Below are 56,757 nucleotides of genomic sequence, written 5' to 3' on the forward strand. Positions count from 1 at the left end.
CTGGGCGATGTACTGATCGGGGCGCGCCTTCACCACCTCACGGAAAGCTGCAATCTCTTCCTGCGTGGCAGCCGGACCGACCAGCATGCCGTAGCCGCCTGCCCCGTGCGTCTCCTTGACCACCAGTTCGCCCATGTGGTCCAGGACGTATTGCAGGTCATCCGGCCGGCGGCACATGTACGTCGGCACGTTATTCAGGATCGGCTCCTCGCCCAGGTAGAAGCGGATCATGTCCGGCACATACGGGTAGATCGACTTGTCGTCTGCCACACCGGTGCCGATGGCATTGCAGATCGTCACGTTGCCCGCGCGATAGACCGACAGCAGCCCCGCCGCGCCGAGCGAAGAATCCGGCCGGAAGACGAGCGGATCGAGGAAGTCATCGTCCACACGGCGGTAAATCACATCGATGCGCTGCGGGCCCTGCGTCGTGCGCATGTAGAGATGATCGTCCTGCACGAAGAGGTCGTGCCCCTCCACGAGTTCAACGCCCATCTGCTGAGCGAGGAACGCATGTTCGAAATACGCGGAGTTGTACATGCCGGGCGTGAGCACCACCACGGTCGGGTCGGCAATGTTCTGGGGCGAGACGCTGCGCAGCATGTCGAGCAGCATGTCGGGGTAATGCGCGACCGGCGCCACACGATTGCGTGCGAACAACTCCGGAAACAACCGCATCATCATCTTGCGGTTTTCCAGCATGTACGACACACCGGAAGGCACGCGCAGGTTGTCTTCCAGCACGTAGAACTCGCCCTCGCCGGCGCGCACGATGTCGATGCCGGCCACGTGCGCGTAGATGTCGCGCGGCACGTTGACGCCCAGCATGTCCGGGCGGTATTGCGCGTTGTTGTAGATCTGGTCGGGCGGGATGACGCCCGCGCGCAGGATGTTCTGCTCGTGGTAAATGTCGTGCAGGAAGCGGTTCAGCGCATCAACGCGCTGCCGCAGGCCGCGCTCGAGCGTGGCCCATTCGCTTGCGGGAAAGATGCGCGGAATGATGTCGAACGGGATCGTGCGTTCGGTGCCGCTGTTCGATTCGTCCTTGTCGCCGTACACAGCAAAGGTGATACCGACGCGGCGGAAGATCAGGTCTGCCTCGGCGCGCTTGTTCTGCAGCGTCGTTGCGGATTGCGCGCCCAACCATTCGGCGAAACGTCCGTAGTGGCTGCGAACCTCGCCCTGCTGGACGAGCGCTGCCGGGGCCGGTTCGGCGGCATGGGGGTTGCGGTCCCCGTCATGCCAGCTGAGCATTTCATCGTAGAACCGGACTGCCATGCTTTTCTCCCCTGACGGCGCCGCGCGATGTACGCGGCACGCGGTTTTTATAGCACAGCGGTTTTGCCCCCCACAATGGGGCCAACCCGTTGTGCCACCAAGTTTTCATGGCTGGGCGTCGAAGGCACCGGTGGCCGTTGCCAGGGGGTCCACTTCCTGTGCGGAAGACCAGTACCGCGGCCGCATTTTGCGCGCGGTCTGGATGTCCAGCACATCACCGTCGGTCTGAATGACGACGGCACCGGTCTTGTCCGTGCGCAACCCGTCGATGTCGCGCGCTACGTAGCGCTGCCAAACCTGCGGATGCGGATGTCCGTACCGATTGCGGTAGCCGACCTGGAAAACCGCCACCTGCGGGGAAACCGCGTCCAAGAACGCGCCGCTCGAGCTTGTCTTGCTGCCGTGATGAGGCACAAGCAAGATGTCTGCCATCAGTCGCTCAGGCTTTTCCGCAGCGATGAGCGCGCTTTCCTGGGCGGCTTCGATATCGCCGGTCAGCAAGGCGGCGTGGCGGCCATTGGCGATACGCAGCACACAACTGCGGGCGTTGCTGGACACGCGCTCGCTTTCAGCCGGCAAACGCCGCGGGTGCAGCACCTCAAAGACAACGCCGTCCCACGTCCATGCTTGCCCAGCCAAACAATCGGCAAAACCGATGTTGTTGGCATCAGCCGTGCCGCGCAGGGCGTGCCCCGGAGGCAAAGACGCCAACATGGTGCGCACCGGCACCGCGCCGATCACCGTTTCGGTGCCACCGGCGTGGTCGTTGTCTTCGTGGCTGACGACAAGCGTGTCGAGCGCTTCCACGCCATGTGCTCGCAGATAGGGAGCGATGACGCGGGCGGCGGCATCCGCATGGTCTCCGTAGCGCGGGCCGGTGTCGAACAGCAGGCGATGGTTGGCCGTTTCGACCAAGGCCGCAGCGCCCTGGCCGATGTCGAGCGCCACGAGCCGAAATTCGCCGGGCGATGGCAGTGGCTCGCGCGCAAGGACCAACGGCAAGAGGAGCAAGGCACCCTGCGCACGCCACGCCCATGCACGCGGGCCACCCGGCATCAGCAAGAGTGCCACCGCAACCATCGACAGCAACACTGCCCAGATGGGCCCGACCGGCGCAACCCACACAGACCAGCGCGGCGTCGCCAGCCATTCAAGCCAAACGACCAGCCACCGGAAGCTCGCTTCGGCCAACGCCAGCACTGGCTGCGCCAGCGGGTCCGGGAGGGCCGCGCCGATCAGCGCCAGCGGTGTCGTCACGAAACTCACCGCGGGAATTGCCAGCCCATTTGCCGCAGCAGAGACGACCGACGTCTGCTGGAACAACAGCAAGGTCAAAGGCAACAGCCCGAATGTGACCGCGAACTGAATCCGCGTACCGCCGGCGAGCGCACGGCGCGTGGCTCCAACCCAGCCTGCGTTTTCACTGCGATGGCCATCGAGCGCCATCTGCGCCGCGATGAAGATGATCGCCACCGCGCCGAACGACAGCCAGAACCCCGCCGACATGACCGCCCACGGGTCCACCACCGCCACCGCGGCCGCCGCCCAGCACAGCGAGAGGCTGGCCGGCACATTCCGATCGGTAAGCCGGGCGATGGCTACGGTGGAAAGCATCAGCAGCGTGCGCTGCGCCGGCACGCCCATCCCGGCGAGCAGGCAGTAGGCGAACGCCGCCAGCATGGCCGCGATGGCGCCTGCGCGCGGGGCCGGCATGCGCAGCGGCAATGGCGTACGCACCCAGCGCACCAGCCAGAACGAGCGACGCCACAGCGCCATCCACAACGCTGCAAACAGCCCGGCGATCATCGTGATGTGCAGCCCTGAAATGCTGACGAGGTGGCTGATGCCGGTGCGGCGGAACAGGTCCCAGTCGTCGGGGGCGATGCCGCTCTGGTCGCCCACCACCAGGGCGACAATGACAGCCGCGTAGCGCCCATTGGGCAGGGCATCGAGGATGTGGCGCCGCACGCTGGCACGCCAGCGCTCCACGCCAATTCCAAAACCGGTGCCCGCCTCGCCTAGCGCGATGTTCTGCGCGCGCTTGCCTGTACGCACATAGCCGACGGCCCGGATGTTGTCGGCCAGCATCGCGTATTCGCCGTCAAAGCCGCCGGGGTTGGTCAGGCTGTGCGGGCGCTTTAGGCGCAGCGTCAATTGCCAGCGTTGGCCGGGCTGCAGATCGGGGATGCCGGCGCGTCGGTCCGGCTTTGCATCTTCCTCGCCCACGTTGCCCCACGTGCGTGTGCCATACCAGGACAGGCGCACGCGGGGTGGCACGGCATCACCCGCATTGCTGGATTCGATGTGGAAGAGAAAACGGGTGGCGTCATCGCCGAGCTGCGGCAACTCGGCCACCACGCCGGTCGCGATGATGTCCTTGCCTTCCCACGCAGGGCTGAGCGCCACGGCCATGCGCTGCTGCGCGCGCCAATCACTCCAGCCAAAGCCTGCCGCAACGGCGGCGGCGACCAGCAACACGTGAAACAGCGTTAGCCGACGCCGCGAGACCGCCGCCAGCAATAGACAGAGCACCAGCACGCCAAGCGGTAGCCACACCGGCGCCAGCGTCCCCTGCATCTGCAATGCCACGCAGCCGGCGACAAAGCCGATCAACCGCAGACGCATGTGCGAGCGTCAGGCTGTCAGGAGCGCTGCCAGACGAGGAATGGCGTCGATACTGTTGCGGCGAGCCTGCTCGGCCAGCGCTTCGATCGAGATGTCGCGCAGTTGCGCCATCGCGCCGGCAATGCGCGCGACTTCCGAGGGCGCATTGCGCACACCACCCTGTTCGCCGAACTGGTCGTCGGCGAGCCAGGCGGGCGCGAGGTCGGGTGCGTCGGTTTCGAGCACGATCGACTCGATCGGCATGTCCTGCGCCAGCCGACGCACACGATTGGCGCGCGAAAAGGTAAAGACGCCGCCAAACCCCAGCTTGAAGCCGGAATCGACAAAGCGATGCGCCTGTTCAGGGCTGCCGTTGAACGCATGCGCAATGCCGCGTACGCCCGCTTTGCCGGCGGCGCTGCACACCTGATCCTGCGACTTGCGCACGTGCATCAGGACGGGCAGGTCGAATTCGCGTGCAATACGCAACTGCGCACGGAACACGGCGGTCTGACCCTCAACGTCGTAGTCGGGGATGAAGAAATCGAGGCCGATCTCGCCGATGGCCACGAAGCGCGGGTCGTCCATGGACGCGGCGACCTGGCGGCGCAGTTCGAGCAGGTCATCGTCGCTGGCCTGCGCAGCGTAGATCGGATGGATGCCCAGCGCATAACTGCACCCGGCATGCCGATGGGCCAACGCGCGCACCGTATCGAAGTTCCAGCGCGCGACTGCCGGCACGACGATGTGATCGACGCCCGCCGCGCGCGACTGCGCGACGACCGCATCACGGTCGGCATCAAAGTCGCTGGCGTCGAGGTGGCAATGGGTGTCGATCCACATGGTCAGTTCTGCGTTGGGAAAAGCGGCAACCTACCGGAAAGCGCGGACTTCTGGAATCCGCCTTTTCCGATCATGCTGCCGGGCTTAGCGCTCCTGGTGCAGATGGCCGTCGCGCAGGCGGAAGATGCGGTCGCAACGGCCGGCCAGCTCGATATCGTGCGTGACGATGACAAAGCTCGTGCCCAGCGTGCGCGTGAGTTCCAGCATCAGGTCAAACACTTCACCGGCGGTGTGATCGTCGAGATTGCCGGTGGGCTCGTCAGCCAGCACGCAAGCCGGAGACCCGACCAGCGCGCGCGCAATTGCCACGCGCTGGCGCTCGCCGCCGGACAGCTCGCCCGGACGGTGAGCCGTGCGTGGGCCCAGACCCACGCGTTCGAGCATCGCCTGGGCGGTGTGGCGCGCTTGCGCTTCTTCCACGCCCCGGATGCGCAGCGGCATCGCGACGTTGTCCAGCGCCGTGAATTCGGGCAGCAGATGGTGGAACTGATAGACGAAGCCGAGCGCCTGGTTGCGCAGCATATTGCGCTCGCGCTCCTTCATGGCCGTGAACGGCTTGCCGAGCAGCGAGACGCGACCCGACGTCGGCTCATCCAGCCCACCCAGCACATGCAGCAGCGTACTTTTGCCCGAGCCCGACGCGCCGACGATGGCGACCTTCTCGCCCACGCCAATGCGGATGTCCACACCCTTGAGCACATCGACGTTCAGGCCGCCCTGGCGGAACGACTTGGACAGCCCTTCCGCTTGCACCACCACACCCTGCGGCGCCGCGGCCGGCGCTTCCATGGAAGTCATGACGGCCTCACTCATAGCGCAGTGCCTCCGCCGGATTCACGCGCGACGCGTGCCAGCTCGGATACAGCGTCGCCACCGACGCGAGGATGAAAGAGATGATGCCAATGGTCGCAATGTCGTTCACGCGGGGGTCCGAGGGCAGTTCGCTGATGAAATAGATGTCACGCGGCAGGAATTGCACGTGGAAGAGACGCTCGATGAACGGCACGATCACGTCGATGTTGTAAGCGATGAGCGTGCCGAAGCCGACGCCCAGCAACGTGCCGATAAACCCGATCGCCACGCCCTGCACGATGAAGATCTTCATGATCGAGGCCGGTTGTGCGCCCATGGTTCGCAGGATGGCGATGTCGGCCTGCTTGTCCGTCACCGTCATCACCAGTGTGGACACGAGGTTGAACGCGGCCACGGCGATGATCAGCGTGAGGATGATGAACATCATCTTCTTCTCGGTCTTCACGGCGGCAAACCAGTTGCGGTTCTGGCGTGACCAGTCGCGGATGTACAGCTCGCCGGACAACGTGCGCGACAGGGCTTCGGCCACCTGCGGGGCGCGGTCCATGTCGACCAGCTTCAGACGCACGCCGGTCGGGCCATCGAGGCGGAACAGGCGTTCAGCGTCGTCCATGTTGACCAGCGCCAGCGAGCTGTCGAACTCGTAGTGGCCCGATTCGAAGATGCCCGTCACGGTGAACTGCTTCAGCCGCGGCAACACGCCCGCCGGGGTGATGGTGCCCTGCGGCGCCACCAGCGTGACCTTGTCCCCTTGATGCACGCCCAGGCCATTGGCGAGCTGGCTGCCCAGGGCGATGCCGAATTCGCCGGGTTTCAGATCATCGATCGTGCCTGATTTGAAATCCTTGGCGATGTCCGACACCTTCGGCTCGTCCGCCGGCGACACCCCGCGCAGCAGCACGCCGCGCACCGCCTCGTCGCGCGTGATCATGGCCTGCGCGCCCACGTAGGGCGCCGCGCCGATGACTTCCTTGTTCTGCATCGCCTCATTGGCGGTACGCTGCCAGTCCGGCAGGCTGTTCGGCGCCATCACTTCGATATGGGCCAGAACCGACAGCATGCGGTCCCGCACTTCCTTCTGGAAGCCGTTCATGACCGAGAGCACGATGATCAGCGCCGCCACCCCCAGCGCAATGCCGAGCATGGAGATGAGCGAAATGAAAGAGATGAAGCTGTTGCGGCTGGCGCGCTTGCTTGCGCGTGTATACCGCCAGCCAATCTGCCATTCGTATGGAAGTTTCAAAGGGGGTTCCCCGTGGGTGTGATTTGTCCGGCTCACTGGCCGACGAGCCGGAAGTTTACAATCTCGGAGCCATGATTCCTGAACTCACCCTGATTGTCCCGTTTTGCGCGCCCGCTGCCGAGGTGGCCGACGACGCTTACCGTCAATTGACCTTGCCGGGCCTGGAAAGGTTGCTCGCGCGTGCGCGCGAGGCCGAGCGCGAGCGCCACGACGACGCCTACCTGCCCACGCTGCCGCACGAGCGCTGGCTGGCCAAGCACGCCGGGCTGCCCATTTCTCCGCTGCCGTCCGCGCCCTACATGCGCCTGGCAGACGGCGGCACCGCCGACACGCGCACCTGGGCCTGCCTGCAGCCGGTCCACATCCACGCCGCTCGGGACCATCTGGTGATGCTCGACCCGGCCCAGCTCCGCCTGGAAGCCGCCGACGCCGACGCCCTGCGCGCCGCCATCGCTCCCCTGGTCGACGAGATGGGGATCACGCTCGATGCCACGCACGCCGCGCGCTGGTACGTCGCCGATTCGCCCTTTGGCGACCTCATTGCCGCCGCGCCGCAGCGCGCCACTGGGCACAACATCGACATCTGGATGCACAAGGGCGAGCAGGAGCGCGCCTGGCGCAAGTTCCAGAACGAGATCCAAATGACGTGGTACGACCACCCCGTCAACCAGGCGCGCGAGGCGCGTGGTCTGCTGCCGGTCAATTCGGTCTGGCTGTTCGGCCAGGGCGCGCTGGTCGATGCCCGCCCGATTGCCGAGCGCATGATCGGCGCTGATGCGTTCTTCGCGGGCCTGTGCCACGCCGGCCACGCCACCGAGCTGTGCGCCGAAACGCTGGCCGCCGTGCCGTTCGACGACACAAGCGCCGCTGCGCTGCTGGGCGACGCCGGCAAGCCGTATCTCAGCGCCGACTGGTACGACTGGATCGAGACCCTGCGCGCCTACGACCGCGACTGGCTTACCCCGGCCGCCGAAGCGCTGGCTGACGGCCGCATCGACGCCGTCTCACTCGTGCTGACCGGCGACTCGCACTACGCCCATTACCGCGTCACCCGCCGCGAACTCGCCAATGGCCCGTTCGGCTGGCTGCGCCGCTTCAGTCGCCCGCGCACCCTGCGCGACGCGCTGTCCCCGCTTTCCATGGCCGCCTGAGCCTGATCCTGCATGACCCGCATCGCTGTCCGCCCGCATTCCGCCGACGCCGCCACCACGCTGGCGGGCCACGGCATCCATCCTGTCCTGGCGCGCATCCTCGCTGCCCGGGGCGTTGCCCGGCCCGATGAACTGTCGACCGAACTGACCGACCTGCTGCCCCCCGCGCAACTCAAGGGCATTGACGAAGCAGCGCGCTACCTGGCCGACGCCATCGACGCCAACAAGCGCCTGCTGATCATTGCCGACTACGACTGCGACGGGGCCACCGCCTGCGCCGTAGGCGTACGCGGCTTGCGCATGCTGGGTGCGCAGGTCGGCTACATCGTCCCGAACCGCTTCGAGTACGGCTACGGCCTGTCGCCCGAAATCGTCGCACTGGCCGCACGCGAGAAGCCGGACGTGCTGGTCACCGTCGACAACGGCATCGCAGATGTGGCGGGCGTTGCTGCCGCCAACGCGCTGGGTATCGACGTGGTCGTGACGGACCACCACATGCCCGGGGCGCAGTTGCCCGAGGCGCGCGTGATCGTCAATCCGAACCAGCCGGGCTGCGGCTTCCCGAGCAAGAATCTGGCGGGCGTTGGCGTGATGTTCTACGTGCTGCTGGCCCTGCGGGCGGAATTGCGCAAGCGCGGTGTGTTCACGCCGCAAGATCAGCCGCGCCTTGACGCGCTGCTCGATCTGGTGGCACTCGGCACCGTGGCCGACGTGGTCAAACTCGACGCCAACAACCGTCTGCTGGTCGCGCAGGGCCTCAAGCGCATGCGCGCGGGGCGGATGTGCCCGGGCATCGCCGCGCTGTTCCGCGTGGCCGGCCGCGAGGCGAGGCGCGCGTCGACGTTCGATCTGGGCTTCGGCCTCGGCCCGCGCCTGAACGCCGCCGGGCGCCTTGCCGACATGTCACTCGGCATCGAATGCCTGCTCACCGACGACTACGACCGCGCCATGGCCATCGCCGCCGAACTCGACGGCATGAACCGCGAGCGCCGCGAGATCGAAGCCGGCATGCAGCAGGAAGCGCTCGCCATCCTCGACAGCATGAACGCCATCGATGGCGCCGGCCGCCACACCCTCGCGGTCTACAACGAGACGTGGCACCAGGGTGTGATCGGCATTGTCGCGTCGCGCATCAAGGACAAGTTCCACCGCCCGGTGTTCACCTTCGCGCCCGGCGACGACGGCGTCATCAAGGGGTCGGGCCGTTCGATTCCCGGCTTCCACCTGCGTGATGCGCTGGACGCCGTCCACAAGCGCAGCCCGGGTCTGATCGTGAAATTCGGCGGCCACGCCATGGCGGCGGGGCTTACGCTGCGCGAGGACGGTTTCGATGCATTCGCCAACACCTTCGAGGCCGTCGGCCGCGAATGGCTGACCGAGGCCCTGCTCTCGCGCGTGCTCGAAACCGACGGCGAAGCGGACCCGGAATGCTTCACGCCGCAGTTCGTCGAGCTGCTCGAAACCCAGGTCTGGGGCCAAGGCTTTCCGGCGCCAAGCTTCTGCGGCGAGTTCGACGTGCTATCGCAGGCGGTGCTGAAAGACAAGCACCTGAAGCTCAAGCTCGGCCGCGGCAAGCAGCATTTCGACGCGATCTGGTTCAACCACGCAGAGCCGCTCGGCGCCTCGGCGTACGTGGCCTACCGGCTCGACAACAACACGTTCAATGGCATCACGCGCGTGCAGATGGTGATCGAGCACGCGCAATAGCGGATTGGACAAACCTTGCGCCAACGCATAAATACATGCCAAAACTGTCTGACGGCGCGAAGATGACGCAGCAATCGGGCACGGCCGGTGCGTTACAATGCGAGATTGCCGGTATGGAAACGCCCAAGCATCCAGGACCGCGCGCCCCACGAATTCCTAGCATCAACTTCCAAGCGAAATGACTCACGTCGTTACCGAAAGCTGTGTCCGCTGCAAGTACACCGACTGCGTGGACGTCTGCCCCGTCGACTGCTTCCGCGAAGGCCCGAACTTCCTGACCATTGATCCGGATGAGTGCATCGACTGCGCCGTCTGCGTGGCCGAGTGCCCGGTCAACGCTATCTACGCCGAAGAAGACGTGCCTGCCGATCAGCAGAAATGGATCGCCATCAATGCAGAGCTGGCGCAAGCCGGCTGGCCGTCCATCACCAAGACCAAGCAACCCTTGCCCGACGCCGACGACTGGAAGGACGTGAAGGACAAGGAACAGTATCTCGACCGCGGCTGAACTCGCTCAAGCCAACCTGCCCGCACACTTTTTGTAGAGCATCGCGAAAAAAGGTGTTGACGGGTAGAACGGAAACTAGCTAGAATTCATTTCTTCGCTGTTGCAGCGATTCCCCGATAGCTCAGTCGGTAGAGCGCCGGACTGTTAATCCGTAGGTCCCTGGTTCGAGCCCAGGTCGGGGAGCCAAAATAACAAAACGCCTCGCTTCGTGCGGGGCGTTTTCATTTGTGGCATCGGTGCGTGTATTGTTTGCACCGATCGTCATGCCCGGATGGTGAAATTGGTAGACACCGCGGACTTAAAATCCGCTGCGCCCTAATCGGCGCGTGCCGGTTCGATCCCGGCTCCGGGCACCAATCCCCTCGTCGCTTCCTTCCCTCCTCCGCACCAGCGTGTTACGTCGCGCTGCAGCCGTGCGTGTTCGGCGCGTCTTCATATTCGTCGTGACGGCGCACCCATGACATCGGGCCGTTTTCATTGCGGCCAAGCGGCGCGCGATCGAGCAGCAGCAGCGTGCCAACCATGTCCTCCAAGCCGCGCGCATACGTCGAGTACGCGTGGAAGACATTGCGCGCCTCGTCTTGATAAAAGGCGCTCATTCCAGGCAGTTCGTCGTGAGCCTCTTCGCGTGGCGTAGCCGTGTAGTTGTAGTCGACCGTCCCGCTTGCGAGTTCGTCCTGCGAGAAACTCACGCGATAGTCGTGATTGAACGTCGAGCCGAACGACGACACCCACGGGAATCGCCAGCCCATGCGCTTTTTGTAGGTGGCGATCTTGTCCATCGGCGCGCGGGACACCGCGACGAACGTCACGTCGTGGTGGTTCAAATGCGGGAGCATTCCGCCAATATGGTCGGACAGGAAGGAGCACCCCGGACAGCACGCATCCCAGTCTGGGCCGAGCATGAAGTGATAGACCATCAGTTGGCTGCGGCCGTCGAACAGGTCGAGCAGCGTCTTCTTGCCCTCCGGCGACTCGAACACGTATGCCGCATCGACCTTGACCCACGGCAGCGCTTGGCGCTCGGCGTTGATGGCGTCGCGCAGATGGATGGCCTCTTTCTCGCGCGCCAGCAACGCTCGGCGCTGGATAAGCCATTCGTCTCTTGAAACGACGGGGTGCGCTTGCATGATTGCCCCTTGTCTAAGACTCAGGACTTCATACTAGGCGGCCGCACTCGAATGAAAAGCCGCGGCGCACAAGTCCCCAACCGGATGCGACTTGCCCGCCATGGAAGAGAATCAGCCGCCTCTGCGCATGTCATTTCAGGTGCCGGATCAGCCCATCAGCAACCGCACGCCCACATTGATGAGCGCGCCGCCGCCCACCAGACCTACCCACAGCACAGCGGCACACAGCAGCGGTCGCACACCGGACTTCAGCAGCATCGGCACATGCGTTTGCGTGCCGATGGCAAACATCGCGCAGGCCAGCATGGCGGTGTCGATGGCGTCGATGGGGGCATGCCATGCAGCGGGGATCGCACCAGCGGAATTCAGCAGCGTCACGATCAGCAAGCCCACCGCAAACCAGGGCATCGCCTTCCAGGCATGGCCGGCGGCCTTGCGAAGTGCGCTCTCGGAAGACGCCGAAGCGGAAGCCGGCGCTTCAGCAGGCGTCGTGCACGCCAGCACCACCAGCAGCGGAGACAGCGCCAGCACGCGCACCATCTTGCTGACCACGGCCGCGTTGGTGGCGTCGTCGCCCAACGGACGCGCAGCGGCAATCACCTGCGCGACCTCGTGGATCGTCGAACCGATGTAGACGCCAAAGTGCTCAGGCGTGACGGCCGCACCAGCATGCGCAACCAGCGCGTACAGCCACGGATACAGAAAGATGCCGACCGTGCCGAACAGGACCACGCTGGCGATCGCTACGGCCGTCTCACGCGATGACGCCTTCACCGCCGGCGCGACGGCCAGCACGGCCGCGGCCCCGCAGACCGCACTGCCCGCCGCCACCAGCACGGATTGCGAACGCGTGAGGCGAAACCAGCGCGTGCCGATCCACGTACCGGCCAGCATCGTCGCGGCCAATACCACCAGGGGAATCACCACGCCTGACGTACCCAGATCCTGGATCTGCGCCAGCGTCAGCCGAGCGCCGTAGAGAATCACGCCGGCCCGCAGCAGCGTATGTCGCGCAAACTGGATCGCGCCTGGCGTCAGCCAGCGCTGGTGACCAGGGACATGCCCCACGGCCATGCCGAGCAGGATGGCGAGCGTCAATGCGCTCAGGCCCAGATGCTCCGCCCACGGCATGGCACCGAGCGCTACGGCCACGCCCGCGCAGCCGAACAACACCGTCACGCTGGCAAGCGTCCGCCCATCGAACCCCGCCGCCATGCTCGAGGGTGCCAGCTGTTTCTGCGCAGTCGTCATCACATCCGCCTTCTTTATTCGATATGCGCATAACGATATGCGGATCGTGATAACCTGTAAAACAGGTAATTTTAGTAATTCCAACCACTTTTATGGATAACAAAGCGCCCCGCGTCACCTTGCGGCAATGGGCCGTCTTCGCCGCCATCGCGCAAAGCGAGACGACCACCGCTGCCGGCGAAGCTCTTGGCCTGTCGCAATCCGCTGTCAGCGCGGCGCTGGCCGAGCTGGAGTCCACGCTCGGACATCCGCTGTTTGACCGGCATGCGCGGCGCCTGCATCTGAATGCGCTGGGCCGGCAACTTCTGCCGCAAGCACAGGCGCTGCTCGATCACGCCGATGCGCTGGAACACGCGACCGCCCAGCCGAACGTGCGCCTGAAGCTCGCGGCCAGCAGCACGATCGGCAACTATGTGCTGCCAGCCCTGCTGGCGGGCTTCCGGCACGAGATCGCGCCGGACAGCCAGCTCGACGTGCTGATCGGCAACACGCAGGACGTGGTCGATGCCGTGCAGCGTTTCGAGGTCGACATCGGCTTGATTGAAGGCACGTGCCGCGGCGAAGCATTAGAGATCGAAACGTGGATCGACGATGAGATGGTGATCGTTGCCGCGCCGGGGCATCCGCTCACGCAAGGAACGGGACCCGTCTCGCATGCGGCGCTGCGCGAAGCGGGCTGGCTGATGCGTGAACCCGGCTCCGGCACGCGCGAACTAGTCGACAGCCGCATCGCTTCGGTGGTCGGGCCGCTGCATGTGGCGCTCGAACTCGGGCACTCCGAAGCTATCCAGCGCACGGTGGCTGCCGGCTACGGCATTAGCTGCCTGTCGCGCCACGTGGTGGCCGACGCGCTGCGTGACGGCCGCCTGGTGGAAGTCGACAGCGGCCTGCCGCGCATTGCCCGGCCGCTGCTGATCGTGCGCCATCGCGACAAGCACCCCACGCACGGGCTCACGCAATTCATCGACGTGCTACGCAGTCACAGCGTCGATTCGAAAAAAATTCGCGCAGGGGACTAGCGCGATCCAAAAAAGATTGATATATTCTCGTTTCTTCGCGGGGCGTTAGCTCAGTTGGTAGAGCAGCGGACTCTTAATCCGTAGGTCGAGTGTTCGAGTCACTCACGCCCCACCAGTATTTAAAAGGCCCGACAGGCAACTGTCGGGCCTTTTTCATTTCTGCAATCTCGCGCGGGCACGGGCACGTTCATCCCAACCGGGTTTCAAAGACCTGCGAAACGTTTGAGCAGCCGGCCAGCAGCAAGCACAAGAATGCGGAGCGCCTCATAACTGCTTGCAGGTGTAACTGAGGTGCAGCGATGCGCGCGCGTCGACGCCAGGATACGGCCGGCGGCGTGCTGTACGTGGCCCGATCGGCCTGGGCTGCCTTGTTGGCCGCGGCTTGAGCAGCGACCGACAAGGCGGAGCTGTTCGGCACCGCCAAAGGCCGGCGCCGGCCTTGCATTTCAGGCCATTGCCTCGATGCGCAGTTGCATGCGCATGTGCAACGTCTCGCCAGGCGCCAAAGCGCGCAGGCCAGTACCTTCCCATCCTTGTGCCGCCAGGTTGATGGCGTCGGCCACATGTGAAATGGGCTCCAGGCAGAAATACGGCTGCCCGTGCGGCGCGTGGAGGATGAAGTGGTCGAGCGGGTCATCGGCGCTCAGCGTGAGCTCGCCGCCCGCGCGGGACACCACCGCACGTTGCTGCCATTCGCTGTAGTAGACGCTGAGCGCGGCATCGGGTAATGCACGGGCGTGACGAAAATCTTCCCGCGGCGTGATCGGCTCGCGGCGGACGGCAACTTCACCGGCGTCGGTCGGCCACATCGTCGCAGCATCGAACTGCACGCGCGTATCGGCCGTGCGTGCGAAGTATGGATGGAAGCCGCCACCGGCCGGCATACTGCTGTCGCCATCGTTGCGCAGCGTCATGACGGCATCCAGCCCGGATTCAGTCAGCACCAGCGTTTGCGTTGCGGTGAAAGGCCAGGGCCAGCTGTCTGCCTCGGGCACATAGCGCAAGCCGAGTTCGATCGACGACGCTGTCATCCGCTCCACCGTCCAAGCACGCGCATGCGCCAGTCCGTGCATGGCGTGGGCCTGGCCGGGATGCGGCGCGAGACGGATCTCGCGGCCGCCCCATTCAAAGCGCCCATCGCGGATGCGGTTGGAGAACGGCAGTAGCGGATAGCAGCCGGCCTTGGGCCATGCCAGCCCCTCGAAGCCGTCGCGCAAGGACTCGGCCGACATCGGCGCCAACCAATCGACATGCCGGCCGCCCTCGCCGGCCCAAGCCAGCGAGGCAATGCGTCCACCTGCCGCCGGGGCGACGTCCATCGTCAACGCGCCGGCGCGCAGCGTGTGCACCTGGCCAGGCGCAAGCCAAGTCTTGCTGTGCATCAGAACGAATGCCGAATGCCGACCATGCCCACGAACTGGCTGCGTCCGTTCGACGGCGTGCCGTTCTGCGAGTCGCCTACCGACGCCACCGCATCCACAATGGACGTGCTCGTCCCCGAAGCGCGCAGCGTCTGGCCGTTGGCGCGCTGATACGCCTGGATCGCATAGAACGCGGTGCGCTTGGACAGCGAATACAGCTGCTCCATCGAGAACTGGTTGTACTTGGCCGGCGAGCTGATCCCGTTGCGTGCCTTCTCAGCCGTGTAGCTGTAGCCGAAGGCGAGCCGCAATGCGGGCGTCAGATCGTACGTGGCAATCGCGCCCACCGTATTGAACGTGGCCGATTGCGTGAACAGCGACAGCGCGCCCGGCTTGTACTGAACATTCGAGTAGTTCAGGCCAACCATCAACTTGCCGAACGTATAACGCGCGGCCGTGGCGATGAGCTGCGCGGAGTCTGCCGTGGCATAGCCGGCGTTGACCGGCGAGTTGTTGGCGAACGTCCCGACGTTGCTGAAGTTGCCGGCCGTCGTGCCAGTCGACACGTTCTTCAGGCGCGTATAGCCGACGCCCCACGAGAAGGCCTGGAAGTCGTATCGCAGCCCGGTGCTCACGCTGCTGCCGTTCGAAATGCTGCCGGCCTGCTCGCCAAAGCCGTATTGCACGCCCGCTTGCAGACCGCCCAGCACCGGCGTGGTGTAGGTGACGGAGTTGTTGAAGCGCAGCGTGGTATCCAATGCATCGACATCGCCCGGGTGCGCGCCAGTGGCACCCGTGAGCACGTTGGTCGGGCCCAGCGATGCCACGTACTGGAAGTACGGCGTGTACGCACGGCCCAGCGTGACCTGGCCATAGTTCGTGTTGCTCAGGCCGACGTAGGCCTGGCGGTTAAAGATGACCCCGGCTTGGGACTGTTGCCCCGTTGCGGCGTTGAGACCGCTCTCCAGCCGGAACAGCGCCGTGTTGCCGCCGCCCAGGTCTTCCGTGCCGTACAGGCCAAACTTGCTGGCCAGCAAGGCGCCCGAGTTGATGTAAGTGTTGGAATGGCCGCCCTGGTTGCTCGAATAGGCAAAGGCGTTATCGACCACGCCATACAGCGTGACCGACGTTTGTGCTGCAGCCTGCATCGAAGCGCCTGCGCAGAGCAGCGCAACCGATGCGTAGACCGGGCGGATCGAAACGGCACGTTTGGCTCGTGTGGTTTTCATCGTTGTGATCTCGGAAATCTCCTACACCAAGGGAACACTGCGCATTACCGTGCCTCTGCGGACCCGATCGTGATGCGCAGCGGAAATGCGGCACTAGGCCGGCAATTGCAACGTCAGGCGGCGCCAGCCACCCGCAACAACGGTGTCCAGCACGCGGGCATGCGGCGTCTGTACTGGCCGCGCATCGCCGGCGGGCAAGTGAATCTCCACCGTGTCGGCCGGCGTCGGCATCTTGCCTTCGCGCGAGACGTGCAGCGTGATCGCCTGCGCATCCGACACTGCGCGCACGCTCCATCGGCCCTGCTCGCCGCGGCGCCACGCTTCGGTTTCGCCGTCGTCTTCAACGCAGCCGCCAGCGGATTCGCCAACGCCTTGCATGGGCACGACGAGGAAGCCGCGTTGATCGGCGCGCCGGTCGAAATGCTGCTCCGCCACGTTCAGCGCGATCACCCCGCCTTCGCGAATCAGCATGACGGGTTGGTCCCACGGCGAAGGCAGCGTGATGGTCTGTCCGCCCTCGAACGCCTCGCCGCTCCAGTACGACACCCAGCGCGCGCCGGTCGGCAGGTAGACAGAGCGATGGGTCTGCCCTTCGTCCACCGTCGGCGCCACGAGCAGCGACGCGCCGAGCATCATGTCATCGCACTCGGCGTAGCAGCGGCGGTCGTTCGGGAACTCGGCAAACGTCGGCCGCAGTACCGGGTCATAGGCCTGCGTGGATTGCCATAACAGTTCATACAGATACGGAATCAGCCGGTAGCGCAGCTTGATCAGCGAGGCAATTTGCGAGGTGACCTGCGGATACATCCATGGTTCGTTGACGGTCTTGTCATCGTTCCACGAGTGGATGGAGAAGCGCGGCATGAACACGCCAAACGCCACCCAGCGCACCAGCAATTCCGGCGAAGGCGCCGGGCCCGCAAACCCGCCGATATCGTGCCCGATGTTCGAGACGCCCGACAGCGCTAGCCCCAGGCCCATCTTCAGGTTGTAGCGCAGCGTTTCCCACGAGGTGTAGTTGTCTCCGGACCACGTCTGCACATAGCGCTGCATGCCGACACCACCGGAGCGCGACACCAGGAACGGCCGACGCTGCGGCGCAAATTCGAGCTGCGCTTCGCGCGAGGCGCGCATCATCAGCATGGTGTGCAGCACCTTGGCTTCACGGATGGGCGCCTTCTTGCCAAACCCGTGCGCGAACGCGTCGGGCGTCCAGACTTCGAACTCGTTGTTGTCGTTCCAGGTCGACGCCATGCCGTACTCGAGCAGCGCGCTCTTGACGTTGGCTTTCCACCAACCCAGCGTTTTCGGGTTGGTGAAGTCGAGATACGCGCCAACCTCGTCCCAGAATTGCACCCAGGCCGGCTCGCCGCTTGCGTCGCAAATCAGCAGGCCGGCTTCCCGGGCTTCTTCGAACTTCGGGTGATCGCGAAGCAGGCACGGCTTGATGTTCGGGCACAGGCGAATGCCCGCGTCCAGATAGCTCTGGACGAAGCCGCGCACATCGGGGAACTTGTCGGTGTTCCAGTTGAAGACGTAGCGCTTCGGCCCGATCGACGTATAGCCCGACGACAGATGGAACGAATCGCACAGGATGTCGTGCTCACGGCATCCCTTGATGAACTCGGCCATCTGTTCCTGCGCGTTGGGCGCGTCGGTGTACGTCATGGTCGAGCCGGAATAACCGAGGCCCCATTTCGGCATCCAGGCGGGGCGGCCGGTCATCCACGTAAAGCGGCGCGTGGCGTCGAGCGGCGTGTCGGGCGAGGCGATGAAGTAGTAGTCGAGATCGCCATGCGGCGCGACAAAGTACCGATAGTGACCGTGGTAGTTGTCCAGCTCGCGGCCCATGTCGAAGCTGCAATCTGACAGCGTGTCGTAGAACAACCCGAAGCCGGTGCGGTTTTCCGGTTGCCACGTCACGTAGAACGGGATGTGCTTGTACAGCGGATCGGTCGTGCGCGCGCTGTAGCCCATCGCATCGATGTTGCGCATCTCATAGCGCTGGTGCGCACGGTTCATGTCGCCGGCGCGCTCACCCAGGCCGAAGTACATCTCGCCGGGTTCGCGGCGCACGTAGTGGTAGACCTGCTCGTCCCAATAGCCGAAGTTGTAGGCCTGCGTTGGGCGATCGTTCAGCACGGTCTGCCATCCGCCGGCCCCGTGGATCTGCCATGTGCAGAAGCCGCCTGCGAGCGCAACGCTCAGCCGAATCTTGCTGGTTTCCACGCGCAGCGTGTCGGCATCGCTGTGCAACGCAAATGCGGGCAGCGCGAAGCCGCTCAGGTCGCGGCGGTCACGCCCTTCGAGGGGCGTGTCGTCACCGCCGGGGGCAATCGACCACGTGGCCGGGCCGCGCAGGTCGCCCTGCGGCAGCACGAGCATGCGGATGATGTCCTCTTCCAGCACGAAGAGTTCAATCGCAGCGCCGGCGCTGCTGGCCAGCCGCAGCCGGTTGCCTTCATGCGCCTGGACTTCGAATCGGGGGGGATGCAACATGGACATCGGTTTCAACTCAGTTTGAAGCAGAGAGACTCATCTGACGCGCGGCGCGCTCTTCCTGCGACTGACCGCGAATCAGCACAATCAGCAACGCCGCGCCAATCAGATCGAACGCGCCGAGCAGGCCGAACAGCGGACCATAACCGACCTTGTCAGCCAACGCGCCCACCAACAGCGAGAAGCCCAGGCCGCCAATCCACGCCGACATGCCTGCAAAGCCACTGGCAGTGCCCACCTCTTCCGGATCGAACACGTCCGCAGACAGCGTGTTGACCAGGCCGGAGATCATTTGGTGCGCAAAGCCACCCACGCAGAACAGCGCAATCGCCGTATAGGGAGACGCCACGAGCCCGACGCACGCCGGACCGATCATCATGAACGCACCCAGCACAACGCCGCAAACGCGCGACCACACCAGCGGAATACGGAAGCGCTTGATCAGGAACGGCGACAGGTAACCGCCGGCCAGGCCGCCCAGGTCAGCCGCCAGGAATGGCAGCCACGCGAACATGGCGATGGCTTTCAGATCGAGGTGACGCTCGTTGACGAAGTAAAGCGGAATCCAAAAGCTGAACGTCTGCCAGGCAGGTTCGGCAAAAAAGCGCGCCAGCGCAATCGCCCAGAAGCGGCGGGACGTCACGACGTCCTTGACCGGGCGCTTGCCGCGCTCTGCGCTCACCGGGCGGAGCTGGCCGCCGATGATCTTTTCGCGCTCGGCATCGGACAGCGCGGCATGGTCCTTCGGCGAACGGTAGAACGCAAACCACAGCGCGGCCCACAAGAAGCCGATTGCGCCGGTCACCACAAACGCCCACTGCCAGCCGTAACGCAGATGCAGGAAGACCACCAGCGGCGGCGCCAACATCGCACCCAGCGAGGTGCCCGAATTGAACCAGCCGACGGCGACGGACTTTTCCTTGTCCGGGAACCATTCGGCGACGGCCTTCATGCCGGACGGAATGGCAGCGGCTTCGGTCAGGCCCATCAGGGCGCGAAAGCCCGCCAGCGACAGCCAGCCGGTAGCGCCCGCGTGCAGCACGCCAGCAAACGACCACAACACACCAAACAGCGCAAAGCCGATACGCAAGCCGACCAGGTCAACGATAAAGCCGCAGACGGGCTGCATGATCGTGTAGCCGACCTGGAAGGCCGCCACCACGTAGGAATACTGCTGGGTGCTCATCCCCAGCTCGCTCTTGAGGGTGGGCGCCAGCACGCCCAGCGAGTTACGCGCCAGATAGTTGACGATCGTGCCCAGGCACACCAGCACGATGATCCACCAGCGCAAGCCCTTGATGGTCTTCACGGTGTTGTCTCCGATATTTTTTTTATTGGTTACCGATGTACGAGGCGGCGTGCTACAACGGGCGCCGCCTCGATTTCCGCCGTAGCGGTCAACGCACCATGCAGGGGCGCTTGTTGTCGAACTGCCAGTTGGGAATCAGTTGGCGCATGGCGATCGCATCGTCGCGTGCGCCCAGGCCGTGCTGCTCGTACAGCGCGTGAGCCTTCTCCAGTTGCGCCATGTCGAGCGTGATACCGAGGCCCGGTGCTGCCGGCACATCGATCTCGCCACCCACGATCTGGAACGGCTCGCGCGTCAGGCGCTGTCCGTCTTGCCAGATCCAGTGCGTATCGATGGCGGTGATGTTGCCCGGCGCTGCCGCGGCCACGTGCGTGAACATCGCCAGCGAAATGTCGAAGTGGTTGTTGGAGTGCGAACCCCAGGTCAGGCCCCAGTCGTCACACATCTGTGCCACGCGCACCGAGCCCTGCATCGTCCAGAAATGCGGATCGGCCAGGGGAATGTCGACCGAGTGCAGCTGAATGGCGTGTCCCATCTGGCGCCAGTCGGTAGCGATCATGTTGGTGGCCGTCGGCAGGCCCGTGGCGCGGCGGAACTCGGCCATCACCTCGCGGCCCGAGTAACCGCCCTCGGCGCCGCACGGGTCTTCGGCGTAGGCCAGCACGTCGTGCTTGTCGCGGCACAGGCGAATGGCCTCGGCCAGCGACCACGCGCCGTTCGGGTCCAGCGTGACGCGCGCCTCGGGAAAGGCCTCGGCCAATGCAGTCGTGACGACCATTTCGTCATCGCCGCTCAGCACACCGCCCTTGAGCTTGAAATCCTTGAAGCCATAGCGCGCATGGGCGGCCTTTGCGAGGCGCACGACCGCCTCCGGCGTAAGCGCTTCTTCGTGGCGCACGCGGGTCCAGTCGTCCGTGGCATCGCTGCCGTCGGCGTAGTCGAGGTCGGTGCGCTTGCGATCGCCCACGAAGAACAGGTAGCCGAGCACCGGCACCTTGGCACGCTGTTGCCCCTGCCCCAGCAGGGCCGCCACGGGCACGCCCAGATGCTGGCCGAGCAGGTCCAGCAGCGCGCTTTCCAGCGCTGTCACCGCATGCACGGTGGTGCGCAGATCGAAAGTCTGCAACCCCCGGCCAGCGGCATCACGATCGGCAAATTGACGGCGCACGCTGTTCAGTACGTTGTTGTACGCGCCGATCGGTTGTCCGACAACCAGCGGCGTCGCGTCCTCAATGGTCTTGCGGATGGACTCGCCGCCGGGCACCTCACCTACGCCGGTATGACCTGCGGAGTCCTCCAGGATGACGATATTGCGGGTGAAGAACGGGCCATGCGCGCCGCTCAGATTCAGCAACATGCTGTCGCGGCCCGCCACGGGAATGACCTGGAGGCGGGTGACGCGCGGCGTGTCGACTGCGCGTTCGGAGGCTGGGTGATTGATTGTCATCACGTGTGTCATCAGTCGTCGTACAACATGGACGCGACTATAATTGACACATTCTTCTCGAACCACCCCTGGTAAACCCGCCCCTTCCCGGAGACCACATGCCCACCGTCAGCCCGCCCGCAACGCTCGTGCGCCGCACCCAAAGCTTGGCGGACGTGGTGGTGGACCACGTCAAAGGGCGCATTGCCAGTGAATCTCTGCGGATTGGGGACAAGCTCCCCACGGAATCCGCGTTGATGGAAGCGCTGGGCGTGAGCCGCACGGTGGTACGCGAGGCGATTTCGCGCTTGCAAGCCAAAGGGCTGATCGAAACGCGTCACGGCATCGGCAGCTTTGTGCTGCCGCCACGCATCGACAACAGCATCCCGCTGGGCGATGCGTCGACGATGCACGAGATCTTGAGCATGCTGGAACTGCGCGTCGCCATTGAGACGGAATGCGCAGGCTTGGCCGCACAGCGCATCTCCGCGGCCGAGATCGAGGCGCTGCGTCTGGCACTCGAGGCCATCGAGCAGGACCAGGCGGAGGGCAACGACAGCGCCACCTCCGACCTCCAATTTCATCTGAGCATTGCCCGCGCCACCGGCAACGAACATTTCGTGGGCGCCCTCGCCCAGCTCGGCAAGACGCTCATTCCCCGCACGCGGATGGGGCTGGCGCAGGTCGGCTACCTGAACGCGCCCGAACTGCGCGCCACGGTCAACCGCGAGCACCACAGCGTCTTCGAAGCCATTGCGCGGAAAGATCCCGAAGCCGCTCGCGCCGCCATGCGCATGCACCTGTCAAACAGCCGCGAGCGTCTGCGCCGGGCGCACGAAGCGGCTGGCACTCAAACGACCGCAACGGGTAGCTGAGCTGGCCAACACGGCGGCATGTTGTACGACGTCTTATCAGGCGTTCAGCACCGTCCAGAATCTCCGGTCTCAGCGCTGTTGATAAAGATTTGCATTCGCCCGCTCTCAGCCACGTAACCTGAGCTTGCACCGACCCCTCGTGGGTGCGCTCCGGCCGCGGAAGAGAGAGCCGCGGTCTTCTTGGCCCTGATGCTGCTGTCCCGAGTGTCAGGGCGTTTCTTTTGGCAGTGGGCGGTCAAATCTCCTCCACTGCTTCACCCACAAAAAAGCCCCGACTTGCGGGGCTCGACTTTGAAACGACCGACTCAGCGTTCGCGTGCCAGCACGTGATAGCCGGCCAGCAGGATGGCGGCGCCCGCGATCGTGCCGGCAAACCCCGCCAATTGGCCTGGCTCATACCAATGCAGCAACTGGCCGAAAAAGGCCGCGGCCAGCGCACCGGCAATGCCGACCATGATGGTGAGGACGAAGCCGCTTGCGCCGCTGCGCGGCGTCACCCATCGGGCCACAAGCCCGGCCAGAAAGCCGATGAGGATGGTGATACAGAGCAATTGCATGGCAGCGGCTCCGGCGGGTCAAGGCTGTCAGTGCGTTGCTTCGGCGTCGATCACGCGCTCCAGACAGAAGCCCTGTCCATAGATCGCGCGCAGGCGCAGGCCGTTCTCCGTACCCAGCAGCAACTTCTTGCGCAGGCGTGACACGTGCGTATCGAGCGTGCGTGAATACGGGCTCAGCTCACGGCCCCAGAGCGCCAGTTCAATATCGGCGCGTGAAAGAACGCGCCCAGCATTCGCAAAGAGCAACAGCGCCAATTCAAACTCACGCGCATGTACCGACACTGACGTATCACGCAGGCGGATGGAACGATTCTGCCGATCGAGCGTATACGGCCCCAGACGAATCTCCGACGCCCGCACGGCGCGGCTCACGGCAAAGCGGCGGATCAACGCATCGAGCCGCGCCAGCAACTCAGGCGCACGGATATCACCTTGGAAGCACAGGTCTGCACCGTGGTTGAGCGCCTCTGCGGTTTCGGTATCGGCCTGGCCGTCGGCGAGGTAGACGATCGCCATACCGGGGCCCACGCGCTCGCGCACGCTGCGCACCAGCGACAGGCCTGGCATGTCGTGCGCATGCGCACCGACCATCAGCAGGTTGATGCCGTGCAAGTCGATGGCTTCAAAAACCTGGCGAGAGAGAAACAGCGGCACACACTCAAAGCGCGTGGGCTGCAACGCGGAGTGGATCGCCTGCTGGCGGGCGAGGTGCGTATCGATCAGACCGATTTTCATGGCTCGGTGTCGTAGTGGACTGCGTGCGGCGCGGTCAAGCAGCGGCGTGACGATGATGCTGTGCATTGCTATCGTCGCCACTGCCGCCGCGCCACATGGATACATGCCGACCAGCCAGCCAGAAGCCTTTGAACTGCGGCGGGTTCCCGTTACCGCGCAGGGCGTGATGCAGTTGCGCGCGAATGCATTCGTAATCGCATTCGGTCAAAACATCGGTTGCAATCTGGCTCAACATACGTGGCGCCTCGGGCGTGTCTGTGCTCGGTTTTTTCCAAGGTGCCGTCGTCTCTCGACCGGTGTGTCACCGGTGCATGCTGTGCGGGTCGGCCAATGAACTGTAGGGCCGCCGCCGTGCCGAAATGCAAATGATTGAAAAGGAAGTGTGGCAAAGGCCACACGAGACCGTCAGGCCTCAGGCGTCGTGGCGATGCGCGACGCGCGGCAGCCACAGCGTGAAGGTCGACCCCAGGCCGGGTGTGCTTTGCACAGCAATGCGGCCGCCATGCCGGTCGACCACCGTCTTCACGAATACGAGACCCAAGCCGCTGCCGGCGGGCGCATTGGCCGCGCCTTCATGCAAGCGATGAAACGGCTGAAACAGCCGCGGCTGATCGGCAAGGGCGATGCCGGCCCCCTGGTCCGCCACGGCCACCGAGAACATCGCTTCGTCCTGCTCCACCGATACCGTCACCATGGAGCCGGCTGCGCTGAACTTGATGGCGTTGTTGAGCAAGTTCACCAGCGCGCGCACCAGCAAGCGCGGCTCGCCGCGCACCGCTGCTTCGATGTCGGCCACCACGCGCACTTCCACCTGGTGACGATTCGCCAGCGGCCAGACCTCGTCGGCGGCATCGAGCACGAGGCCCACGAGATCCACGTCCACCAGCTTGAGCGTTTGCGATTCGGCGCGCGCCAGGTCGATGAAGGCATCGGCCAACTCCAGCGTGCGCGACGACAGCTGCTCGATGCGAGACAGAAGCACCTCGCGGTCCAACGCGCGCGACGCATCGCGCTGCAGCTCGATCAGGGCGAGGATGGCGCTCTGCGGCGAACGCATGTCGTGCGAGATAAACCGCAGCGCTTCTTCGCGATGGCGCTCGGCCTGGCGCACGGGGGTGATGTCGGCAAAGCTGACGATGATGTCGACGGGGCGCCCCACTTCGTCCCGCAGCGCGGCGGCGTGCATCAACATCGAGCGGCCGTCGTGCGTCTGCAGCTCGACGGGTTCGAGCCCGGTGGGATCGGCGAGCCAGCGCGCCCAGTAGTGCTCTCCCGCTGTGGGGTCGGGAAACGCACGCGCCAGCAGCGTCGACAGGTCGCGCAGCGCGGCCGCGCGGATCTGGCCCGGCGCCTGCATCTGGCCGGCCAGGTCTGCGCTGCGGCCATTCGCCAGGCGGATCGTGCCGTCGTGCGTGCAGATGACGGTCGCATCGGGCAGGCTCTCCAGCGCATCGGCCAGGAAGCGGCGCAGCCCACGCAGCTTGTCCGTCAGCGAGGCGACGGCATCCATGTGCGCGCCGAGCGTGCGGCCGGTGCGGACCAGCGGCGCGGTATCGCCCAACAGGCCGGGCTCGCGCGCCAGACGCTGCAGCTCGTCGCGCAGAAAGCGCAACGCGGCTTCCTGCTGGCGCCAGCTCCACAGCGGATACAACACCAGCGGGCCGACCAGCGCCGCAAACGGCGGCAGCCAGCGATTGCCAACCACCAGCGCGCCGATTGCGCTCAGCAACAACACGACAGCACCCGTCACCGCCACTGCAAGCGCCATACGCGGCGTGAGCCAGCGCACGGCAAACGCGGTCATCAGCAGGGGGAGCAGCGTCATCGCCCAGAACACGCCCGGTGGCGCCGGCAGGATGGCGCTGCCGTCGAGTACCGTCTGCGTGGCATTGGCAAGCACTTCGACGCCGCTCATCGTGCGCGAGGGCGGCGTCGCAAAGATGTCGGACACTCCCGATGCGGTGGCCCCGATCAGTACCAGCTTGCCGGCAAGCGCCTCGGGCGGCACGTGGCCGTTGAGCACATCCAGCGCCGGCACATGCCGGTATGTACCGGCCGGCCCAGCAAAATTCAGGCGGATATACGCCTGCCGCACCCAGCCGCCGGCGTCGGTCTCCACATCGGGCAGCGCCGGTACGGATGACGGCGGGCGCAGCGCCTGCCGCGCAAGTTGCACGGCAAGATGGTCCAGCATATGCGTTCGCGGCCCCTCTGCCAGATACATGCCGCGTACCACGCTATCCGCGTCGGGGGCGGCATTGATATGCGCGACGGACGCGTTGATACCGAGGAACGGATAGTGATACACGCGCCCCCGCTCGGTGCGCTCCGGCAAGGCCGGCAGGATGACGTGTCCGGCCTGCTCGATGGCGGCAGTCAATGCTCGATCGCCTTCGGGCTGCGCAAGATCGGGTTCGATCAGCAGAATATCGACGCCGATGGCGCGCGGCTGCGCCCGTCCCACCCGCGCAATGAGGTCGGCCAGGCGGCTGCGGGGCCACGGCCAGCGCCCCACGGCGTCAAGACTTTGATCATCAATGGCAACGATGACGATATCGTCGCGCGGCGCATGCCCGTGCAGCGTGACGACCGTGTCGTATAGCGCCGCATCCAGCCGCGCGACCACGCTCCAGCGCACCGCGCCGAATGTCAACAGCGCTGCCAGCGCCACCAGCACCCCCCACTCCACCAGCGCGCGCCGCCCAAGGCTGCGCACGGCCGATTGGGCGGGTACGGGTTCAGTCATTGAGGAGGAGATTGCCGCCGCCGCTCTGCACCGGGCTGCGCGCGGAATCGCCGACGAAGGCACCGACGTCAATGCGCTGCGGCTTGGCGTAGACCACCGATGCCGCATCGCCCAAGTCGACGCCGGTGCGGATGTAATACACGCCGGACGGCGGCCTCGGAATGGTGGCCTCGTTGCCGTCGCTCACGATGTCGGCGATGGGTTTGGCGAAGCTTGTGTCGCCCGCCAATTGCACACGCGTGCGCGCGCCAGATGCCGCCAGTTCGGGCGACAACGCCGACCAGTGGGCATGCAGCTTGCCGTCATCGCTCGCTTCCACTTCGGCTGTCGGTACGGCATCGAGCGGAATGTCGAGCACGCGAAAACGAAGCGCATCGCTCCACGGGCCGGTTTTGCCGTCCGCTGCCACCGAGCGCACACGCCACCACCATGTGCCAGCCGTCAACGGCCTGGTCAGACGCACGTCCTCGCCATGCTGCTGAACGGCCGGCGAGGCAAAGCTCTCGGTGCCCGCCACTTCCAGGTCATAGCTACCAGCATCGGACACGACAGCCCATCCAAATGCCACGTCCCCGCTGCGGTAGGTCCGATCGCTACCCGGCTGGATCGTGTACGGCGCTTCCGGATGGAGCCGCACAGTGAACGGCCGCGTGGCCGTTTCACTGGTCAGTCCAAGCGCGTCGACGCTCTGCACGACGAGCGTGTAGTCGCCGTCCTCATCGCCGCAGAGCGTTGCCGCCGGGGTCTTGCTTGATTGATAGGCACTGAGTTCGGTCAGCGCCGCATCCCGCGCCACGGCAGCGCGATATCCGACCGCACCCTTCACCGGCTGCCACGTCGCGCGCAGGCACGGCGTCTGCACAAGTTCGGGAATGGCGCCGAGCTTGGGCGGGGCCGGCAGCGCGGCACGCTTGAGGTGTCCCGCCGATGCCACCACGCCAAAGCCAGCCTTGACCGCTTGCCTCTGACGACCGGCGCTTGTGGCAACCTCACCTTCCAGCACGGAACTCGTCGAACCCGCTTCGCTGGCCTGCACGCGGAAACGCGTACCTCGCACGCCCGTCACCAGCGCTGGCGTGGAAATCTCGTAACGGCCCACACCGCTCTTCTTGGGCGCGACGTTGGATTCCGCTTCGCCCTTCTTCACGTGCACGCGCACATCGATCAACCCGGCGCGCGCAAACGCCCGCACACGCGACAGCGCAACGTGGCTGCCCGGTGGCACCGTCACGCGTGTGCCGTCGTCAAAGGCCAGCGTCACGGCGCCTTTGTCGCCGGTGTCGATCTGCGCATCTTCTGCGAGCTTCGTGCCAGTCTGCAGGGGCTTGCCGCCGGTGGTTGCGTCACGTGCAAACACGACCTGCGCCGTTGCTGGCACGACCGGAATGCGATCGAACGGAATCCGGAGGAGCGAGCCGGGCTGAAGCCGATACGGATCGGCGACATGGTTGCGCTGCTGCAGGAGGCGCCAGCCGTCGACGCTGTTCATGTAACGCGCTGCGAGGCTGATCAACGTGTCGCCCGGCTGCACGCGGTAGACGAAATCGGTGCCATCGGCGCCGGAAGGCTGGGCGACCGCCGCCTGCCACACGCCGCCAAAAAGAACGAACGCGCCGACAAACGCGGCGCGCCCAATCAAATCATTCCAGTTTGCTTCAGCTTGCTTCGCCATCTTCCTGCGTGGTTTCCAGCCGATAGCCATGCGAATACACCGAGACCAGCCGCACGCCATTCTTCTGATTGAGATCGAGTTTGAGCCGCAGCTTGGAGATATGGGTGGCCAGCGTGCGCGAATCCGGGCCGATGCTGCGACCCCAGACTGCCTGCTCGATCAGCTCGCGCGGCACCAGCTTGCCGACATTGCGGAACAGGTACAGCCCAAGATCGAACTCGCGCGGCGACAGCTCGACCTGCGAGCCGTTCAGTGTCAGCACGCGACCGACTGGGTCCACCGCGTACGGACCGACGCGAATGCGTTCGAGCGATTCACCGGTGCGCGGCGCCGCACGACGCAGCAGCGCACCGACGCGCGCCACCAGCTCGGCGCGGCGCACCGGCTTGACGACGTAATCGTCGGCGCCGGCAGCCAGCCCGCGCACCACGTCGTCTTCGAGCGAACGGTTGGTCAGAAACAGCACCGGCAGCGCCGGGCCGACCGTCTGCCGCACCCAGCTCACAAGCTGGATGCCGCTGATATCGGGCAACTGCCAGTCAAGCAGCAGCAGGTCGAATGTGCGATCCCGCAGCGCCTTGACGAAGGCATCCCCGTTACCGAAACACTCGCATTCGTACCCCGACGAAACCAGGATTTCGCGGATCAAATCAGATTGCGCCTGGTTGTCTTCTACCGAGGCAATTCGTATCGCCATCTGGACTGCCCTTTCCCCGTTTCGGGTCCGGCATCGCTATGCGAAATGCCGGCTCACTCCGTGCGTCGTTGTGATCGGGGTCCCGGACCGGCGCATCGTAGTTGAATACGCCAGCCACCAACGGCGCGGCACCCACTTCCCGCGCAAGACCTTACCTACGCCCTACCGGCAGGTGTCGCACGCCGGCTTAAGCCCAACTCATCCTAAAAGGCCGCCCCTGCGATATTGCAAACAATTGTGAAAAGCCAATCGGAGAGCCGGGATTTCTGGCGTTCTATCATTTTTTATCGCGCCATTACAAGGTGCGAGTTCTCAGAAAGTATAGGAGTCGGCCCACGGGCGGGTAGGGCGCCCGGGTATACGCTGCCCCGGACCCTCCCTACCGAGCCTTCCGCCAGCGCCCTTGATCGGTCGTTCAAGCTGCGGTCGCCGCCCAGAACATCAGTACCGCCAACCTGAGGGCTGCTCCCAGAAGACATACCCTTGACCATCCTGCCGACGCATACACCTGTGTCGAAAGCACCGCCCCCAATCCACTGCCCGCCGCATAGAACAGCATGTACGCGCCAACCAGCCGGCTGTGCGCCTCCGGCCGCAAGCGAGAGCCCAGACTCTGATTGAGCACGTGCACAGCCTGCCCACCCAGGTCCAACAGAACCACACCGACGATCAGCCCTGCCAGATGCCGCGCCCCCAAACCGAGCGACAGCCAGGCTACCAGTAGCAAATCCAACGCGACGCCGGTGGCCGCCTGTGCCCAATGGCGATCCGCCTGGTGCCCCGCTCGCGCGGCCGCCAGCGCGCCAATCACGCCAACCAAACCGAATGCGCCAATGCCTGCTGGCGAAAGCTCATAGGGCGGCGCACTCAGAGCCAGCGCCATCGCGCCCCAGAAGACATTGAACGCCGCGAACATCAGCAAACCGATCAGGCCGCGTCCCTGCAAAACAGGTTCGGCCATCAGGAGTTGCCACATCGAGCGCAGAAGCGCTATGTATTTCGGGGGCGAAAGTACAGTCGGCGGCGTCGGCAACGCGCGCCAGAGCATACACAGCATCGCCACCGAGAAGCCTACTGACGTCGCATAGACAGCACGCCAGCCGGCGACTTCAGCGATCCAGCCCGTCAGGGCATGTGCCAACAGAGGACCGATAACTACCCCGCCCCGTACCGCGCCAACCACGTGACCACGTTCCGGCGAAGGTGCCAACACGGCGGCGCAGGCGATCAGTCCTTGTGTCATCGCGGTGCCAAGCAAACCGATAGAGAGCATGCCAAGCAGCAACGACCAGTGCGCCTGCGCCAGACCTACCGCGAGCAGCGCCGGCGTGAGCAGGACGAGCTGCACCAGCAGCACTTGCTTGCGCGGCCAGCGGTCGCCCAGCGGAACGACTAGCGCCAGAGCAAGCGCACAACCAGCTAGGGTGGCACCGCTGATGCCGCCCACCCATGCGTCGCTGAGCGCAAAGTCACGGGCCAGTGCCCCGAGCAGCGGCTGGGCGAAATAGCCGTTGGATACGCTGGCCGCTGCGCACAATGCCAGCATGCCAACCCATGCATGCGGCAACACTGAAAATGGGAATGACCCGCTCGGTAGACGAACCGTTCACAGCGCAATCAAGGCATATCTCCGCCTCGTTTGGTTTCAAAAATAGAACCAAATGAGCCTAGTCAACGCAGTTTTCTCATGTGACCACGGCAAGGAGGCGGGATGGGTCGGCCATGCCGTCAGTGCTTCGTGTCAACATGGCGTTGGTACATTGTCCAAACTGGAGAGTCGAGGCGGAACAGGCCGCGCTTGGAGCGAGTTCATCGCGACGATGCAAATAAAAAGCCCCGAACCAGTCGGGGCTTTCTTCTTGCAATCTGGAGGCGGAGGCCGGAATCGAACCGGCGTACACGGCTTTGCAGGCCGCTGCATAACCACTTTGCTACCCCGCCAGGGGTTTTGCACCGCATTGTAGCAATTCGTGAAGAACCGCGTGTTTGCCGTGCCGATAAAGAAAAAGGGAAGCAAGGCTTCCCTTCGGGATTGGAGCGGGAAACGAGGCTCGAACTCGCGACCTCAACCTTGGCAAGGTTGCGCTCTACCAACTGAGCTATTCCCGCGTAACCGGTTATGCCGCCATGCCTTCACATCAACACGGCCACATATGTCAAAACTGGAGCGGGAAACGAGGCTCGAACTCGCGACCTCAACCTTGGCAAGGTTGCGCTCTACCAACTGAGCTATTCCCGCATTTTGGCTACCAGCACTGCCGTACAACCTTTGTGCTGCTAGACCGTTTGCGTCACATCACTGCAACGCGAGAACGAGATTATGGCAAAGAAGAATCGCCCTCGTCAACACTTTTGCGCAAGAGTTTTTAAAGGCTCATTTTGCGCGCTCGCGAATCTGCGGCCAGGCGAGCTTCATGTAGTACGCCATCGACCACAGCGTGAGCACCGCCGCCACGTAAATCAGCCACGTACCCCACACCTGCGCATCGATCATGCCGAACAGGCGGCCCTCGAACAGCAGCAGCGGAATCGCGATCATTTGGAAGGTCGTCTTCAGCTTGCCGAGGAAGTTGACGGCCACGCTCTTCGACGCGCCAATCTGCGCCATCCACTCACGCAGGGCGGAGATGGTGATCTCGCGGCCAATGATGACGAGTGCGACGACGTCGGAAACACGGCCCAATGACAGCAGCACCAGCAGCGCGGCGGCCACCATCAGCTTGTCGGCGACCGGATCGAGGAAGGCACCAAAGGCGGAGGTTTGGTTCCAGCGGCGGGCGAGAAAGCCGTCGAACCAATCGGTGAGGCTTGCAACGATGAAGAACACCGCGGCCGTCAGGTTCTTGGCGGGCAGTGCCATCCAAGTGTCCGGCACGTAGAACACGCCCACCACCAGCGGGATCATGGCCACACGCAACCAGGTCAGGAGGATCGGGAAGTTGAAAGGCATGGCAAATCGAGAGGACAACCGCCGCGCAAGCTGAAACCAACGCGACACGATGGGGCATTGTCGCCGATCAATGCAGCTGACGGTAGATTTCTTCGGCCAGGGTCTGCGAGATGCCTTCCACCGTGGCGAGCTCATCGACGCTCGCGGCCATCACGCCGCGCAAGCCGCCGAAGCGCGCCAGCAACCGCTGCCGGCGCTTGGCGCCGATGCCTTCGATCTCTTCCAGCCGCGACGTGTTGCGCGCCTTGGCCCGCTTGGCGCGCATCCCTGTGATAGCAAAGCGGTGCGCTTCATCGCGAATCTGCGCGACAAGCATCAGCGCGGCGCTGCCCTGGCCCAACTCCAGTGACGGCCGGCCATCGGCGAAGACCAGCGTTTCGAGGCCCACCTTGCGCCCCTCGCCCTTGGCCACACCGACGAGCAATCCAATATCCAACCCCAGTTCCTCAAAAACCTGGCGAGCGACTTCCACCTGCCCCTTGCCGCCGTCGATCAGCACGATGGTCGGCATGTTGGGCGCGTCTTCGCCTGCCTGCTCGACGATCTTCTGGTAGCGGCGCGTGAGGACTTGCCGCATGGCCGCGTAATCGTCGCCGGGGGTGATGTCCTGGATGTTGTAGCGGCGGTATTCGCTGTTTTGCATGGCGTGGCCGTGAAAGACCACGCACGAGGCCTGCGTGGCTTCGCCGGCGGTGTGACTGATGTCGAAGCACTCGACGCGCAGCGCGGCAAGGTCTTCCAGGTCGATACCGATGGTCTCGGCCAGTGCGCGCGTGCGGGCCTGCTGGCTGCCTTGCTCGGAAAGCCGACGCATCAGCGAGAGTTCGGCGCCCTTCTCCGCCATCTCGAGCCACGCGCGACGCCCACCCTGGGGCTGACGCACGACCGAGATGCGACGCCCGGCCTGCTCGGCCAGCGCATCGATCAGCTCGGTTGCGAGAATCGGATGGCTGACCACCAGCACCGGCGGCACGAACTGATCGAGATAGTGCTGCGCAACGAAGGCTTCGAGGATGTCGCTAGCCATGCGTTCGGCATCACGCGATGTTTCTGCAGCCGACACGCTATCGGCTTCGACATCCACACCGACAATGGCGGCGCCCTCTTCCACGTGCGTGGGAAAGTAAGCTTTGTCACCGAGATGACGCCCGCCGCGCACCATCGCCAGGTTCACGCAGGCGTGGCCGCCCTTGATGGCAACGGCCAGGATATCGATGTCGCTGGCGTGGCCGACCTCTTCCACCGACTGCTGCTTGAGCACCGTCGACAACGCGCCGATCTGGTCCCGCACGATGGCAGCCTGCTCGAACGCCAGCGATTCGGCGTAGCGCTGCATCTTGTCCTGCAGCGTCTGCATAACCTCGTCTTGCCGGCCCTGCAGGAAACTGGCCGCGTTGGCGACATCGCGTGCGTAGTCCTCTGCGCTGATGGCCTGGACGCATGGGCCGCTGCAACGATGGATCTGATGCAGCAGGCACGGCCGCGTGCGGTTGTTGAAGACCGTGTCTTCGCACGTACGGAGCCGGAACACCTTCTGCAGGATCTGCATGCTCTCGCGCACGGCATGCGCACTCGGGAATGGGCCGAAGTATTGATGCCTGCGGTCGGTTGCGCCACGGTAATACGCCATGCGCGGATACGCGTGCTGCGTGAGCTTCAGATATGGATACGACTTGTCGTCGCGAAACAGAATGTTATAGCGCGGCGCCAGGGCCTTGATGAGATTGTTCTCGAGCAGCAGCGCTTCGGCTTCGCTGCGCACGACCGTGGTGTCGATGCGCGCGATCTTCGCCACCATCATCGCGATGCGCGGCGAGAGCAGCGTCTTGTTGAAGTAGCTCGACACGCGCTTCTTGAGGTCGCGTGCCTTGCCCACGTAGAGCACATTGCCCTGCACATCAAAATAGCGATACACGCCCGGCAGGTTCGGCAGGCGCGCGATATGCGCTTTCGCGTCGAATTCAGGCACGTTCGCGGGCGCGTTGGCCTCGACGCTCTCGGGCGTCTCAGGGGACTGAGTTTGCTTGGGGTCGGACGACATGGCGTTCGCTGGATCAGAGGCCGTCAGTGTAGAACAAGCTGCCGACTACAATGTCGGCCCATCCTCTTCGCTGCCCGCCCCACCGTCCTGCATGCGCACCATCACATCCTGGGATCTCTTCTGCCGCGTCGTCGACAACTACGGCGATATTGGCGTCTGCTGGCGCCTGGCTCGCCAGCTTGCACAGGAGCACGGCCACACGGTCCGCCTGTGGGTAGACGATCTCCGCTCGTTCGAGAAAATCTGCCCTGCTGTCGACGCAAAGACCGATGCCCAGCGCGTCTCGGGCGTGGATATTCGCCACTGGGCTGACGACGCGCAGGTCGCCAACCTACTCCCAGCTGACGCTCACCCGACGCTGCACGACGTGGTGATCGGCGCCTTCGCGTGCGCCGTCCCGGAGCCCGTGCTGACGCTCATGGCCGAGCGGGCATCCCAGGGATCGGCGCCCGTGTGGATCAATCTGGAATACCTCAGCGCAGAGAATTGGGTGGCAGAACACCACGCGATGCAATCCCCACATGTCCGGCTGCCGCTCCTCAAGCACTTCTTCTTTCCCGGTTTTGCCCGCAATACCGGCGGCTTACTGCGGGAAGCGCACCTTGGCGCACAACGCAAGACGTTCGAGGCAAGCCCGGCTGCCCATCAGGCTCTGTGGCACCGCCTCGGCGTCGACGATCTGATGCGCGATAACCCCGACGCCCTGCGTGTGAGCCTGTTCGCCTACGCCAACCCGGCGCTGCCGACGCTCGTCGCCCAATGGGAAGCATCGTTCCAGCCGGTGGTCTGCCTGGTCCCGGAAGGTTTGGCGGCACAGCAGATCGCCGGGCTCTTGGGCGACGCCGGTGGCGCCCGCACAGGCGCCCGGTGGAAGCGCGGCAACCTCAGCGTGGCCGTTGTGCCGTTTGTGCCGCAGGAGCATTACGACCCGCTGCTCTGGGCGTGCGACATCAATTTCGTACGAGGGGAAGACTCGTTCGTGCGCGCCCAGTGGGCACTGAAGCCCTTTGTCTGGCACATCTACCCGCAAAGCGACGACGTGCATCTCACGAAGCTGGACGCCTTTCTGGCCCGCTATACCCCGGCGCTGGCAGAGGCCGACGCCAGGGCGCTGGTCGCCTTCTGGCACGCCTGGAATGGTGCGCCGGCGTCACTCGACTGGAACCAGTTTTCGGCTACGGTGCCTCGCCTGCGCGCACGAGCGGTCACGTGGGAGCAAAGCTTGATGCAACTGGGCGATCTCGCCGCGAATTTGGTGGCATTTTGCGAAAAACAGGTAAAATAGCGGGCTGATCTGTATGCGACCCCCGGCTCTGACCTGGTTCGCGCGGCCCGGAGGGTATCGCGCGGTGCTTCGTTGCTTGGCGCGCATCGAACCCTCTTACTCTCAGGAAATGTGAAATGGCTTTGAAAATCGCGCAAGAACTCCGCGCTGGCAACGTGTTCATGATCGGCAACGACGCAATGGTCGTGCTCAAGACCGAGTACAGCCGTTCGGGCCGCTCGGGCGCCGTCGTCAAGATGAAGTACAAGAACCTGCTGACGGGCGCAGGCGGCGAGTCGGTGTTCAACGCCGACGACAAGATGGACCAAGTCATCCTCGAGAAGAAGGAAGCCGAGTATTCCTACTTCGACGGCTCGATGTACGTGTTCATGGATCCGGTCACGTACGAACAGTACAACGTTGAGCCCGCCGCCATGGGCAGCGCGCTGAACTACCTGCAAGACGGCATGAAGGTCGAAGTGACGTTCTACAACGAGAACGCCATCTCGGTGGAACTGCCGACCACGGTTGTCCGCGAAATTGTCTACACCGAGCCGGCCGTCAAGGGCGACACGTCGTCGGGCAAGGTTCTGAAGGCGGCTCGCATCAACGACAACGAAGAATTCGTGATCATGGTGCCGCTGTTCTGCAACATCGGCGAGAAGATCGAAATCGATACGCGTACCGACGAGTACCGTAGCCGCGCCAAGTAAGCTGGCGTCGCGGCAAGAAGCAAGGCTCCCTCGGGAGCCTTTTCTTTTTTCTAGCAGTTTTCTGGGTGTTCCGACGTTACTTGATTAGCTTCGCCTCGCGCAATGTGCGCAGCGCCTGCTTGTAGGCCGATTGTTGCTGCAGTTTTGCCCAGTCCTTTACGGCGCGACCACCAAACAGCCGACGCACGCGCCGCTGCGACGCCTTGCCCATCGGCACATCAAGCTCGCCGAGCAGTTGGTCGGCTTTTTCCGGCGCATTGCAGATCAAGACCATGTCGCAGCCCGCCGTGAGCGCTGCTCGCGCACCGTCGACCACCGTGCCGGCAACGCTCGCGCCTTCCATGCTCAAGTCATCGCTGAAGATCACGCCGTCAAAGTTGAAATGCGCACGCAGCATGTCCTGCAGCCAGAAGCGAGAGAAGCCGGCCGGGTTCGGATCGACCGCTGAATAAATCACGTGCGCCGGCATCACGGATTGCAGGCCGATGCCCATCCAGCCGTAAGGCTGCGCGTCGTCAGCGAGGATGGCCTCCAGCGGACGCTCGTCCACCGGCACGGCGACGTGCGAATCCGCTTGGACGTAGCCGTGACCGGGGAAATGCTTGCCACAGTTGGACATGCCGGCCAGGCGCAGGCCCAGCGTCAAGTGGTTGGCTAGCATCGTGACCACGCGCGGGTCGCGATGAAACGCGCGATCTCCGATCACGCTGCTGCTGCCGTAGTCGAGATCGAGCACGGGCGTGAAGCTGAGGTCGATATCGCACGCGCGCAGTTCTGCGGCCAGTACATAGCCGCAGGCGGTGGCAGCGCGCGTGGCGGCTAGCACATCGGTGTCCCAGAGCTTGCCCAGCGCGCCCATGGCGGGCAGATGCGTGAAACCGTCGGTCTTGGCGCGCTGCACGCGACCGCCTTCGTGGTCGATGCAAATCAGCACGTCGCTCCGAATCGCGCGAATGGCCTGCGTGAGCGCCGTCAACTGCGCGCGCGATTCAAAGTTGCGCGCAAACAGGATCACGCCGCCCGTCAACGGGTGGGCAATGCGGCGGACGTCGTCGGGGCCGAGTTCCAGGCCGGCAACATCCAGAACGATCGGGCCGGGGTGCTTCTGCTTCTTGGTTTGAGTCATGCGGAGGATTTCGTTTGCAACTCGGCGATGGCGAATGCGACTGCATAGTCGCGCTCGTCCGTCACACTGATCTGGATATGAAGGGCGTGCTGCGCAATCCAGTCGGCCAGTTCGCCGCTATAGCGCACCACCGGTTGGCCGGAGGGCAGATTGAGCGTCTGTACCGCACGCCATGTCATCGGCCACCGCATGCCCAGGCCGATGGCCTTGGACACGGCTTCCTTGGCGGCAAAGCGGGTGGCAAGAAACGCGAGACCACGGCGCTCCGAGCGCGCCTTGCGGGCATGGTAGACACGCAGCTCATCGGGGCCCAGCACCTTTTCGGCGAAACGGCCGTTGGTCCGCTGCATCACGCCTTCAACGCGCTCGATCTGGATGATGTCGGTGCCGATGCCATAAATCGCGCCAGACACCGAGGCGGATGCAGCCTGTTCGTTCATACCGGCACGCCTGGATGTGCGGCCGCCGGCGTGGTGGAAGACAGCCGTGCCGCAACCATGATCGCTTTCATCTCGCGCACCGCGTTCTGCCAGCCAGCAAATACCGCATGCGCAACGACGGCGTGGCCGATATTCAGTTCATGAATGCCCGCGATGGCCGCGATCGGCTGCACGTTCGTGTAGTGGAGGCCGTGACCTGCGTTCACGCGCACGCCCCAGCGGATGCCCTCTTCCACCGCTGTTTCGATGCGGACGAGTTCGGCGCGCAACTCGGCATCGTCGGTCGCTTCGGCGTAGCGGCCCGTGTGCAATTCGATGACCGGGGCGCCCGCAGCGGCGGCGGCCTCGATCTGCGCCGCATCCGGATCGATGAACAGCGAGACGCGGATGCCTGCGTCGGCCAGTTGCTTGCAGGCGGCTTGCACCTTAGCGAAACCGCCCACCACGTCCAAGCCACCTTCAGTGGTCACCTCCTGACGACGCTCGGGCACGAGGCAGACGTCTTGCGGGCCGATATCGCACGCGATGTCGAGCATCTCCTGCGTGACGGCGCACTCCAGGTTCATGCGCGTGCGCAGCTGCGGCCGCAGCGCGCGCACATCGGCGTCCTTGATGTGGCGGCGATCTTCGCGCAGGTGCAGGGTGATGAGATCGGCGCCGGCTTCTTCAGCCAGGAGCGCTGCGGCGACCGGATCCGGATAAGTGGTGCCGCGCGCGTTGCGCAGCGTGGCGACGTGGTCGATGTTGATGCCCAGGTCGATGATTCCCGGCGAGGCATGAAAGATCATAGTTTCTGCAAGTCGATCAGGATCTGGCGCGTCGAAAGCGGCGTGCCATGCAAATGATAATGCAGCAGGAAACGCATCAGGCTGCGGCTTTGCTGCGCGGTCGTCGGGCGTGAACCGTAATCGTCCCGCTCCATGTCAATCAGCGTCTGGCCGCGCAAGACGGGCCAGGACGATGGATCGCTCGGCAGCGTGCGCCGGATGCCTCGCTCAGGGTGATAGACGTATTCGGCATCGGCCTGCACGGGTTCGCCGTCGATACAGCGATCAAGCTGTGCAGCAAAGCCGGTCTCACGGAGGAGCACACGTTCGAACGCGCGCAGCGTAAAGGCCGCAGGTTCGCCATGGGCGAGCTTATTGAGCGTTTCAACGTAATGCGCGAACAGCACCGGGTGGCCATCTTCGCGTGCGACAAACTTGACGAGCAGTTCGTTCAGATAGAACCCGGACAGCAGTCCCTCCCCGCCCAGCGGCAGCATGCCGCCGACCCACTCGGCACGGGTCAGCGTGCGCACATCGCCGCGGCCGCTCCAGGACAGCGACAGCGGCTGGAAGGTCTGCAGCACCGCACGCAGCGCCGAATGCGGCCGCTTGGCTCCCTTGGCGACCAGCGCCATGCGCCCGTAATCCGGCGTGAAGACATCGATGATGAGGCTGGTTTCCCGATACGGGTAACTGTGCAGCACGAAAGCCGGCTGCGCAGCAACGCGTGTTTCGGAGCGCCCCGCAGGAAAGCTCTTACGCGGCGCGGCGCCGGCAACGCCTTCTTCGGCCAGCCATTCCGCGGCTTCGTCCGGAATCGGATCGGATCGTCCCGCCATCGAGCGTGTGTAAAGAGTGGCCCGGCTCAGTGGTTATTCGTAGCCGTAAGCACGCAGGCCGGCTTCGTTGTCCGCCCAACCGCTCTTGACCTTGATCCAGACCTCCAGATACACCTTGCCGTCGAACAGTTTTTCCATGTCCATGCGGGCTTCGGTAGAGATCTGCTTGAGCTTGGCGCCCTTCGCGCCAATGATCATCGCCTTGTGTGCGTCCCGGTCGACCAGGATGGTCACAAACACGCGGCGCAGCCGGCCCTCGGTCTCGAATTTGTCGACGATGACGGTGCTGGAATACGGCAACTCGTCGCCAGTCCAACGGAAGACCTTTTCGCGAACGATTTCGGCGGCCAGGAAGCGCTCGCTGCGATCGGTCAGCGCTTCGGGGTCGTACATCGGCTCGCCTTCCGGCAGGTACGGGCGCACGATGGCGAGCAGGCGGTCGATGTCGTCGCGGTTCTTGGCCGACATCGGCACAATTTCCGCAAACGGAAACACCTGCGCCATGTCCTGCAGGAACACGGCAACCATCTCGGCGCGCGTGTACGCATCGAGCCGGTCGACCTTGTTGACGATCAGGATCACAGGCGTCTCGCGCGGCAGCAGCGAAAGCACCTTTTCGTCGTCCGGGCCGTAGCGGCCGGCTTCGACCACGAACAACACGGCGTCCACCGACGTGAGCGTGGACGTGACGGCGCGGTTCAGCGAACGATTCAGCGCGGTGGCGTGACGTGTCTGGAAGCCCGGCGTATCGACGAAGACGAACTGCGCGTCATCGGTCGTCTGAATGCCCGTGATGCGGTGGCGCGTGGTCTGCGCCTTGCGCGAAGTGATGCTGACCTTCTGGCCCACCAGGGCGTTCATCAGCGTGGATTTGCCAACGTTCGGTCGCCCGACAATGGCGACCATGCCGCAGCGGAACCCCTCCGGCACGCCGGATTCTGGCTGCGGAGGCTGCAAGGGGGTGTCGCTCATTTACCTGATTATTCCTTCAACCTGAGAGACAACTGCGGATCGGGCGGCGTAGCCTGCTTGCGCGTCTTGCCGGTGCGCTCGGCGCGGCTGCGCTTGACGAGTTGCGGCACCAGGCGATGCGCTTCTTCCAGGGCCAGCTTAGCCGCCGATTGTTCGGCCGCGCGCCGCGATGCCCCGCTGCCGGAGACGCGAATCTCCAGCTTCGGGATCGAGCACTCGACCTCGAACTGCTGATTATGCGCCGCGCCGTGGGTGGCAACCACCGTGTACAGCGGCAACGCAATCTTGTGACCTTGAAGGTACTCCTGCAACAGCGTCTTGGCATCCTTGCCCAGCGTGCGGGGGTTGACCTGTTCAAGGATCGGGATATAGAGCTTGCGGATCAGCGTCCGGGCCGCATCGAAGCCGCCGTCGAGAAACACCGCCCCGAAAATCGCTTCGAGCGCGTCAGCCAGGATGGAAGGCCGGCGAAAACCACCGCTCTTCAACTCCCCTTCGCCCAGACGCAGGGCATCGGGCAACTGCAACATCTGCGCGATCTCATACAGCGCCTGTTGTTTAACCAGATTAGCCCGCACGCGCGAGAGATCGCCTTCATCCAGCTTGCCGAACATGCCGTAAAGCATGTCGGCGACGGCGCAATTCAGAATCGAATCACCAAGAAATTCCAGGCGCTCATTGTGCATCGCGCTGTGGCTGCGATGGGTGAGCGCCTGCTGCAGCAACTCCGGTTTGCTGAAGCGGTAGCCAAGACGTTGCTGTAGTGCATCCAGACTCATGTCAACGCTGGGTCCCCGAATAGGTGATCACCAGACCGATGGGGCCATACAACGGGACCTCGCGCTTGTACGAGAAACGCACCGCCTGAATGGAGCCGCCGCCGTCCAGCACTTCCAGATCTTCACCTTTGATCGACGTGATGTCGTCGATCGCAGCCTGCTTATCAAACGCGCTGGCCACCTCTTCGCGCGTGCTTGCACGCTCACGCGCCTGCTTCACAGCACGCGTGATGGCTTGGTATTCCATCAGGCTCGGCACAGACCGAATGGCTGGCAGCACAAACGTAATCAGCACGATGATGCCGATCAGGATGCCAAACATGGTAATCCCGCGCGACGGGCGTTTCAGACCGGCCTGACGAATCCGCATTGCATTTCCCCCGTTTTGCAATTGCCGAGTTTTAGTAAGATATCTTTGCGTCACTTATTGGATCAGTGGAAAGCACCGATCCGCTTCAGATCACCCAGATTCATCCAGATGAAGAATGCCTTCCCGACGATGTTCTTGTCCGGCACGAAGCCCCAGTAACGGGAATCCGCGCTGTTGTCGCGATTATCGCCCATCATGAAATAGTGACCTGCAGGTACCTTGCAGGTAAAGCCGGTCTGATTGTATGTGCAGCTTTCGCGGAACGGAAAATCGTCCGGGCCCGAAACATAAGCCGGGCGGTCGGCGTCGTTCAGGATGTTGTGCGTGACGTTGCCCAGCGTCTCCTGGTACTGCTTCGAATACGTCAGGCGTTCACCATCAAGATAGTCGGACTGCGGCGCGTAGGTGGCCGGCTGGCCGTTCACCGTCAAGCGCTTGTTGTCGTACTTCACCACGTCGCCGGGCACGCCGATCACGCGCTTGATGTAGTCCATCGACTCGTCTTTCGGGTAGCGGAAGACCATCACGTCGCCGCGTTGCGGCTCGTTTAGCTCCACGATCTTCTTGTTCACGATCGGCAAACGAATGCCATACGTGTACTTGTTGACGAGGATGAAGTCGCCGATCTGCAGTGTCGGAATCATCGATCCCGACGGAATCTTGAACGGTTCAATCACGAACGAGCGCAAGAGGAACACCGCGGCAATCACTGGGAAGAAGCTGGCGGTGTACTCCAGCCACCAAGGCTGGCGCAGCTTGTCTTCGGCCAGTTGCAAACGGGCTGCACCGATGTCACCTCCACCGCCATATTGCGCCTGCACCTGCGCGCGCGCATCAAATTCAGCCAACGCCGCGGCTGCGGCCGCCTGGCGCTGGCGCTGGAACACGAGCTTGTCAGCCACCCAAGCAATGCCGGTGAGCACGACGAGAACAAACAGAATCAGGGCGAAGTTCATGGAGGAGAGATCGTCCGAGCGAGGTCTGAATTATTTTTCTTCGACGCGCAGGATGGCCAGGAAAGCCTCTTGCGGAATTTCAACGGTACCCACCTGCTTCATGCGCTTCTTGCCCTCTTTCTGCTTTTCGAGGAGCTTCTTCTTGCGCGAAATATCACCGCCGTAGCATTTGGCCAGCACGTTCTTGCGCAGCGCCTTGACGTTTTCGCGGGCGATCACATTGGCGCCAATGGCCGCCTGAATTGCAACGTCATACATCTGGCGCGGAATGATCTCGCGCATCTTGGCAGCCACTTCACGACCGCGGTATGTGCTGTTCGAACGGTGGACGATGATGGACAAGGCATCGACCTTGTCGCCGTTGATTAGGATGTCGACCTTGACCACGTCCGACACGCGGTATTCCTTGAACTCATAATCCATTGACACATAACCGCGCGAAACGGATTTCAACCGATCGAAGAAGTCCAGCACGATCTCGCCCATCGGGATTTCGTACGTCAACTGGACTTGGCGGCCGTGGTAGCTCATGTTGATCTGCGAGCCACGCTTCTGCTCGCACAATGTAATCACGGCGCCCACGTACTCCTGGGGCATGTACAGATTGACCGTGACGATCGGCTCGAGAATCGCCTCGATCTTGCTCGGGTCGGCCGGCATCTTGGCCGGGTTTTCGACCTGCACCATCGTGCCATCCCGCAGTTGGACCTGATAGACCACCGTCGGCGCGGTGGTGATCAGGTCCATGTCGAACTCGCGCTCCAGGCGCTCCTGCACGATCTCCATGTGCAGCAGGCCCAGGAAGCCGCAGCGGAAGCCGAAGCCCAATGCCTGCGACACTTCGGGCTCGTACTGCAGCGACGCGTCGTTAAGCTTGAGTTTTTCCAGCGATTCGCGCAGCGCTTCGTACTGGTTCGCTTCCACTGGATACAGGCCCGCAAACACCTGAGGCTTGACTTCCTTGAAGCCCGGCAGCGGGGCGTCCGCCTTGCGCGGCGCCATGTGGGTAATCGTGTCGCCCACCTTGGCAGCCTTCAGTTCCTTGATGCCCGCGATGACGAAGCCCACCTGCCCGGCAGACAGCGATTCACGCGGCACCGACTTCGGCGAGAACACGCCAACCTGTTCCACCAGGTGCTGGGCACCGGTTGCCATCAGCAGGACCTTGTCCTTGGCACGCAGCGTACCGTTCACGACGCGTACCAGCATCACAACGCCGACGTAGTTGTCAAACCACGAGTCGATGATCAGCGCTTGCAGCGGCGCCGCCGGGTCGCCCTTCGGCGCCGGTACTTTGGCGATCAGCGCTTCCAGCACGTCGGCCACGCCCTCGCCGGTCTTGGCGGAGCAGCGCGTCGCGTCGGCAGCGTCGATGCCGATGACGTCTTCGATTTCCTGAATCGCGTTGTCCGGATCGGCCGCAGGCAAGTCGATTTTGTTGAGCACCGGCACCACTTCCACGCCCAGCTCAATGGCGGTGTAACAGTTGGCGACGGTTTGCGCTTCCACACCCTGGGAGGCATCGACCACCAGCAGAGCGCCTTCGCACGCGGACAGCGAGCGGCTGACTTCGTAGCTGAAGTCGACGTGCCCCGGGGTGTCGATCAGGTTGAGGTTATAGACCTTACCGTCCTGAGCCCTATAAGACAGGGCGGCAGTCTGCGCCTTGATGGTGATGCCGCGCTCCTTCTCGATATCCATCGAGTCCAGCACTTGGGCTTCCATTTCGCGGTCGGAGAGCCCGCCACACAGCTGGATGATGCGGTCGGCCAGCGTCGATTTGCCGTGGTCGATGTGGGCGATGATCGAAAAATTGCGGATATTGTCCATCGAATGCGTCGAAAAGCGCCCATCCCGGGCGCGTCTGCCGGGAGCGCGAGCGGTTTCCGGCATGGCCGGCGCGCAGGGGCTGCGTCGGCGGGAGGGTATTGGGTTCAAAGCCGAGGTTGCAGCACAAGCATCGTGCAATGCAAAAATCGGCGCTAACAGGCGATTTTACCGGATTTCAGTGGGCTTCCCGCGCCTCTTTTTGCGGCAGCGGCGTTACCTCAGCTATGCGCAGTTTGTGCAGCGAGCCATGCCTGCACAGCTTGCACATCCAGAAAGTGGTGGCACAGCTCGCGCGCATCTTCCGGCGGCGTTTCCGGCGCGCCAGTCATCAGAACAGGCACCAATTCATTAAACCGCGTCTCAAGCGCCGGGTTGCTGTCGACGTCAACTTCGTGCAGCACAAAAGAAAAACCGCGCCGGAGTGGCTCCAGCGCGTTTTTCATGTCATCGCACAGATGGCAATACGTGCGTCCGTAGAGTGTGAGTTCGATCACTGGCCGCTACCTGACCGGGCCGCGCTCGGACGCAGTGTCACCACCTGGGTGGCGTCGCCGCGACGCACAAACACGGCAACCATGCGGTTCTTGTCGAGCTTGGCGACCACCTCGTTGAACTGCTTGGCGTTGGTGACGTCCGTATCGCCCACGCGCAGGATCAGATCGCCCGGGCGAATGCCTACACGCGCCGCCGGCCCTTCTGACACCTGCACCTCGACGCCACTCTTGGTCTTGAACTCTCGACGCGCGCCGTCAGACAAGTCAGCCACCACCAGCCCCAGTGCGTTCGGCTTGCCCGGGCCCTGCTGGCTGTTATCGGGCTGGGCGCCCTTGGCGCGCTGGGCAACCTTCGTGTCGGCCTGCAACTCGGCGACCGTCACGGTCAGATCGCGCGTCGCGCCCTTGCGCCACACCTGCACGGTAGCGCGCGTGCCCGGCTTCGTCTCGCCGACTTGGCGCTGTAGGTCGCCCGCCTTCTCGATATCGCGGCCGTTGTACTTCAAAACGATGTCACCAGCCTCGATGCCGGCCTTGTCTGCAGGCCCACCCGACTCGACATTGCCGACATAGGCGCCGCGCGCACGGCCCAGACCCAGCGACTCCGCTGCGTCCTTCGGCACGTTGTCGATTGCCACGCCGATGCGGCCCCGCGTCACGCGGCCCGTTGCCTTCAACTGCTCAGCCACGCGCATCGCCTCGTCGATCGGGATCGAGAACGAGATGCCCATGTAGCCGCCGCTCTGGCTGTAGATCTGGTTGTTGATGCCGATCACCTCACCCCGCAGGTTGATCAGCGGGCCGCCCGAGTTGCCTGGGTTGACAGCCACATCGGATTGGATGAACGGCAGGTAGTCGCCGGTATCGCGTCCCTTGGCCGAAACAATGCCCGCCGTCACCGTATTGTCGAGGCCAAACGGAGACCCAATCGCAAGCACCCACTCGCCAACGCGCACCTTGTCGGAATCGCCGAGCTTGAGGCTGGGCAACCCCGTCGCCTCCACCTTGACGAGCGCTACATCGGTGCGTTTGTCCAGGCCGATCAGCTTGGCTTTGTACTCGCGTTTGTCGATCAGCGTGACGTAGATGGTTTCCGCGCCTTCCACCACATGCGCGTTGGTCAAGATGTAGCCGTCACCCGAGATGATGAAGCCGGAACCGACGCCGCGGCTCTGTTCCTCTTCCTGTTGGGGCGGCGCGTTGCGACGTTTCTGGCCCTGCCCGGGCATGCCAGGCATCGGCACACCAAAGAAGCGGCGGAAGAACTCGGCCATGTCGTCATCGTTCGGACCACCCTGCTGCATACGGACCTTTTCGGTCGTGCGGATGTTGACGACAGCGGGGCTGACTTTCTCGACCAGATCGGCAAAATCGGGAAGGCCATACGTGCCCGTAGCCACGCTACCCGTGGCGTTCTGGGCGTGGGCGGGTGTCAGCGCGCTCCCGACCGCCAAGGCGGCGGCAATGCACAGTAGACGCAAAGCGTGAACGGTTCGAGCGGTACGCATGAAGGCTCCCCGGGGCAAAAACAGATAGAAAAATGGGATCGCGGCGGCCGCGCCGCGCGTCCACGGCAGATGCCGGCTGCGGCTACTGTGGCGCGCCGACAGGCTTGTTGGTCGCGTTGGCGGACACCGGCTTGTAGTCGACTGCTGCGCCAAACTGCTTGATGGTAGCAAACGGGACTTCGCCTACCACGGTCAGCCAGAAATCGGCAACACGTCGCACCATCACATGCGTGGCCCCTTGCGAGATAAAGCCCTCGCGACGCGTGCGTTTTTCCGACACCGGCTCAATGAAGAGCGACAGTCCTGCGAGCCCGTCACTGAACACGACCTGCTGGACCTCGAAACCGGAAGCGTTCTTGCCGGCCGGCGCAACGTCGCCCAGCGGACGGCGCACCTCGCGGATCTTCTGGAAGCCCTTGACTGGGTTGCCGATCGTCCAGCCTTGCTCGGCCAGATTGGTCGGCTGCGTCACGATCTCGTACTGATTCCAGCCGTTCAGGTTCTTGAACGCAGAAACGATTTTCTGCTTTTCCGACGGCACACCCAGTTCGACTTGCGAGAAGGCAACCTGTTCAAGCACCTTGCCGTCTTCACCGATGGTCTGGGCACGCATGAGCAAACCACTGTTACGCTCCGCCCAGATACGGTAGGCATAGCGGTAGCCGTCCTTCGGATCGAGCTGGAAGACTTCGCAATCCATGCCCGCGACGCGCTCTGTCGGTAGATGGCGCATGTCGTATTGATCGAGCACATCGCCATTGGTGGTGGCGAGCAGCGCGGGGAAGCTGTCCTTATGCTCCTGCTTCTCCGTCACAACGAGTTTGACGTCGTAAATCAGGTTCCGGACGACGTCATTCTGGCGCAGCATTTCGCGCTGCTTGCCGTCCAGCGCTTCGACGCGCTCGTACTCATTATTGAAGAGATCGGCGTAATGCTGGATGCGGGTGGAGTGCATGCCGGTGCCACGCTGATACGTCAGCGTGCCGACATAGTTCTGCTTGAGCGCCGCGCGATGGATTTTGGCGAGCCAGGAGGCGGCCTCCTTGCGCGGCATGGGATCGGGCTGCGGCTGAGCAGCAGTCGCCAGCGCCGAAACACACAGAAGAAGAAAAACCGACCGACGAACGGCCTGCAGCTTGCGGGCGCCTGCCCCGGCAACGGGGTGCCACACCTTCGACATGGATGCCCGCATTATTCCTGATTGGAGTCCTGGGTGTTCGCCACCCCGTTGGCCACTGCACGCAGATAAGGAACCACCATACCGTTGGTCGCCGACTGGCGGTGAGCGCTCAAGTATTCGTCCAGACGGGCATCACGGATCATTGGCGTATCGTCGGTTGCCGCCACGGTCAGCGCCTGCGCGCCGCCGCCCTGCGTCGCTTTGGCGACCAACGCTGGAGAGCCGTCGGCACCATCGGCAGGACCGCGCAACTGCGGCACGACAACCCAGCTAACGGCCGCCACCGCCGCCGCCACCGCGGTCGTCGGCATGATCCGGCGGACCCAAGCGGGGCTGACCAGGAAGCGGTGCCTCTCCTGGGCTTTCGCACGCTGTGCCACAGCCGGCACTAGCAGATGCGGCTCGGCGTCGAGCTTGGCCGAGAACCGGCTGACGAAATCTTCTGAGGAACGCGTGTTCAGAAGATCTTCTGACCGGAGCACGTCGCCGATCAGTTGATATTCGCGCCAATGCGCAGCGCCCTCAACATCCTTGGCGAGCTCGACCGCAGACGACACCTCGTGCGCCGCGACTTCGCCGTCCATCAAAGCAGAGATGCGCTGCGCGAACTCCGCTTCTGCTGTTTGCAATTGAGCCTGACCCATTTCCCGACCCCAAAAACTCCAACGTCCAATCAACGATCCGAGAGAAGACTTCCCGAGGTTTCACCGTTTGCAGCCGCATGCGGCCGCCGGCTTGTCATATCGGCTGGCTACCACCGTTTGCCCTCCACTGTTCCCAGCAGGGGGCGCAATTTCTCGGCAATCGCCTCGCGCGCCCGGAAAATGCGGGACCGGACGGTGCCGATCGGGCATTCCATTGCCTCAGCGATTTCCTCATAGCTCAGACCCTCGATCTCCCGGAGTGTGATTGCAGTACGCAATTCTTCGGGCAGCGCTTCCATTGCACGGTTGACCGTTTCGGCCACCTGCTTGGTGTGCAGCATGGAGTCCGGCGTATTGATATCCCTTAGTAGCTCACCGTCGGCAAAAGTTTCAGCCTCTTCGGTGTCGATGTCGCTGGACGATTCAGGGCGCCGACCCTGCGTCGCCAGGTAATTCTTTGCCGTGTTGACGGCGATGCGATACAGCCACGTATAGAACGCGGATTCCCCCCGGAACTGGGGCAACGCACGGTAGGCCTTGATAAAGGCATCCTGTGCCACATCCTCGACTTCGGCCGGGTCACGGATCAGGCGGGAGACGAGCCGAATGATCTTCCGGTGATACTTGACCACCAGCAGTTCAAATGCTCGCTTGTCGCCTTGCTGGACGCGCTCGACGAGGATCTGGTCGGCTTCGCGTTCGCTCACGGATTCTTCACCTGCAGTGTATCGCCTTGAATTTATGTGACTCGGAAACGTTGTATTTTACCTACGACACACCGGACACCTGGGAAACCAGCCGCGGGGGCCCCAGGCGCAATAGACTTCGCATACGACGTAGCGTCCTGGCGGAAAACCACGGCGGCATCAGCACGAAAATCTGTGGACACCACCCGCGGCGCGCGACCCCAAGGACCAAGACGCGCTCACCAAGTGCCCATGACCATAGCAGAGGCGCATTTTGGACCGCTTTTGACGCTTTCAATCGGACCTGCCACACGGCTTGCCCCGGCTCTCCGTCCTCTTTGAGACGAGCGCGCCACATCAGTTCCATTGCGAGCGGTGAACGGTTCACCATCAAGGGAACGCAGGCAGCCATCGTCAACCCGGTGATAGCGCCCCAGGTAAACCAAGGCAATGCGGCGCCCCATGCCTTGATCGCCCACAACACCACCGCGCAGACAAGAACAGCCATGCCGAATCGGCTGATCCCGCATAACCGCCGATACGGCGCTGGAAAGACAAGGAGCTGAATAACCAAGGCAACAAGGAAGCGGCACGCGCCCTCGGGCGAAGTGCCGCTCTGCCTTACGGGCGCTTGAACACCAGCGTACCGTTCGTCCCGCCGAAGCCGAAGTTGTTCTTCACGGCCGCGTCGATCTTCATGTCCCGCGCGGTGTTCGCGCAGTAATCCAGATCGCACTCGGGGTCTTGGTTGAAAATGTTGATGGTCGGCGGCGATACCTGATTGTGAAGCGCGAGCACCGTAAACACCGACTCCAAACCGCCCGCGCCACCCAGCAAGTGACCGGTCATGGACTTTGTGGAGTTCACGACGATCTTGGCCGCGTGATCGCCAAAAGCCGCCTTGATGGCTTCGGATTCGTTCTTGTCGCCGAGCGGCGTGGACGTGCCGTGCGCATTCAGGTAATGCACCTGATCCGCGTTCATACCAGCATCGCGCAGTGCGTTCAGCATGCAGCGGCGAGGGCCGTCCATGTTCGGTGCCGTCATATGGAAAGCGTCACCGCTCATGCCGAAGCCCGCAACTTCTGCGTAAATCGTGGCGCCGCGAGCCTTCGCCGACTCGTATTCTTCCAGCACCATCACACCCGCACCTTCGCCAAGGACGAAGCCGTCGCGGTCCTTGTCCCAGGGACGGGAGGCCGTAGCCGGATCATCGTTGCGCGTGGACAGCGCACGGGCGGCAGCAAAGCCACCAATGCCCAGCGGCGAAACGGTCGATTCGGCACCGCCGGCCACCATCGCGTCGGCATCGCCCGCCTGGATGAGACGCGCAGCCAGACCAATGCTGTGCAAACCGGTCGTACACGCCGTAACGGCTGCCAGATTCGGCCCCTTCAGGCCAAACATGATGCTCAGATGGCCGGAAATCATGTTGATGATCGAACCCGGCACAAAGAACGGCGAAATACGACGCGGACCGCGGTCGACGTAGGTCTGGTGCGTATCTTCGATCATCGGCAGACCGCCGATACCGGAACCGACCAGCACGCCGATGCGCTCCGCATTGGATTCGGTCACTTCCAGCCCGCTGTCCTTGAGCGCCTGCACGCCGGCAGCAATGCCGTAATGGATGAAGGTATCCATGTTGCGGGCTTCCTTCGCCGGGATGTACTCCTCGGCGTTGAAACCCTTCACCTCGCCGGCGAAATGCACGGCCAGGTTCGACGGATCGAATTTGGTGATGGTGGCGATCCCGGACTTGCCGGCGACCAGATTGGCCCACCCCTCGGCGACCGAGTTCCCCACCGGAGAGACCAGCCCCAGGCCGGTTACGACTACGCGACGACGGCTCACTATGCTTTCCTGCAACTCTGTATCAGCGACAAAGGCCACAGAAAACGCGCCACCCGGTCAAACCGGACAACCGCCCTTTCTGTGGCCCGCGATGTCAAGAGATCGATTGACGCTTACGCCTTGACGTGGGCGGTCGCGTAATCGATGGCTTGCTGCACCGTGGTGATCTTCTCGGCTTCTTCGTCCGGGATTTCCATACCGAACTCGTCTTCCAGAGCCATCACCAGCTCAACCGTATCGAGCGAATCCGCGCCCAGATCGTTCACGAACGACGATTCGTTCTTGATGTCTGCTTCGGCTACGCCGAGTTGCTCAGCAACGATCTTCTTAACGCGTGCGTCGATGTTGTCCATTTAACCCTCCAGGGAAGTATTCGACAAAAAGTGCGCGCATTCTAGCAGGTTTGCGCGGTGAAAAACCGCTCCGGAATCCATGCAAAAAATGCGCCCAACATGATGCTAAAAGCCAGTTAAATCAGCGATCGCACAGGATTTTACGCATGCGCAAAGCCCCGCACACCCGCCGCCGGGACGGCTTCCTTATCCCATGTACATGCCGCCGTTGACGTGCAGCGTCGAGCCGGTAATGTAGCCCGCCGCCGGTGACGCCAGGAAGGCAACTGCGCTGGCGATGTCTTCCGGAGCGCCAAGGCGGCCCAGCGGAATCTGCGCCTTCAGCGCGGTATGTTGCTCTTCGGACAGGACCTTCGTCATGTCAGTGTCGATAAAGCCCGGCGCGATACAGTTCACGGTGATGTTACGACTGCCGATCTCACGTGCCAGCGCGCGGGACATGCCCTCCACGCCCGCCTTGGCCGCGGCGTAGTTGGCTTGACCCGGGTTGCCGGCCGAGCCCACCACCGAAGTGATGTTGATGATACGGCCACCGCGTGCCTTCATCATCGGGCGCAGCACGGCGCGCGACAGGCGGAACACGGCGGAGAGGTTCGTATCGATGACGGACACCCACTCGTCGTCCTTCATGCGCATCGCGAGGTTGTCCTGCGTGATGCCGGCATTGTTGACGAGAATGTTCAGGCCACCGTGCGTCTTGATGGTTTCGTCGATGACGGCTTCGCAACGCGCAGCGTCATTCACGTTGAGCACCACGCCCGTGCCTTTCACACCGGCTTCTGCAAAGTAAGCCGTGATGGCTTGTGCGCCGGCTTCCGACGTGGCCGTACCCACCACCGTTGCGCCCTGACGGGCCAGTTCCAACGCGATGGCACGACCGATGCCGCGCGAGGCACCGGTAACGAGCGCGACCTGATTGTTCAATGCTTGGGTCATACGAAGTCCGTTGATTATTTGAGTTGGCCCAGCACAGCTTCCAGCGACGCCGGATCAAAGATCGCGTCACCGACGATCTCGCCATCGATACGCTTGACCAGGCCGGCCAGCACCTTGCCCGGGCCGCATTCGACCACGCGGGTGATGCCGTCACCCTTCATCTTCTGGACGGTCTCAACCCAGCGCACAGGCGATGCTGCCTGACGGACCAGCGCATCCTTGATGGCAGCCGGGTCGCTCACCACGGCCACGTCCACGTTGTTGATGACGGGGATCACCGGGGCATTGACCGTCACGTTGGCGAGATACTCGCGAAGACGATCCGACGCCGGCTTGAGCAGCGACGAGTGGAACGGCGCCGACACCGGCAGCGGCAGCGCGCGCTTGGCACCCTTGGCCTTGGCGATTTCGCAAGCCTTCTCAACGGCCGCCTTGGCACCGGCGATCACCACCTGAGCCGGCGCGTTGAAGTTGACCGCTTCGACCACGCCCGCAACGGAAGCTTCGGCGCATGCGGCCCGCACGTCGTCATCCGACAGGCCGAGGATGGCAGCCATACCGCCCTCGCCCACCGGTACAGCTTCCTGCATCGCCTTGGCACGGAAACGCACCAGCGGTACAGCGTCTTTGAACGCGATGGCACCCGCGGCGACAAGCGCCGAATACTCGCCCAGGCTATGGCCGGCCACGACGGTGGGCGTCGGGCCACCGGCGGCCTGCCATGCACGATAGACTGCAACGGCAGCCGTCAGCATGACCGGCTGCGTGTTGGTGGTCAGGTTCAGCTCTTCAGCCGGACCTTCGGCAATCAGCTTGCCGATGTCCTGGCCCAGCGCGTCGGATGCCTCGGCCAGCGTGGCCGCCACAGCCGGATGATCGGCAAACGCGTTGAGCATGCCGACCGATTGCGAACCCTGGCCGGGGAAGACGAAAGCGAATGTCATGGCTCGTATTGTTCGTTCTGGAAATTCGTCAATCAGAAGCGCAGCAGCGCGGCGCCCCAGGTGAAGCCGCCGCCCACGCCCTCGAGCATCACATGCTGGCCGCGCTGGATGCGGCCGTCGCGCACAGCAACGTCGAGCGCCAGCGGAATCGAGGCTGCAGACGTGTTGCCATGTTCATCGACGGTCACGATCAGGCGCTCGTTCGAGAGGCCCAGCTTCTTGGTCGTGCCCTGCATGATGCGGATGTTCGCCTGGTGCGGGATCAACCAGTCGACTTGCGAGGCATCGAGTTCCGCTGCTGCCAGTGCTTCACGGGCAACCTTGTCGAGCACCGTGACGGCCAGCTTGAAGACAGCCTGACCATCCATGTAGAGGAAGGCGCTGCCCTGGATTGCGCCCGCGGCCACGTTGCCCGGCACGCACAGGATGTTGGCGTGGCTGCCGTCAGCATGCAGCGCAGTCGACAGGATGCCCGGCTCGTCAGAAGCTTGCAGCACCACAGCACCCGCGCCGTCGCCAAACAGGACGCACGTAGTGCGATCGTTGAAATCGATGATGCGCGAGAAGACTTCCGAGCCAATCACCAGCACGTTGCGGTAGGCACCCGAGCGGATGAATTTGTCAGCAGTCGCGAGCGCGTAGACAAAGCCGGAACACACGGCCTGTACGTCGAATGCGGCGCACCCATTGGTGATGCCGAGCTTTTGCTGCACTAGGCACGCAGTGCTCGGGAACACGAAATCCGGCGTGGACGTTGCCACCAGAATCAGGTCGAGTTCGGAACGATCGATGCCGGCAGCTTCGATCGCGCGCTCAGCAGCTTTCACCGCGAGGTCGCTGCACGTAACGTCGGGCTCGGCAAAATGACGCGCTCGGATGCCGCTGCGCGAGACGATCCATTCGTCGCTCGTCTCGATACCCTTTTCGGCCAGCTGGGCCGCCAGTTCGTCATTGGTGACCCGCTTGGGCGGCAGGTAGCTGCCCGTACCGATGATCCTTGCGAAACGTGTCATGTGCGGTGGGGTGAAATCTGACTCGGGGGCGACGCGTTCAAGCAGCGTCGGCGGCCGGAGCGGAAGTGGAGACCGGCGCAGCGCCCGCTGCGTCATGGTGCGATTCGAATGCCTGCGCAATGCGGGCGATCACGCCGTTGGCCGCGGCGTCGTAGGCACGCTTGATGGCCCATTCGAACGCGTAGGCATCGGCCGAGCCGTGGCTCTTGATGACCAGACCACGCAGACCGAGCAGCGCGGCGCCATTGTAGCGCCGATGATCGACACGCCGTTTGAAACGCGTCAACACCGGCAGCGCCACAACGGCGAGCAACTTGGTGAACCACGAGCGGCTGAATTCCTGGCGCAGCATCTCGCCGATCATCTTGGCCAGGCCTTCGGTGCTCTTGAGCGCCACGTTACCGACAAAACCATCGCAGACAACGATGTCCGTCGTGCCCTTGAAGATGTCGTTGCCTTCAACGTTGCCGAAGAAATTGAGATCGGAGGCGCGCAGCAGCTCACCGGCCTGCTTAACGACCTCGTTGCCCTTGATGACTTCTTCGCCGATGTTGAGGAGGCCGACCGTCGGACGCGGCTTCTGCTCGACCACCGACACCATCGCCGAGGCCATCTGCGCAAATTGCAGCAGATGCTCGGGCTCGCAGTCGGCGTTCGCACCGAGATCCAGCACGGTCGTGCCGGCACCTTTCTCGTTCGGGATGGCGGTGGCAATCGCCGGGCGATCAATGCCGTCCAGCGTCTTGAGAACGTAACGCGACACGGCCATCAACGCGCCGGTGTTGCCGGCGGAAACGCACGCCTGAGCGGCGCCTTCCTTGAGTTGATTGATGGCCACGCGCATTGAAGAATCTTTCTTCTTGCGCAGTGCGACCTCGACCGGATCGTCCATCGACACCACCTCGGAGGCGGGGACGACGTGGACGCGCGGGTTCGCGGTGGCGTGAAGTCGCTTGAGCTGCGCCGCGATAGCATCGGGCTGCCCGACGAGCAGCATTTCGACGTCTTCGTGTGCGGCGAGAAAATGGATCGCTGCAGGGATTGTCACGCCAACGCCGTGATCGCCACCCATGCAGTCGATGGCAAGCTTGATGGTCATGCGAGTCTGAGTTGCGGTTTCACGTGCGGCTCCGGCCGTTGGCGCGCGTATGGTACACAAACCCGTACACGCATTGCCGAATTTCGCTCAACAAAAAAGCGGCAAATTGGCTTGCCGCTTTTTTGCTTGCATCATGAACCTGTGCGTTCAGACCAACCCAACACGCTTGCCAGAAAACTGGCAAATCGCATCAGTCGTTCTTGGTCTTCACGACCTTGCGACCACGATAGTAGCCATTCGGGCTCACGTGGTGACGCAAGTGCACTTCGCCGGTGGTCGGCTCGACAGCGATCGGGGCCGCCGTCAGGAAATCGTGCGAACGATGCATGCCGCGCTTGGACGGCGACTTCTTGTTTTGTTGAACAGCCATGACTGACTCCTAAGCAATTTGATCGATTTTATCACATCACACGGAGCCGGAGCGTAGCCATTCCGGTAGGCGTGTGAAACGTACTTCCATCAGCGCGCGCAATACTCGCGCACGCCTAATGTTTGGTCTTCAGGTTGGCCAGCACCGCGAACGGCGACGGCTTCTTTTCGGCTTCAGCCTCTTCCGGCAACACCTCATCCGGGCAGACGGCATGACGCGGCGACACCGGTAGCGCCAGCAACAGCTCGTCTTCGATCTGCGTGATCAGATCAAAGTGGCGCGAGCCGACGATGACGTCAGCCTCGTCGTCATCCAGCGGGGCGGCATCTGCCTCGGCTTCCGAACGCATGACTTCCAGGCGCGTGCGCACCGGGAGCGGCTGCTCGTAAGCTTTGAGGCATCGCTGGCATTGCAGCCAGACTGCACCCTCCACTTCAAGATCCACGAAGAGACGCTGACGCGGCAACTGGCCCGCGGTAGCCTCCTCGCGCACCAGACCCTGCAAGTGCCAACTGAACGGCGTGTTGGCGTCAGCGGGGGCATCGGCGGCTTGCTCGGCCAGCAGGCGAGGCATCTCGGTCAGAGAGACCGTACCGCTTGCTGGCTCACCCGCGCGAATGAACGCGAAAAGATCGAATGTACGAAAATCCACGAATCGAACCTGTCGAACGCGTTGCTGTTGGTGCGCAAACCGGATCAACTGCCTGCAGCACCGCCTGACACCTTGCGCCTGGGCGCCCGGTTTGCGACACTGCGCGGCCAATCCGCGAAGCCCGAGATTATAGCGGGCAGAAACCTCTGGCGTCAAAAGGTTTTGCTCAAAATCCACTGCATCTTCAAGCACTTATGACTTCTGCATCGCGTCCGCCGCTCATTCTGGCCTCCAGCTCACCATATCGGAGGGAATTGCTCGAACGCCTGCGCCTGCCGTTTGAGATCGTGGTGCCGAACATTGATGAGACGCCCGCCCCGGACGAGTCACCGGACCAGACCGCTCTGCGCCTGGCTCGGCAGAAGGCAGAGAAGGTCGCAGCAGACTATCCGGGCGCGCTGGTCATCGGCTCCGATCAGGTCGCGACGCTTGATGGCAAGCAGGTCGGCAAACCGGGTGACCACGCCCGCGCACTGGCGCAATTGCACTGGATGCGTGGGCGAACCGTCACATTTCATTCAGCGTTGTGCCTATACGACGGCCGGACCGGGCAACACCAGAGCGAGGACATCCGCACGCTGGCGACCTTCCGGGATCTTTCCGATGAGGAGTTGGACGCCTACTTGCATTTAGAACACCCGTACGACGTTGCCGGGAGCGCCAAGTCGGAAGGCCTCGGCATCGCCCTGCTCGAACGCGTGGAGTCGTCGGACCCGACCGCGCTGGTGGGTCTGCCGCTGATCGCGCTGACCAGCATGCTGCGCAACGTTCACTACCCCCTCTTCGCCTGAACCATGGCCGGTACGCTTTATCTCATCCCGAATACGCTAGGCACGCGCGATGCGGCCGACCCGCTGCCTGACGTGATTCCTGCCGGCGTGCAGCAGATCACTGCGCGCCTCGATTACTTTGTCGCCGAGCACGCCAAGACCGCACGCGCGTTGCTGAAAAAGCTGGCCGAGACCACGCCGCTGGCACGTCCACTGCAGGAAATCACCATCCGCGAGCTGAACGTCAAAACGCCTGAATCGGAACTGGAAGCACTGTTGGCGCCGGTGGTCGCGGGCCAGGACGCGGGGCTGATGTCGGAAGCCGGCGTGCCGGCGGTGGCCGATCCGGGCGCGAATCTCGTGCGCCTCGCGCACCGACGCGGCGTGCGCGTCAAGCCGCTAGTGGGACCGAGTTCGATTCTGCTGGCGGTGATGGCGTCCGGCCTGAACGGCCAGAGTTTTGCGTTCACCGGCTACCTGCCGGTCGATGCAGCCGAGCGCAAGACCAAGCTGCGCGCACTGGAACAGCTCTCGCGCTCAGCCGCCCAAACGCA

Annotated in this window: 52 protein-coding genes and 6 tRNA genes (2 of these 58 cut by a window edge); 12 read left to right on the forward strand and 46 right to left on the reverse strand. The window is 63.6% G+C overall.

The window, feature by feature from the left end; genetic code table 11:
• The 5 genes from AAHM38_RS02650 to AAHM38_RS02670 form a co-directional block, all read right to left on the reverse strand.
• On the reverse strand, window positions 1–1,278 hold the 5' portion of the coding sequence (locus AAHM38_RS02650; RefSeq protein WP_116574812.1) for a circularly permuted type 2 ATP-grasp protein. It extends 207 nt beyond the left edge of the window; 1,278 of the gene's 1,485 nt are visible here — the first part of the coding sequence; its start codon is at window positions 1,276–1,278; the stop codon falls past the left edge of the window.
• Between the two features lie 105 nt (window positions 1,279–1,383).
• Window positions 1,384–3,903 carry a DNA internalization-related competence protein ComEC/Rec2 gene (locus AAHM38_RS02655; RefSeq protein ID WP_116574811.1) on the reverse strand — a complete coding sequence of 840 codons (2,520 nt, stop codon included), beginning with the start codon at window positions 3,901–3,903 and terminating at the stop codon, window positions 1,384–1,386.
• 9 nt (window positions 3,904–3,912) lie between these two features.
• Entirely contained in the window at window positions 3,913–4,725 is an 813-nt protein-coding gene (locus AAHM38_RS02660) for a TatD family hydrolase (RefSeq protein ID WP_116574810.1), read from the reverse strand.
• A gap of 84 nt (window positions 4,726–4,809) precedes the next feature.
• Window positions 4,810–5,538, reverse strand: a complete 729-nt coding sequence (gene lolD, locus AAHM38_RS02665; RefSeq protein ID WP_027677716.1) for a lipoprotein-releasing ABC transporter ATP-binding protein LolD — start codon at window positions 5,536–5,538, stop codon at window positions 4,810–4,812.
• Entirely contained in the window at window positions 5,531–6,781 is a 1,251-nt protein-coding gene (locus AAHM38_RS02670; protein ID WP_012761702.1) for a lipoprotein-releasing ABC transporter permease subunit, read from the reverse strand. Before AAHM38_RS02670 ends, lolD begins: the two co-directional genes overlap by 8 nt.
• Window positions 6,782–6,852: 71 nt before the next feature.
• On the opposite strand from AAHM38_RS02670, the gene AAHM38_RS02675 reads away from it, so the two are divergent.
• From AAHM38_RS02675 to AAHM38_RS02695, 5 genes are all read left to right on the forward strand, one after another.
• A complete protein-coding gene (locus tag AAHM38_RS02675; RefSeq protein WP_116574809.1) occupies window positions 6,853–7,932 on the forward strand; it encodes a hypothetical protein in 1,080 nt (359 codons plus the stop codon).
• Between the two features lie 12 nt (window positions 7,933–7,944).
• Entirely contained in the window at window positions 7,945–9,639 is a 1,695-nt protein-coding gene (gene recJ / locus AAHM38_RS02680; RefSeq protein ID WP_116574808.1) for a single-stranded-DNA-specific exonuclease RecJ, read from the forward strand.
• A 178-nt stretch (window positions 9,640–9,817) separates the two neighbouring features.
• Window positions 9,818–10,147, forward strand: coding sequence for a ferredoxin FdxA (fdxA, locus tag AAHM38_RS02685; protein WP_009238498.1), 330 nt, complete (start codon window positions 9,818–9,820; stop codon window positions 10,145–10,147).
• Window positions 10,148–10,257: 110 nt separating this feature from the next.
• A tRNA-Asn gene (locus AAHM38_RS02690) sits at window positions 10,258–10,333 on the forward strand.
• Between the two features lie 79 nt (window positions 10,334–10,412).
• Window positions 10,413–10,503, forward strand: a tRNA-Leu gene (locus AAHM38_RS02695).
• A gap of 39 nt (window positions 10,504–10,542) precedes the next feature.
• On the opposite strand, the gene AAHM38_RS02700 is transcribed toward AAHM38_RS02695, so the two are convergent.
• Both AAHM38_RS02700 and AAHM38_RS02705 read right to left on the reverse strand, forming a co-directional pair.
• On the reverse strand, window positions 10,543–11,277 hold the full coding sequence (locus AAHM38_RS02700; RefSeq protein ID WP_116574807.1) for a DUF899 domain-containing protein: 735 nt from the start codon (window positions 11,275–11,277) through the stop codon (window positions 10,543–10,545).
• A gap of 147 nt (window positions 11,278–11,424) precedes the next feature.
• Window positions 11,425–12,528: a YeiH family protein gene (locus AAHM38_RS02705; RefSeq protein ID WP_116574806.1), complete on the reverse strand. Its 1,104-nt coding sequence runs from the start codon at window positions 12,526–12,528 to the stop codon at window positions 11,425–11,427.
• Window positions 12,529–12,620: 92 nt separating this feature from the next.
• Here AAHM38_RS02705 and AAHM38_RS02710 point away from each other — a divergent pair, with 92 nt between their 5' ends.
• Window positions 12,621–13,547, forward strand: a complete 927-nt coding sequence (locus AAHM38_RS02710) for a LysR family transcriptional regulator (RefSeq protein WP_009238501.1) — start codon at window positions 12,621–12,623, stop codon at window positions 13,545–13,547.
• Between the two features lie 39 nt (window positions 13,548–13,586).
• Window positions 13,587–13,662 (forward strand) — tRNA-Lys (locus AAHM38_RS02715).
• A gap of 331 nt (window positions 13,663–13,993) precedes the next feature.
• Here the strand turns inward: AAHM38_RS02715 and AAHM38_RS02720 are convergent.
• The 5 genes from AAHM38_RS02720 to gudD all read right to left on the reverse strand — a co-directional run bounded on the left by AAHM38_RS02720 (window position 13,994) and on the right by gudD (window position 21,404).
• Complete coding sequence (locus tag AAHM38_RS02720; RefSeq protein WP_116574805.1) at window positions 13,994–14,929, reverse strand: aldose 1-epimerase; 936 nt, start codon at window positions 14,927–14,929, stop codon at window positions 13,994–13,996.
• Window positions 14,929–16,137 carry a porin gene (locus AAHM38_RS02725; RefSeq protein ID WP_009277361.1) on the reverse strand — a complete coding sequence of 403 codons (1,209 nt, stop codon included), beginning with the start codon at window positions 16,135–16,137 and terminating at the stop codon, window positions 14,929–14,931. The genes AAHM38_RS02720 and AAHM38_RS02725 overlap by 1 nt, the downstream gene beginning before the upstream one ends.
• A 93-nt stretch (window positions 16,138–16,230) precedes the next feature.
• A complete protein-coding gene (locus AAHM38_RS02730; protein WP_116574804.1) occupies window positions 16,231–18,642 on the reverse strand; it encodes a glycoside hydrolase family 31 protein in 2,412 nt (803 codons plus the stop codon).
• A 10-nt stretch (window positions 18,643–18,652) separates the two neighbouring features.
• Window positions 18,653–19,945, reverse strand: a complete 1,293-nt coding sequence (locus AAHM38_RS02735; RefSeq protein WP_116574803.1) for an MFS transporter — start codon at window positions 19,943–19,945, stop codon at window positions 18,653–18,655.
• Between the two features lie 88 nt (window positions 19,946–20,033).
• Window positions 20,034–21,404, reverse strand: a complete 1,371-nt coding sequence (gene gudD / locus AAHM38_RS02740; protein ID WP_116574802.1) for a glucarate dehydratase — start codon at window positions 21,402–21,404, stop codon at window positions 20,034–20,036.
• Between the two features lie 86 nt (window positions 21,405–21,490).
• On the opposite strand from gudD, the gene AAHM38_RS02745 reads away from it, so the two are divergent.
• On the forward strand, window positions 21,491–22,246 hold the full coding sequence (locus AAHM38_RS02745; protein ID WP_116574801.1) for a FadR/GntR family transcriptional regulator: 756 nt from the start codon (window positions 21,491–21,493) through the stop codon (window positions 22,244–22,246).
• Window positions 22,247–22,551: 305 nt separating this feature from the next.
• Here AAHM38_RS02745 and AAHM38_RS02750 read toward each other — a convergent pair whose 3' ends face one another.
• From AAHM38_RS02750 to uvrC, 12 genes are all read right to left on the reverse strand, one after another.
• Complete coding sequence (locus AAHM38_RS02750; protein ID WP_012761665.1) at window positions 22,552–22,803, reverse strand: GlsB/YeaQ/YmgE family stress response membrane protein; 252 nt, start codon at window positions 22,801–22,803, stop codon at window positions 22,552–22,554.
• Between the two features lie 27 nt (window positions 22,804–22,830).
• Entirely contained in the window at window positions 22,831–23,538 is a 708-nt protein-coding gene (locus AAHM38_RS02755) for a response regulator transcription factor (protein ID WP_009238509.1), read from the reverse strand.
• 34 nt (window positions 23,539–23,572) lie between these two features.
• On the reverse strand, window positions 23,573–23,773 hold the full coding sequence (locus tag AAHM38_RS02760; RefSeq protein ID WP_012761663.1) for a hypothetical protein: 201 nt from the start codon (window positions 23,771–23,773) through the stop codon (window positions 23,573–23,575).
• Between the two features lie 177 nt (window positions 23,774–23,950).
• Window positions 23,951–26,284 (reverse strand): CHASE2 domain-containing protein, encoded by a 2,334-nt coding sequence (locus tag AAHM38_RS02765; protein WP_012761662.1) that lies wholly within the window; start codon window positions 26,282–26,284, stop codon window positions 23,951–23,953.
• Window positions 26,277–27,956 (reverse strand): FecR domain-containing protein, encoded by a 1,680-nt coding sequence (locus AAHM38_RS02770; RefSeq protein ID WP_116574800.1) that lies wholly within the window; start codon window positions 27,954–27,956, stop codon window positions 26,277–26,279. The genes AAHM38_RS02765 and AAHM38_RS02770 overlap by 8 nt, the downstream gene beginning before the upstream one ends.
• Window positions 27,940–28,653 carry a response regulator transcription factor gene (locus tag AAHM38_RS02775; protein ID WP_009238513.1) on the reverse strand — a complete coding sequence of 238 codons (714 nt, stop codon included), beginning with the start codon at window positions 28,651–28,653 and terminating at the stop codon, window positions 27,940–27,942. The genes AAHM38_RS02770 and AAHM38_RS02775 overlap by 17 nt, the downstream gene beginning before the upstream one ends.
• 415 nt (window positions 28,654–29,068) lie before the next feature.
• The gene (locus tag AAHM38_RS02780) at window positions 29,069–30,199 is read right to left on the reverse strand and encodes an MFS transporter (RefSeq protein WP_116574799.1); all 1,131 of its coding nucleotides are present in this window, start codon (window positions 30,197–30,199) and stop codon (window positions 29,069–29,071) included.
• A gap of 321 nt (window positions 30,200–30,520) precedes the next feature.
• Window positions 30,521–30,594: transfer RNA gene (locus AAHM38_RS02785), tRNA-Cys, on the reverse strand.
• Between the two features lie 92 nt (window positions 30,595–30,686).
• Window positions 30,687–30,762, reverse strand: a tRNA-Gly gene (locus tag AAHM38_RS02790).
• 54 nt (window positions 30,763–30,816) lie between these two features.
• Window positions 30,817–30,892, reverse strand: a tRNA-Gly gene (locus AAHM38_RS02795).
• A gap of 135 nt (window positions 30,893–31,027) precedes the next feature.
• Complete coding sequence (gene pgsA, locus AAHM38_RS02800; RefSeq protein WP_012761660.1) at window positions 31,028–31,603, reverse strand: CDP-diacylglycerol--glycerol-3-phosphate 3-phosphatidyltransferase; 576 nt, start codon at window positions 31,601–31,603, stop codon at window positions 31,028–31,030.
• Between the two features lie 67 nt (window positions 31,604–31,670).
• Complete coding sequence (gene uvrC, locus AAHM38_RS02805; RefSeq protein WP_012761659.1) at window positions 31,671–33,644, reverse strand: excinuclease ABC subunit UvrC; 1,974 nt, start codon at window positions 33,642–33,644, stop codon at window positions 31,671–31,673.
• A gap of 91 nt (window positions 33,645–33,735) precedes the next feature.
• On the opposite strand from uvrC, the gene earP reads away from it, so the two are divergent.
• Both earP and efp read left to right on the forward strand, forming a co-directional pair.
• Window positions 33,736–34,929 (forward strand): elongation factor P maturation arginine rhamnosyltransferase EarP, encoded by a 1,194-nt coding sequence (gene earP / locus AAHM38_RS02810; protein ID WP_116574798.1) that lies wholly within the window; start codon window positions 33,736–33,738, stop codon window positions 34,927–34,929.
• Between the two features lie 122 nt (window positions 34,930–35,051).
• On the forward strand, window positions 35,052–35,621 hold the full coding sequence (gene efp / locus AAHM38_RS02815) for an elongation factor P (protein WP_027677743.1): 570 nt from the start codon (window positions 35,052–35,054) through the stop codon (window positions 35,619–35,621).
• A 76-nt stretch (window positions 35,622–35,697) separates the two neighbouring features.
• On the opposite strand, the gene nagZ is transcribed toward efp, so the two are convergent.
• The 22 genes from nagZ to AAHM38_RS02925 form a co-directional block, all read right to left on the reverse strand.
• Window positions 35,698–36,747, reverse strand: coding sequence for a beta-N-acetylhexosaminidase (gene nagZ / locus AAHM38_RS02820; RefSeq protein ID WP_012761656.1), 1,050 nt, complete (start codon window positions 36,745–36,747; stop codon window positions 35,698–35,700).
• Window positions 36,744–37,187, reverse strand: a complete 444-nt coding sequence (gene acpS, locus AAHM38_RS02825) for a holo-ACP synthase (protein ID WP_116574797.1) — start codon at window positions 37,185–37,187, stop codon at window positions 36,744–36,746. Before acpS ends, nagZ begins: the two co-directional genes overlap by 4 nt.
• Complete coding sequence (gene pdxJ / locus AAHM38_RS02830) at window positions 37,184–37,975, reverse strand: pyridoxine 5'-phosphate synthase (RefSeq protein WP_009238520.1); 792 nt, start codon at window positions 37,973–37,975, stop codon at window positions 37,184–37,186. The genes acpS and pdxJ overlap by 4 nt, the downstream gene beginning before the upstream one ends.
• A complete protein-coding gene (gene recO, locus AAHM38_RS02835) occupies window positions 37,972–38,793 on the reverse strand; it encodes a DNA repair protein RecO (RefSeq protein ID WP_009238521.1) in 822 nt (273 codons plus the stop codon). Before recO ends, pdxJ begins: the two co-directional genes overlap by 4 nt.
• Window positions 38,794–38,826: 33 nt before the next feature.
• Window positions 38,827–39,765 carry a GTPase Era gene (era, locus tag AAHM38_RS02840; protein WP_116574796.1) on the reverse strand — a complete coding sequence of 313 codons (939 nt, stop codon included), beginning with the start codon at window positions 39,763–39,765 and terminating at the stop codon, window positions 38,827–38,829.
• An 8-nt stretch (window positions 39,766–39,773) separates the two neighbouring features.
• Window positions 39,774–40,544 (reverse strand): ribonuclease III, encoded by a 771-nt coding sequence (rnc, locus tag AAHM38_RS02845; protein ID WP_116574795.1) that lies wholly within the window; start codon window positions 40,542–40,544, stop codon window positions 39,774–39,776.
• Between the two features lies 1 nt (window position 40,545).
• The gene (locus AAHM38_RS02850; RefSeq protein WP_065857443.1) at window positions 40,546–40,914 is read right to left on the reverse strand and encodes a DUF4845 domain-containing protein; all 369 of its coding nucleotides are present in this window, start codon (window positions 40,912–40,914) and stop codon (window positions 40,546–40,548) included.
• 62 nt (window positions 40,915–40,976) lie between these two features.
• Window positions 40,977–41,870, reverse strand: a complete 894-nt coding sequence (lepB, locus tag AAHM38_RS02855; RefSeq protein ID WP_116574794.1) for a signal peptidase I — start codon at window positions 41,868–41,870, stop codon at window positions 40,977–40,979.
• Between the two features lie 30 nt (window positions 41,871–41,900).
• A complete protein-coding gene (lepA, locus tag AAHM38_RS02860; RefSeq protein ID WP_116574793.1) occupies window positions 41,901–43,700 on the reverse strand; it encodes a translation elongation factor 4 in 1,800 nt (599 codons plus the stop codon).
• 218 nt (window positions 43,701–43,918) lie between these two features.
• Entirely contained in the window at window positions 43,919–44,194 is a 276-nt protein-coding gene (locus tag AAHM38_RS02865) for a glutaredoxin family protein (RefSeq protein ID WP_116574792.1), read from the reverse strand.
• Window positions 44,191–45,702, reverse strand: coding sequence for a DegQ family serine endoprotease (locus tag AAHM38_RS02870; protein ID WP_116574791.1), 1,512 nt, complete (start codon window positions 45,700–45,702; stop codon window positions 44,191–44,193). The genes AAHM38_RS02865 and AAHM38_RS02870 overlap by 4 nt, the downstream gene beginning before the upstream one ends.
• An 82-nt stretch (window positions 45,703–45,784) precedes the next feature.
• Window positions 45,785–46,882 (reverse strand): MucB/RseB C-terminal domain-containing protein, encoded by a 1,098-nt coding sequence (locus AAHM38_RS02875; protein WP_039374647.1) that lies wholly within the window; start codon window positions 46,880–46,882, stop codon window positions 45,785–45,787.
• Between the two features lie 11 nt (window positions 46,883–46,893).
• Window positions 46,894–47,526, reverse strand: coding sequence for a sigma-E factor negative regulatory protein (locus AAHM38_RS02880; RefSeq protein ID WP_116574790.1), 633 nt, complete (start codon window positions 47,524–47,526; stop codon window positions 46,894–46,896).
• A 107-nt stretch (window positions 47,527–47,633) separates the two neighbouring features.
• On the reverse strand, window positions 47,634–48,233 hold the full coding sequence (gene rpoE, locus AAHM38_RS02885; RefSeq protein WP_004635646.1) for an RNA polymerase sigma factor RpoE: 600 nt from the start codon (window positions 48,231–48,233) through the stop codon (window positions 47,634–47,636).
• Between the two features lie 600 nt (window positions 48,234–48,833).
• Window positions 48,834–50,066 carry a beta-ketoacyl-ACP synthase II gene (gene fabF / locus AAHM38_RS02890; protein ID WP_012761648.1) on the reverse strand — a complete coding sequence of 411 codons (1,233 nt, stop codon included), beginning with the start codon at window positions 50,064–50,066 and terminating at the stop codon, window positions 48,834–48,836.
• A 113-nt stretch (window positions 50,067–50,179) separates the two neighbouring features.
• Window positions 50,180–50,419, reverse strand: a complete 240-nt coding sequence (acpP, locus tag AAHM38_RS02895) for an acyl carrier protein (RefSeq protein WP_004635650.1) — start codon at window positions 50,417–50,419, stop codon at window positions 50,180–50,182.
• Window positions 50,420–50,605: 186 nt separating this feature from the next.
• Window positions 50,606–51,355, reverse strand: a complete 750-nt coding sequence (fabG, locus tag AAHM38_RS02900) for a 3-oxoacyl-ACP reductase FabG (RefSeq protein ID WP_116574789.1) — start codon at window positions 51,353–51,355, stop codon at window positions 50,606–50,608.
• 14 nt (window positions 51,356–51,369) lie between these two features.
• On the reverse strand, window positions 51,370–52,299 hold the full coding sequence (gene fabD, locus AAHM38_RS02905) for an ACP S-malonyltransferase (protein WP_009238533.1): 930 nt from the start codon (window positions 52,297–52,299) through the stop codon (window positions 51,370–51,372).
• Window positions 52,300–52,331: 32 nt separating this feature from the next.
• Entirely contained in the window at window positions 52,332–53,312 is a 981-nt protein-coding gene (locus tag AAHM38_RS02910) for a beta-ketoacyl-ACP synthase III (protein WP_116574788.1), read from the reverse strand.
• 37 nt (window positions 53,313–53,349) lie between these two features.
• Window positions 53,350–54,411, reverse strand: a complete 1,062-nt coding sequence (gene plsX, locus AAHM38_RS02915; RefSeq protein ID WP_027677761.1) for a phosphate acyltransferase PlsX — start codon at window positions 54,409–54,411, stop codon at window positions 53,350–53,352.
• A 190-nt stretch (window positions 54,412–54,601) separates the two neighbouring features.
• A complete protein-coding gene (rpmF, locus tag AAHM38_RS02920; RefSeq protein ID WP_009238536.1) occupies window positions 54,602–54,781 on the reverse strand; it encodes a 50S ribosomal protein L32 in 180 nt (59 codons plus the stop codon).
• Window positions 54,782–54,896: 115 nt separating this feature from the next.
• Window positions 54,897–55,433, reverse strand: coding sequence for a YceD family protein (locus tag AAHM38_RS02925; protein WP_009238537.1), 537 nt, complete (start codon window positions 55,431–55,433; stop codon window positions 54,897–54,899).
• A gap of 194 nt (window positions 55,434–55,627) precedes the next feature.
• On the opposite strand from AAHM38_RS02925, the gene AAHM38_RS02930 reads away from it, so the two are divergent.
• Complete coding sequence (locus AAHM38_RS02930) at window positions 55,628–56,224, forward strand: Maf-like protein (protein WP_012761645.1); 597 nt, start codon at window positions 55,628–55,630, stop codon at window positions 56,222–56,224.
• Window positions 56,225–56,227: 3 nt separating this feature from the next.
• Window positions 56,228–56,757: the 5' portion of an SAM-dependent methyltransferase gene (locus AAHM38_RS02935; protein ID WP_012761644.1), read on the forward strand. The gene runs 202 nt beyond the window's last position; only the first 530 of its 732 coding nucleotides appear in the window; it begins with the start codon at window positions 56,228–56,230; its stop codon lies off the right edge, out of view.

Origin of the sequence: Ralstonia sp. OTU4908 (assembly GCF_038440115.1) — a bacterium.
Lineage (GTDB): Bacteria > Pseudomonadota > Gammaproteobacteria > Burkholderiales > Burkholderiaceae > Ralstonia > Ralstonia pickettii.

Bases quoted from the DNA above. Each gene is read 5' to 3' on its own strand.
- AAHM38_RS02765 (WP_012761662.1), bottom strand. From the start codon at position 26,284: ATGACTGAACCCGTACCCGCCCAATCGGCCGTGCGCAGCCTTGGGCGG.
- uvrC (WP_012761659.1), bottom strand. From the start codon at position 33,644: ATGTCGTCCGACCCCAAGCAAACTCAGTCCCCTGAGACGCCCGAGAGC.
- nagZ (WP_012761656.1), bottom strand. From the start codon at position 36,747: ATGACTCAAACCAAGAAGCAGAAGCACCCCGGCCCGATCGTTCTGGAT.
- AAHM38_RS02750 (WP_012761665.1), bottom strand. From the start codon at position 22,803: ATGCAATTGCTCTGTATCACCATCCTCATCGGCTTTCTGGCCGGGCTT.
- AAHM38_RS02660 (WP_116574810.1), bottom strand. From the start codon at position 4,725: ATGTGGATCGACACCCATTGCCACCTCGACGCCAGCGACTTTGATGCC.
- AAHM38_RS02910 (WP_116574788.1), bottom strand. From the start codon at position 53,312: ATGACACGTTTCGCAAGGATCATCGGTACGGGCAGCTACCTGCCGCCC.
- AAHM38_RS02700 (WP_116574807.1), bottom strand. From the start codon at position 11,277: ATGCAAGCGCACCCCGTCGTTTCAAGAGACGAATGGCTTATCCAGCGC.
- AAHM38_RS02760 (WP_012761663.1), bottom strand. From the start codon at position 23,773: ATGTTGAGCCAGATTGCAACCGATGTTTTGACCGAATGCGATTACGAA.
- plsX (WP_027677761.1), bottom strand. From the start codon at position 54,411: ATGACCATCAAGCTTGCCATCGACTGCATGGGTGGCGATCACGGCGTT.
- lolD (WP_027677716.1), bottom strand. From the start codon at position 5,538: ATGAGTGAGGCCGTCATGACTTCCATGGAAGCGCCGGCCGCGGCGCCG.
- AAHM38_RS02850 (WP_065857443.1), bottom strand. From the start codon at position 40,914: ATGCGGATTCGTCAGGCCGGTCTGAAACGCCCGTCGCGCGGGATTACC.
- AAHM38_RS02755 (WP_009238509.1), bottom strand. From the start codon at position 23,538: ATGAAAATCGGTCTGATCGATACGCACCTCGCCCGCCAGCAGGCGATC.
- AAHM38_RS02705 (WP_116574806.1), bottom strand. From the start codon at position 12,528: ATGACGACTGCGCAGAAACAGCTGGCACCCTCGAGCATGGCGGCGGGG.
- recJ (WP_116574808.1), top strand. From the start codon at position 7,945: ATGACCCGCATCGCTGTCCGCCCGCATTCCGCCGACGCCGCCACCACG.
- pdxJ (WP_009238520.1), bottom strand. From the start codon at position 37,975: ATGATCTTTCATGCCTCGCCGGGAATCATCGACCTGGGCATCAACATC.
- rpmF (WP_009238536.1), bottom strand. From the start codon at position 54,781: ATGGCTGTTCAACAAAACAAGAAGTCGCCGTCCAAGCGCGGCATGCAT.
- pgsA (WP_012761660.1), bottom strand. From the start codon at position 31,603: ATGCCTTTCAACTTCCCGATCCTCCTGACCTGGTTGCGTGTGGCCATG.
- AAHM38_RS02875 (WP_039374647.1), bottom strand. From the start codon at position 46,882: ATGTCGAAGGTGTGGCACCCCGTTGCCGGGGCAGGCGCCCGCAAGCTG.
- AAHM38_RS02655 (WP_116574811.1), bottom strand. From the start codon at position 3,903: ATGCGTCTGCGGTTGATCGGCTTTGTCGCCGGCTGCGTGGCATTGCAG.
- AAHM38_RS02930 (WP_012761645.1), top strand. From the start codon at position 55,628: ATGACTTCTGCATCGCGTCCGCCGCTCATTCTGGCCTCCAGCTCACCA.
- recO (WP_009238521.1), bottom strand. From the start codon at position 38,793: ATGGCGGGACGATCCGATCCGATTCCGGACGAAGCCGCGGAATGGCTG.
- AAHM38_RS02720 (WP_116574805.1), bottom strand. From the start codon at position 14,929: ATGCACAGCAAGACTTGGCTTGCGCCTGGCCAGGTGCACACGCTGCGC.
- acpS (WP_116574797.1), bottom strand. From the start codon at position 37,187: ATGAACGAACAGGCTGCATCCGCCTCGGTGTCTGGCGCGATTTATGGC.
- AAHM38_RS02710 (WP_009238501.1), top strand. From the start codon at position 12,621: ATGGATAACAAAGCGCCCCGCGTCACCTTGCGGCAATGGGCCGTCTTC.
- gudD (WP_116574802.1), bottom strand. From the start codon at position 21,404: ATGACACACGTGATGACAATCAATCACCCAGCCTCCGAACGCGCAGTC.
- fabG (WP_116574789.1), bottom strand. From the start codon at position 51,355: ATGACCCAAGCATTGAACAATCAGGTCGCGCTCGTTACCGGTGCCTCG.
- fdxA (WP_009238498.1), top strand. From the start codon at position 9,818: ATGACTCACGTCGTTACCGAAAGCTGTGTCCGCTGCAAGTACACCGAC.
- AAHM38_RS02780 (WP_116574799.1), bottom strand. From the start codon at position 30,199: ATGCTGGCATTGTGCGCAGCGGCCAGCGTATCCAACGGCTATTTCGCC.
- acpP (WP_004635650.1), bottom strand. From the start codon at position 50,419: ATGGACAACATCGACGCACGCGTTAAGAAGATCGTTGCTGAGCAACTC.
- AAHM38_RS02745 (WP_116574801.1), top strand. From the start codon at position 21,491: ATGCCCACCGTCAGCCCGCCCGCAACGCTCGTGCGCCGCACCCAAAGC.
- AAHM38_RS02870 (WP_116574791.1), bottom strand. From the start codon at position 45,702: ATGCGTACCGCTCGAACCGTTCACGCTTTGCGTCTACTGTGCATTGCC.
- AAHM38_RS02675 (WP_116574809.1), top strand. From the start codon at position 6,853: ATGATTCCTGAACTCACCCTGATTGTCCCGTTTTGCGCGCCCGCTGCC.
- AAHM38_RS02730 (WP_116574804.1), bottom strand. From the start codon at position 18,642: ATGTCCATGTTGCATCCCCCCCGATTCGAAGTCCAGGCGCATGAAGGC.
- AAHM38_RS02725 (WP_009277361.1), bottom strand. From the start codon at position 16,137: ATGAAAACCACACGAGCCAAACGTGCCGTTTCGATCCGCCCGGTCTAC.
- rnc (WP_116574795.1), bottom strand. From the start codon at position 40,544: ATGAGTCTGGATGCACTACAGCAACGTCTTGGCTACCGCTTCAGCAAA.
- lepB (WP_116574794.1), bottom strand. From the start codon at position 41,870: ATGAACTTCGCCCTGATTCTGTTTGTTCTCGTCGTGCTCACCGGCATT.
- era (WP_116574796.1), bottom strand. From the start codon at position 39,765: ATGAGCGACACCCCCTTGCAGCCTCCGCAGCCAGAATCCGGCGTGCCG.
- fabD (WP_009238533.1), bottom strand. From the start codon at position 52,299: ATGACATTCGCTTTCGTCTTCCCCGGCCAGGGTTCGCAATCGGTCGGC.
- earP (WP_116574798.1), top strand. From the start codon at position 33,736: ATGCGCACCATCACATCCTGGGATCTCTTCTGCCGCGTCGTCGACAAC.
- AAHM38_RS02775 (WP_009238513.1), bottom strand. From the start codon at position 28,653: ATGGCGATACGAATTGCCTCGGTAGAAGACAACCAGGCGCAATCTGAT.
- AAHM38_RS02880 (WP_116574790.1), bottom strand. From the start codon at position 47,526: ATGGGTCAGGCTCAATTGCAAACAGCAGAAGCGGAGTTCGCGCAGCGC.
- lepA (WP_116574793.1), bottom strand. From the start codon at position 43,700: ATGGACAATATCCGCAATTTTTCGATCATCGCCCACATCGACCACGGC.
- AAHM38_RS02770 (WP_116574800.1), bottom strand. From the start codon at position 27,956: ATGGCGAAGCAAGCTGAAGCAAACTGGAATGATTTGATTGGGCGCGCC.